Annotated in this window: 45 protein-coding genes (2 of these 45 cut by a window edge); 23 read left to right on the forward strand and 22 right to left on the reverse strand. The window is 32.4% G+C overall.

Annotated elements, in window-relative coordinates:
* Positions 1-425, forward strand: the 3' portion of a protein-coding gene (locus tag ATE84_RS19865; RefSeq protein ID WP_101449625.1) for a hypothetical protein. The gene continues 43 nt to the left of window position 1, outside the view; only the last 425 of its 468 coding nucleotides appear in the window; its start codon lies beyond the left edge, outside the window; its stop codon occupies positions 423-425.
* A gap of 185 nt (positions 426-610) precedes the next feature.
* Here ATE84_RS19865 and ATE84_RS19870 read toward each other — a convergent pair whose 3' ends face one another.
* Together ATE84_RS19870 and ATE84_RS19875 are read right to left on the reverse strand one after the other, a co-directional pair.
* On the reverse strand, positions 611-2149 hold the full coding sequence (locus ATE84_RS19870; RefSeq protein ID WP_101449626.1) for a YifB family Mg chelatase-like AAA ATPase: 1539 nt from the start codon (positions 2147-2149) through the stop codon (positions 611-613).
* A 226-nt stretch (positions 2150-2375) separates the two neighbouring features.
* On the reverse strand, positions 2376-3710 hold the full coding sequence (locus ATE84_RS19875; protein WP_101449627.1) for an aspartate kinase: 1335 nt from the start codon (positions 3708-3710) through the stop codon (positions 2376-2378).
* A 111-nt stretch (positions 3711-3821) separates the two neighbouring features.
* On the opposite strand from ATE84_RS19875, the gene ATE84_RS19880 reads away from it, so the two are divergent.
* Positions 3822-4466, forward strand: a complete 645-nt coding sequence (locus ATE84_RS19880) for a hypothetical protein (RefSeq protein ID WP_101449628.1) — start codon at positions 3822-3824, stop codon at positions 4464-4466.
* A 62-nt stretch (positions 4467-4528) separates the two neighbouring features.
* Here ATE84_RS19880 and ATE84_RS19885 read toward each other — a convergent pair whose 3' ends face one another.
* The 4 genes from ATE84_RS19885 to ATE84_RS19900 form a co-directional block, all read right to left on the reverse strand.
* Positions 4529-6610, reverse strand: a complete 2082-nt coding sequence (locus ATE84_RS19885) for a M13 family metallopeptidase (RefSeq protein WP_101451117.1) — start codon at positions 6608-6610, stop codon at positions 4529-4531.
* A 158-nt stretch (positions 6611-6768) separates the two neighbouring features.
* Complete coding sequence (locus tag ATE84_RS19890; RefSeq protein WP_101449629.1) at positions 6769-7224, reverse strand: RES family NAD+ phosphorylase; 456 nt, start codon at positions 7222-7224, stop codon at positions 6769-6771.
* A complete protein-coding gene (locus ATE84_RS19895; RefSeq protein ID WP_101449630.1) occupies positions 7224-7676 on the reverse strand; it encodes an antitoxin Xre-like helix-turn-helix domain-containing protein in 453 nt (150 codons plus the stop codon). The genes ATE84_RS19890 and ATE84_RS19895 overlap by 1 nt, the downstream gene beginning before the upstream one ends.
* A gap of 46 nt (positions 7677-7722) precedes the next feature.
* On the reverse strand, positions 7723-10026 hold the full coding sequence (locus ATE84_RS19900) for a hypothetical protein (protein ID WP_101449631.1): 2304 nt from the start codon (positions 10024-10026) through the stop codon (positions 7723-7725).
* A gap of 361 nt (positions 10027-10387) precedes the next feature.
* Here ATE84_RS19900 and ATE84_RS19905 point away from each other — a divergent pair, with 361 nt between their 5' ends.
* The 4 genes from ATE84_RS19905 to ATE84_RS19920 all read left to right on the forward strand — a co-directional run bounded on the left by ATE84_RS19905 (position 10388) and on the right by ATE84_RS19920 (position 15632).
* Positions 10388-10921: a hypothetical protein gene (locus ATE84_RS19905; RefSeq protein ID WP_101449632.1), complete on the forward strand. Its 534-nt coding sequence runs from the start codon at positions 10388-10390 to the stop codon at positions 10919-10921.
* Positions 10922-11133: 212 nt separating this feature from the next.
* Positions 11134-12540, forward strand: coding sequence for an ATP-binding protein (locus tag ATE84_RS19910; protein WP_101449633.1), 1407 nt, complete (start codon positions 11134-11136; stop codon positions 12538-12540).
* Between the two features lie 138 nt (positions 12541-12678).
* Positions 12679-13983: a carboxypeptidase-like regulatory domain-containing protein gene (locus ATE84_RS19915; protein WP_101449634.1), complete on the forward strand. Its 1305-nt coding sequence runs from the start codon at positions 12679-12681 to the stop codon at positions 13981-13983.
* Positions 13984-14177: 194 nt separating this feature from the next.
* Positions 14178-15632, forward strand: a complete 1455-nt coding sequence (locus ATE84_RS19920; protein ID WP_101449635.1) for a S41 family peptidase — start codon at positions 14178-14180, stop codon at positions 15630-15632.
* Between the two features lie 6 nt (positions 15633-15638).
* Here the strand turns inward: ATE84_RS19920 and ATE84_RS19925 are convergent, their stop codons facing one another.
* A complete protein-coding gene (locus ATE84_RS19925) occupies positions 15639-15827 on the reverse strand; it encodes a hypothetical protein (RefSeq protein ID WP_101449636.1) in 189 nt (62 codons plus the stop codon).
* Between the two features lie 271 nt (positions 15828-16098).
* On the opposite strand from ATE84_RS19925, the gene ATE84_RS19930 reads away from it, so the two are divergent.
* Positions 16099-16692 (forward strand): DUF4202 domain-containing protein, encoded by a 594-nt coding sequence (locus ATE84_RS19930; RefSeq protein ID WP_101449637.1) that lies wholly within the window; start codon positions 16099-16101, stop codon positions 16690-16692.
* A gap of 11 nt (positions 16693-16703) precedes the next feature.
* Here the strand turns inward: ATE84_RS19930 and ATE84_RS19935 are convergent, their stop codons facing one another.
* The 9 genes from ATE84_RS19935 to ATE84_RS19975 form a co-directional block, all read right to left on the reverse strand.
* On the reverse strand, positions 16704-17570 hold the full coding sequence (locus ATE84_RS19935; RefSeq protein ID WP_101449638.1) for an N-acetylglucosamine kinase: 867 nt from the start codon (positions 17568-17570) through the stop codon (positions 16704-16706).
* A gap of 157 nt (positions 17571-17727) precedes the next feature.
* The gene (gene gap / locus ATE84_RS19940) at positions 17728-18729 is read right to left on the reverse strand and encodes a type I glyceraldehyde-3-phosphate dehydrogenase (RefSeq protein ID WP_101449639.1); all 1002 of its coding nucleotides are present in this window, start codon (positions 18727-18729) and stop codon (positions 17728-17730) included.
* 57 nt (positions 18730-18786) lie between these two features.
* Entirely contained in the window at positions 18787-19773 is a 987-nt protein-coding gene (pfkA, locus tag ATE84_RS19945; protein ID WP_101449640.1) for a 6-phosphofructokinase, read from the reverse strand.
* Between the two features lie 219 nt (positions 19774-19992).
* The gene (locus ATE84_RS19950; RefSeq protein ID WP_101449641.1) at positions 19993-21381 is read right to left on the reverse strand and encodes an alpha-amylase family glycosyl hydrolase; all 1389 of its coding nucleotides are present in this window, start codon (positions 21379-21381) and stop codon (positions 19993-19995) included.
* Positions 21382-21419: 38 nt separating this feature from the next.
* A complete protein-coding gene (locus ATE84_RS19955; RefSeq protein WP_101449642.1) occupies positions 21420-23276 on the reverse strand; it encodes a glycoside hydrolase family 13 protein in 1857 nt (618 codons plus the stop codon).
* A gap of 159 nt (positions 23277-23435) precedes the next feature.
* Positions 23436-25742: a glycoside hydrolase family 65 protein gene (locus tag ATE84_RS19960; protein ID WP_101449643.1), complete on the reverse strand. Its 2307-nt coding sequence runs from the start codon at positions 25740-25742 to the stop codon at positions 23436-23438.
* Between the two features lie 120 nt (positions 25743-25862).
* On the reverse strand, positions 25863-26525 hold the full coding sequence (gene pgmB / locus ATE84_RS19965) for a beta-phosphoglucomutase (RefSeq protein WP_101449644.1): 663 nt from the start codon (positions 26523-26525) through the stop codon (positions 25863-25865).
* Positions 26525-27907, reverse strand: coding sequence for an MFS transporter (locus tag ATE84_RS19970; RefSeq protein ID WP_101449645.1), 1383 nt, complete (start codon positions 27905-27907; stop codon positions 26525-26527). Before ATE84_RS19970 ends, pgmB begins: the two co-directional genes overlap by 1 nt.
* Before the next feature lie 129 nt (positions 27908-28036).
* Positions 28037-29083, reverse strand: a complete 1047-nt coding sequence (locus ATE84_RS19975) for a LacI family DNA-binding transcriptional regulator (RefSeq protein WP_255412032.1) — start codon at positions 29081-29083, stop codon at positions 28037-28039.
* Between the two features lie 328 nt (positions 29084-29411).
* On the opposite strand from ATE84_RS19975, the gene ATE84_RS19980 reads away from it, so the two are divergent.
* From ATE84_RS19980 to ATE84_RS19995, 4 genes are read left to right on the forward strand one after another with little or no spacing between them, the layout of a single operon-like run.
* Positions 29412-32339, forward strand: coding sequence for a TonB-dependent receptor (locus ATE84_RS19980; RefSeq protein ID WP_101449647.1), 2928 nt, complete (start codon positions 29412-29414; stop codon positions 32337-32339).
* Between the two features lie 11 nt (positions 32340-32350).
* Positions 32351-34033 carry a RagB/SusD family nutrient uptake outer membrane protein gene (locus ATE84_RS19985; RefSeq protein ID WP_101449648.1) on the forward strand — a complete coding sequence of 561 codons (1683 nt, stop codon included), beginning with the start codon at positions 32351-32353 and terminating at the stop codon, positions 34031-34033.
* A 31-nt stretch (positions 34034-34064) separates the two neighbouring features.
* Complete coding sequence (locus tag ATE84_RS19990; RefSeq protein ID WP_233195853.1) at positions 34065-35177, forward strand: SusE domain-containing protein; 1113 nt, start codon at positions 34065-34067, stop codon at positions 35175-35177.
* Positions 35178-35205: 28 nt separating this feature from the next.
* Positions 35206-36657, forward strand: a complete 1452-nt coding sequence (locus ATE84_RS19995; RefSeq protein ID WP_101449649.1) for an alpha-amylase — start codon at positions 35206-35208, stop codon at positions 36655-36657.
* 1051 nt (positions 36658-37708) lie between these two features.
* Here the strand turns inward: ATE84_RS19995 and ATE84_RS20005 are convergent.
* From ATE84_RS20005 to ATE84_RS20025, 6 genes are all read right to left on the reverse strand, one after another.
* Positions 37709-38863, reverse strand: a complete 1155-nt coding sequence (locus tag ATE84_RS20005) for a DinB family protein (RefSeq protein WP_101449651.1) — start codon at positions 38861-38863, stop codon at positions 37709-37711.
* A gap of 74 nt (positions 38864-38937) precedes the next feature.
* Complete coding sequence (locus tag ATE84_RS20010) at positions 38938-40602, reverse strand: S8 family serine peptidase (protein ID WP_101449652.1); 1665 nt, start codon at positions 40600-40602, stop codon at positions 38938-38940.
* Positions 40603-40655: 53 nt separating this feature from the next.
* Entirely contained in the window at positions 40656-41681 is a 1026-nt protein-coding gene (locus ATE84_RS20015) for a DinB family protein (RefSeq protein WP_101449653.1), read from the reverse strand.
* A 38-nt stretch (positions 41682-41719) separates the two neighbouring features.
* Positions 41720-43885 (reverse strand): prolyl oligopeptidase family serine peptidase, encoded by a 2166-nt coding sequence (locus tag ATE84_RS20020; RefSeq protein WP_101449654.1) that lies wholly within the window; start codon positions 43883-43885, stop codon positions 41720-41722.
* A 258-nt stretch (positions 43886-44143) separates the two neighbouring features.
* Positions 44144-44290, reverse strand: coding sequence for a class I lanthipeptide (locus tag ATE84_RS26320; RefSeq protein WP_158237308.1), 147 nt, complete (start codon positions 44288-44290; stop codon positions 44144-44146).
* 137 nt (positions 44291-44427) lie between these two features.
* Positions 44428-46170 (reverse strand): AraC family transcriptional regulator, encoded by a 1743-nt coding sequence (locus ATE84_RS20025; RefSeq protein ID WP_101449655.1) that lies wholly within the window; start codon positions 46168-46170, stop codon positions 44428-44430.
* A gap of 394 nt (positions 46171-46564) precedes the next feature.
* On the opposite strand from ATE84_RS20025, the gene ATE84_RS20030 reads away from it, so the two are divergent.
* The 12 genes from ATE84_RS20030 to ATE84_RS20085 all read left to right on the forward strand — a co-directional run.
* Positions 46565-46831 (forward strand): hypothetical protein, encoded by a 267-nt coding sequence (locus ATE84_RS20030; protein ID WP_101449656.1) that lies wholly within the window; start codon positions 46565-46567, stop codon positions 46829-46831.
* Positions 46832-46843: 12 nt separating this feature from the next.
* Positions 46844-47065, forward strand: a complete 222-nt coding sequence (locus ATE84_RS20035) for a hypothetical protein (RefSeq protein ID WP_101449657.1) — start codon at positions 46844-46846, stop codon at positions 47063-47065.
* A gap of 581 nt (positions 47066-47646) precedes the next feature.
* Positions 47647-48126 (forward strand): hypothetical protein, encoded by a 480-nt coding sequence (locus ATE84_RS20040; protein ID WP_101449658.1) that lies wholly within the window; start codon positions 47647-47649, stop codon positions 48124-48126.
* A 343-nt stretch (positions 48127-48469) separates the two neighbouring features.
* Positions 48470-48742: a DNA-binding protein gene (locus ATE84_RS20050; RefSeq protein WP_101449660.1), complete on the forward strand. Its 273-nt coding sequence runs from the start codon at positions 48470-48472 to the stop codon at positions 48740-48742.
* Positions 48743-49009: 267 nt separating this feature from the next.
* The gene (locus tag ATE84_RS26325; RefSeq protein WP_158237309.1) at positions 49010-49159 is read left to right on the forward strand and encodes a hypothetical protein; all 150 of its coding nucleotides are present in this window, start codon (positions 49010-49012) and stop codon (positions 49157-49159) included.
* A 36-nt stretch (positions 49160-49195) separates the two neighbouring features.
* Complete coding sequence (locus tag ATE84_RS26330) at positions 49196-49345, forward strand: hypothetical protein (RefSeq protein ID WP_158237310.1); 150 nt, start codon at positions 49196-49198, stop codon at positions 49343-49345.
* Between the two features lie 155 nt (positions 49346-49500).
* The gene (gene gwsG / locus ATE84_RS20055) at positions 49501-50478 is read left to right on the forward strand and encodes a grasp-with-spasm system ATP-grasp peptide maturase (protein ID WP_101449661.1); all 978 of its coding nucleotides are present in this window, start codon (positions 49501-49503) and stop codon (positions 50476-50478) included.
* Positions 50479-50667: 189 nt separating this feature from the next.
* Entirely contained in the window at positions 50668-51687 is a 1020-nt protein-coding gene (gene gwsS / locus ATE84_RS20065) for a grasp-with-spasm system SPASM domain peptide maturase (protein WP_101449663.1), read from the forward strand.
* A 22-nt stretch (positions 51688-51709) separates the two neighbouring features.
* Positions 51710-52567 carry a hypothetical protein gene (locus ATE84_RS20070; protein WP_101449664.1) on the forward strand — a complete coding sequence of 286 codons (858 nt, stop codon included), beginning with the start codon at positions 51710-51712 and terminating at the stop codon, positions 52565-52567.
* A 317-nt stretch (positions 52568-52884) separates the two neighbouring features.
* Positions 52885-53904, forward strand: a complete 1020-nt coding sequence (locus tag ATE84_RS20075) for a DUF6624 domain-containing protein (RefSeq protein ID WP_233195854.1) — start codon at positions 52885-52887, stop codon at positions 53902-53904.
* Positions 53905-54495: 591 nt separating this feature from the next.
* Entirely contained in the window at positions 54496-56700 is a 2205-nt protein-coding gene (locus tag ATE84_RS20080) for a peptidase domain-containing ABC transporter (protein ID WP_101449665.1), read from the forward strand.
* Between the two features lie 482 nt (positions 56701-57182).
* Positions 57183-57671, forward strand: partial view of an HlyD family secretion protein gene (locus ATE84_RS20085; RefSeq protein WP_101449666.1) — the beginning only. 804 nt of this gene lie beyond the right edge of the window; the window shows 489 of its 1293 coding nt (coding positions 1-489); its start codon is at positions 57183-57185; the stop codon falls past the right edge of the window.

Consider the following 57671-nt stretch of genomic DNA (forward strand, 5'->3'; position numbering starts at 1 on the left):
TCTTTTCGATATCAAATATCTTAGCTCAAGAAGAAGGATATAATGAAAAATATCAATTAAAAAAGATAAACAATGAATTGAAGAAACATTATAACAGTAAGGATACCAAAAAATATTTTTACGAACTAATGTTAATAAAAAACGATACATTAAGAGTTAAAAAATTTAGTCATTTACCTACTACCTATAATATACATGTATGGGATGAACTATATGTACCTATGAAAGAAATTGATATCAAGTCAATTAAATATAAAAAAGGTATTTTGATAAAAACTAAAGGTAATAAAAAGATTATTGGTGATTATTTAAATAAAAAATCTAGTGCAAAAAAGTACTATGGTTTTAAAGTTCATGTTTGGGGTACCAAAAATGAAGACAAAGAAGTAATGGAAATGATTAAAATATTATTCAAAAACCATTAATCGAATATTGTAAATTATCAGGTACATTTTAGCCATTATTTGGCACTAAGACACGAAGTGTCTTAGTGCCTTTGGAAAGGTAAAAAAGCTTTTACTAAGGATATGAGACTCATCTATTGTTCGTTAAGACACATAGTTTACACAAATTAAAGATTAGGCTATCAGGTATTAAAACACTTATTTTTTCATCCCAACCATCCATCACGATCCAGACTTCTATATTGTATTGCTTCAGAAATATGATAGCCCTGGATGGTTTCTGCGCCTTCAAGATCTGCAATAGTTCGGGATACTTTTAGAATTCGATCATATGCTCTAGCAGAAAGGTTTAGTCGTTCCATAGCGGTTTTTAGTAATTCTTTTGAAGCGGTATCCAAGGCACAATATTCCCGAATCTGTTTCACTCCCATCTGTGCATTGTAATGAATATTTTGTAACTCTGTGAATCTTTGAGTCTGTATATCTCGTGCTTTTATCACTCGTTTTCTTATTTCAACACTAGATTCTCCTCGCCTTTCTTCACTAAGCTTATCAAAAGGTACGGGGGTAACTTCTATATGAATATCTATTCTGTCTAATAATGGGCCTGAAATTTTACTAAGGTAACGCTGCATCTCTGCTGGGGAAGAGGTTACAGGTGCATTTGGGTCATTAAAATATCCTCCTGGGCTTGGGTTCATACTGGCAACCAACATAAAACTGGATGGGTATGTCACGGTAAATTTTGCTCTAGAGATCGTTACCTCTCTATCCTCAAGAGGCTGGCGCATTACTTCAAGCACTTCTCTTTTAAATTCTGGTAATTCATCTAAGAACAATACTCCGTTATGAGATAGTGAAATTTCTCCTGGTTGCGGGTAACTTCCACCACCTACCAATGCCACATTAGATATCGTATGATGTGGACTACGAAAGGGACGTTGCGCCATTAATCCCACATGATCTTTAATACGCCCTACTACACTATGTATTTTTGTTGTTTCGAGAGCTTCTTGTAATGACATCGGTGGTAAAATACTGGGTAATCTTTTACTCAACATGGTTTTACCACTTCCTGGCGGGCCTACTAATATGATATTATGTCCTCCTGCAGCAGCAATCTCCATACATCGTTTTATACTTTCTTGCCCTTTTACATCTGCAAAATCAAACTCAGGGTTATCCAATGCTGTATAAAACTCTTCTCGCGTGTCTACTATTGTTCGTTCTAGCTCTCCTTTTTCATCAAAATAATCGATTACTTCTTTGATATTTTCTACTCCGTACACTTCCAGATGGTCAACTATTGCTGCTTCTTTAGCATTTTGTTTTGGAAGTATAAACCCTTTAAATCCTTCTTCGCGTGCTTTGATTGCAATAGGCAAGGCTCCTTTAATGGGTTGCAGACTTCCATCCAAGGATAATTCCCCCATAATTAAATACTCTGAAATATCGTTTCCTTTGATTTGTGAACTTGCAGCAAGAATCCCTAGCGCTAGAGTAAGATCATAGGCTGACCCTTCTTTTCTTAAATCTGCAGGCGCCATATTAATTGTAATTTTTTTGCCTGGCAATTTATACCCATTATTCTGTAAAGCAGCTGCTATACGATAACTACTTTCTCGTATTGCATTGTCTGGTAACCCTACGAGATGATACCCTATCCCTTTATCAATATTCACCTCGACTGTAATGGATGTTGCTTCGACCCCAAAAACAGCACTCCCAAAAACTTTTGTTAGCATATGTTCTGTTTTATACACATGCAAACATAGGTAAGCCGAGTTTTAAAAAATGAAACTGAGATTTTGTATCAAAATACTTTAGATATATTTTTTAAGAAAAAACAACCTATTCATGATAAAAAAGTGAAAATTGAAAAGTAGGGCCTTTGCTTTATTAAGAGGTATGTTACTTATATTATCTAAGCTTACGCCCCACTTATTTATGTATAAACTACATAACAAACAATTATACAACTGCTTCTAAAGGTGTTTGAAACAGTTTTTTATTTAAAAACTTTAGTGTTGGTATTTTATCTTTGGTATCTACCAAAATAGATATATTATTATTACTTCCTCCATAGGATACCATACGCACAGGAATGAAATTCAAAATTTCAAAAAGTTTATATGAATTTTTATCATTGATAACTGATTCTCCTACTATACATATAATGCTATGATCTTGCTCTACTGTTATTTCTGCGTATGCTTCAATTTCTTTTACAATTTCATCAAGGTTATTAGTATCGTCAATTGTTAATGATATAGCAATCTCTGAAGTTGTTATCATATCAATTGAAGTATTGTAATTATCAAAGACTTCAAAAATTCTTCTTAGATACCCATGAGCCATCAACATTCGATTCGACTTGATCTTAATTGCTGTAATTCCATCTTTTGCAGAAATTGCCTTTAATCCTTTTTGATAGGTTTTATTAGAGATTACGGTTCCTGGAGCTTCGGGATCAAATGTATTTTTAAGAAGTACCGGTATATCTTTACCCACTACTGGAGAAACGGTTTGTGGATGAAGAATTTTAGCTCCGAAATATGCCAATTCTGCCGCTTCATTATAGGTTAGGTGAGAAATCGGATGTGTTTCTTCAACATATCTGGGATCATTATTATGTAACCCATCTATATCTGTCCATATTTGTACTTCGGAAGCATTTAATGCCGCTCCGATAATTGTAGCTGTATAGTCACTTCCTCCTCTTTTTAAATGACTAATTTGTCCTACCTCATCTCTACATACAAATCCTTGGGTAATATACAATGAAGACTCAATCCCATTCTCTATTATTTTATGTAGTTTTTCGCTAACCTTATCTATGTTTGGATTTTCAACAGACTCTACACACATAAATTCCTTTGCATCTAATAAAACATTAGGTATTCCGACTGAACTTAGATAGCCTGAGAAAATATATGTTAAGAGCGTTTCTCCATAGGTAATAAGCTTAGAATTAATAACCTCTGAATATTCTTGACTAGAGATCTCGAACATTTCTGTAATCATTATAGACAAGCCATCTTTAAGAATATTTCTTGTTTCCTGATCTTCGATTAGCTCATCAATAACATCACTGTGTTTACTTTCTAATCGATGTAAATTTCTTGTAATAGCATCAACATCATTAAATTTCACATTTTCAACCAGACGAATTAACTGATCTGTAACACCAGACATTGCAGAACAAACGACAACTTTATTTTCTTGATCTGAAATCAAAATTTCCTTTACTATACCAAGATTCTCAACAGATCCTACAGAAGTTCCTCCAAATTTTAAAATTTTCATCAATCTAGCTTTTACTGTTTTTTAACAGTGCATAGTTAATTAATAACTCACAAATAATAAATATTTTAAAAGAAAAAGCATAAATTTGTACAGAATGTTAAATATATAACAATGAAAACGATTACAGATTGTGTACACAATATATTAAGGCATCAGCCTTTTCTAGAGGATGCATTATCAAGGGATATTATCAATTTTAGCTCATTAGCTGTTGATCTTTTACCAAAAGTGGAAAAAATCATGAAAAAACCTGTTAAACCAGGTTCTATTGTAATGGCATTGAGGCGTTATCATCCTAGAAAAATAAAGCATATTGATAATTTAAGAAACCTTGGTGACATTGTAGTGCGATCAGGGATCACAGAATATACATTTCTAAATTCTAACAGTATATTAACTAGCCAGAGTAATCTTTTAGAAAGTGTAAAAAACGAAACAAAAGCTTACTTCACCTATTCTAGCAATTTTCAAGAGAGTAATATATTAGTAACTTCTTCACTTAAACCAACTGTTGAAAAACATTTCAAAAATGAAGTTTGTATTTCTGTGGCAGACAATTTATCCTCTATTTCTATTGCTTTACCAGAAGATAACTCTAAAGTAATTGGTTTATATTTCTATATTTTCAAGTTACTATCTTATGAAGGTATTCCTGTTTTTGAGGTTATTTCCACTTCAAATTACTTCACTTTATTTTTAGAAAAAGAATATGTTAACAAAGCGTTTTTATTAATGAATGAGATTAAAGAAGATTAACTTTATAATATATAAAAACCCTGCATAAAGCAGGGTTTTTAATAAATTCTCTATATCATATTTTACCAAATATTCACTCGTTTTTCTGGTGCTAAATACATTTTATCTCCTTCTTTAATATCAAATGCTTCATAAAATGCAGGAACATTTAATAAAGGTTGTACAGCTCGTATTTTACCTGGAGAATGTGGATCTGTTTTTATTTGAGTTCTTAAAGCATCATCACGCACTAAAGTACGCCATACCGTAGCCCAAGACATAAAGAAACGTTGTTCTGCAGTAAATCCATCGATATCTTCTGGTCTACCATTTTCTGCTAAAAACTTCTGAAGTCCATCATATGCTCCTAATACTCCTCCTAAATCTCCAATATTCTCACCTAATGTAAATTTACCATTTACAAATACACTATCTAGTACTTCTAAAGCACTATACTGCTCTGCTAGTGCATCTCCTCTTTCTGTAAAAGCCTTAAGATCATCTTCTGTCCACCAGTTTTTAAGATTTCCATCTGCATCAAAACGAGCTCCAGAATCATCAAAAGCATGAGATATTTCATGACCTATCACTGCTCCAATTCCTCCGTAATTAACCGCTTCATCTGCAGTGTAATTATAGAATGGAGGTTGAAGTATTGCTGCAGGAAATACGATTTCATTATTAAGTGGATTAAAATATGCATTAACCGTTTGCGGCGACATCCCCCATTTTGTTTTATCAACTGGCTCTCCTATATCCTCGTAGTTTTTATCTGTAGCCCACTTATTTACAGCTACCATATTTTCAAAATAAGTTTTATTTGCAGATACTTCCATTTTAGAATAATCCTCCCACTTATCTGGATAACCTATTTTAACTGTAAATTTATTTAGTTTTTCGATGGCTTTTGTTTTAGTTTCATCTCCCATCCAATCCAAATTCTGAATACGTGCTTTATAAGCATCGATTACATTGGCGATCATTTTTTCTGCTTTTGCCTTAGCCTCTGGCGGAAATTTTTCATCTACATACAATTGTCCTAAAGCCTCTCCTACAGTACCATTAACTACTGCCAAAGCTCTCTCATCAGCAGGACGTTGTTCTTTCTGACCTCTTAGGTACTTACTGTAAAACTCCCAATTAATTTTTTCTATATCTGTAGTTAATTGATTGGTCGCACTATTAAAAGTATCCCATCTTACCAAAGTTTTTAAATCTTCGATAGGTGTATTCTTTAAGAATCCATCTAATGCCTTAGTATAACGTAATTGAGCAATAATTATAGTATCAAACTTTTTGGTAACACCAAGATCACTGATCAATTTACTGAAATCAATAGCAGATAAGATCTTATCTGCTTCTGCTATTGTTCTAGGGTTATTATAGTTACGAGCATCTCTTCTTTCTACTTTATCTAATCTTGGCTCTGCCAATTTGGTTTCAAGCTCAAGAATTTTACTTGCTGAAGCAGTAGCATCAGATTCTGAGTCTCCCAATATTTGTAGCATTTTAACAATATGCTTTTTGTATTCCTCACGAATCTCTTTTGACTTATCATCCTGATCTAAATAATAATCACGATCAGGTAACCCTAATCCGTTTGCTCCTAAATATACAGCATTCATTGCACTGTTATTTAGATCTGCTTGAATACCGATACCCATAAATGGTGAAGAAACTGAAGGGTTTTTCGCCAGTACCGTTTGTAAATCGGTTAAATTTTTAATTGATGCAATATCATCAAATGCAGGCTGTAATGGTTTTATACCAGCCTCGTTTCTTGCTATTGTATCTAGTTTTGTATCAAAAATAGCTAGTGCCTTTGCCTGATCTGTATCTGCACCATATTTTCCACTTTTTTTAGCTTTTGCTAAAATATCTAACACATCCTGATCTGTAGACTTACGCAGAACTCCAAATCCCCCCCAACTAGTACGATCATCAGGAATTTTTGTGTTTTTCATCCAACTCCCATTAACATAGTTATAGAAATCTTCTTTAGGACTCACATCTGTATCCATATTTTCTAGAGCTATCCCAGGAACCTTTTTTACTTCAGCCACAGCTTCACTTTCGCTATCACTATTCTTTGTTTCATTTTTACAACTTACAAAAGCGAGAACAAATGCTGCTAAAAAGTAAGCATTTTTCATTTTTATACTCATTCTGTTATTAAATTTAAGATTAGTTATTAGTATGTATGACGTTTGAACCATAGATTCGTTACGCATATCATGCATGTAATTTATATAAAATGAAATGTGCTAGTAAATTTTAGCCTTAGTTTTAACGAAAAAATAAGATTTAATATAAATACTTATTATTATTTTAATAAACGCGTATCAAAACAAAATGGTTCAATATCTAGAAGTTTTACCTTATCAAACTCTGGATGCATAGGGTTTACAAGAAGGTTTTTTTCTTTTGGGATTATAATACTGGGTACTTTAAGTCCTAGAAACTCTTCTTCAACGATCCATTGCATTGCAAAATTCTGAATCTCAATAGGCACAGGGATTTTATTCCAATCTTCTGGTATTTTTTCTATATCAATTGTGGTAATCAATGTATCAGGTACTTCTATTGTAGCAATCGACATATCATCTGGAAAATATGCTGCAGGTAAATGAGCAAGTACTTCGAGAGCCGAAAGGGCAGCTGTAGTACTAGTATACAATACAGCAACTCCTTTAGGGTTCCATCTTCCTCCTACTGTTTTTGCCCCTATTCCGGTAAGATCTTTTATGTATTTTTGTTTAGCTATTCGATATACTCGCATTAGGCAAAAATTCCATGTTCTATTCTAACTAATTCTTCATTAAGTAACTGAAAACCAAACGTAGTATCTAATAATTCTTTTGGTTTTTTCATGGCTAACGCCACACTTGGATGTCCCATCCAATTTTTAAAACGAGAAAGGTCACCAAAAATATTTTCTCCTTTGGCATATAGTTTTGCCAATTGTAATACTCTAGCACTAGCTTCTGTTCCTAATTTTTTATTTAAATCATAACGCTGGATAGTACGTTCAGATATATGCAGTATTTGTGCCAATTCTTTAAGGTCATAACCAATAGTTTTAGCAAGATGTAACAATGCCTTTTTATCTATACCATTTCTTGATAGTTCAATAAAATCATACATGTTACGTAAAGGGATGTCTATATTAAGGTATCGTAATAAGCCTTTATTTTCAAAACTATCAAAATCTAATGGAGATACTGCGCTCATGATTACATATTTTATGACAAAAATACAAAAAAAAATGACAACTGTCCTAGTTTACTGTTAAAATTGAATCTAATTGTGGTTTTACCTTATTCAATCTTGCTTCCATAGACCGAACCGCTACAGTTGACAAGTATCTCCCCAGTGGTAAAACTGGTTTAATCATAAGAACTTCCTCTATATTTTCAGATTCTGAAGAAGAAAGAGGAATCATGGTTGGTTTTAACTTTATGATATACTTACTTCCTAGTTTTTTGATAATTTCCTGAGTGTGTCCATATCTTACATTCTGCAAAGTTGTTAAAGGGGCTTCGAATTGCGTTTGTGTTTTTATGATTTTACGCTCCTCACTATTAGCAACAATGATATGTTTAATATTGATTTTATCTTGTAATTCTGGGAAAGAATCATGTAATACATTTCTAAAAACTTCTTCAACACCTTTAGACACTATACCTCCTACATTATCATAATACCCTGCATCTGCATATTGATCAGAATATTGTTTATCCGAAGCAGAAGATTTTTTCACTTCTCCCACTGGTGTTATATAAGGAAACCCTGCATTTATACGCATTGCTGTTGATAGCCCAATAGAGCTATCAGGGTAGTTTTTTTGTAAATTTTCTATAAAATCACGCATCCCTGTAAGTGGTCTTAGGTGAGTATATTTAACAGGACTTATCACATTATAGTTCCCTGTCTGTGTATGTGTAGTATTAATAAACAAAAGTGGTGGAGTTATTCTCACTTTACTATTGGTGATATTATTATAAAAAGATAAAAATTCTTTCTGTAAAATATCTTCATCTGATTTTCTAGAAAAGTATTTTTTGTAAGTATCACTCCATTGTTCTTCTAATAATTTGCCCCTATTTTTGAAACGAAACAAACTAGTTGTCTCTTTAAATAAATCTCTACCTAATAGTGAAAGTAATGAAACAGACAAATAATTTTCTTTATACACTGCACTTGCCTTATATTTCAAGGCCGGGTATCCATTAGTCGGCTTAGTTTTAAAATTAGCTTTTTTGTTACCAGACATTGCAAGTTGTGCTTCGGCAAAAAACATAGCATTACCCACACTTCCTCCTGATGCTCCTGTTAAGGATAATAAATTTTCCTCAAAATAATTTCCATTAGACTTCTCATATAAATAACTATGTACTAAAAAAGACCAAAGTCCAGCTCTGGACCCGCCTCCTTCTGATGAAACCAAAAAGACAGGAAACTTTCCTTCTCTTTTTTCTATGATATCAACTCTATCTTTTATCCATTGATACATATAATGTTCCATAACCGGTCTATCTACTCCCGAAGGTTTTATAGTAAGCTGATAGTGATCAGAACTTTCTGAAAAAAGTCTGGAAGAAAACAAACATAAAACAACAACTATAGAAAACAAAGGTAGTTTTAGCTTTTTACCAGAAAGAATTAACACAAAACTGATCATAAATAAACTTAATAATGATAATATCAAAATTGAAAGAGGATTTATTCTACTGGCCCATTCTGGAATAAAATTAAGTGCAAGAAAAGAAAACAATAATATAAAACCTGAAAAAAGGACAACTCCATAAAAGAGCTTTTGAGGAAATTCTTTTAAAAAACGATAGCTGTTAAACGATAATGTAAAGAAAAATAAAGCCAGTGCGGAATTAGACAGAAAAAGATTCCCTAGATCTTTTTCTGTTTGAGTATTTAAAGTCCCCAGAGATATAATAAAAATGATCAACCCGACCGACAATAGTACTATAAAAGCATTAGTTTTAGGAATCTTATTAATAAATTCCTGCATATGACTATATATAGTAGGTTCTAATAAAAGAAAGAGAAAAAAAATACAGTAGATAAGTGTATTTGTTGGTTCTAAAAAATTGGTGTAGATATTATCCAGTTCAAACAGCTTCATCGCATTAAGAATACTTAAAGCAGAAATAATTAATAATAAAAGTGCCAATATTCTTGGAAGTACTTTTCTCATATGTACTCTAACCTGATAATGATACCTAACCGATTTATTTCTATCCTGAAATTTATAATGTTGATTAGGGATAAAGCCAATCAGATTAGAAAACGAGATATCCTTATAATTATAATAGTAGAAATACTTTGGTATATTCCAGATCAAAAATGCTGAAACCATAAGTAAGAAAAAATATAAAGGTACTTCAAACAAAAAAGCATCTGCTTGATTAAGAATCAACAATAAATCTATAGTTTGCGGAAAATGCCATAAAGCGAAATATAAAGCCAAAATAAAGAAAAGGCTAATTAGGTTATTAGACAGCTCATTCAACAGTATTTTAAACCATATACTAAATTGTTGAAAAAACAACAACAGTTTTATCATTTTTATAATAATTAGATTTTAAGAATAAGAATATAAATCTAATGAATAAAACGAATACTCATGACAAAATGTATTCTAAATTAATACTCACTAAATATCAAACCAATTAAAGTGTCTGTTTTCTAAAATTGTTAAAAAAAACCAAAAAAATAGTTTTTATTAAACTACCCGTAATTAGAGGGGCGTGCATGGTTTTTGTATCTAAATCACAAATGAAAATCAATATTAAACTCAAAAAAGTTACATTTTTAATACAAAATATTGTATATTGTCGTTGATTTTATGTTTTACAACGATAAAAAATCATTTTAAGTAGGTATTTACTTACAAAATTTAAGTTCAACCCCAAAAACCAAACTTTATGAAAAAATTTCTACCCTTATTAGCCTTGTTATTAACAAGCATAACATTTGCTAACACTAAAATTGATATTTCTTATAAATTAATGTCAGTTACTGAAAATACTGTAGTTGATGGTTTGGACGAGAATTCTGAAGAAGGTGTTATTTTCATTACAGAAAGTTTACATCTTGAAGCTGGAGTACGTATTAAAGTAAGAAACGCTTGTCTAATAATTCTTGGTGATTTAACAGGTAATGGTATTATTGATATCGATGATACAGCAACCGTAACATTAGAAGGAGAAGAGCAAGGACGAATCACTTTTATCAATAATTTTTTGGCAGATGATACCTGTCAACAAACTACAGATCAAAAAACTTTTAAACATATAAAAGAAGTTCCCCAAGGCCTTAAATATAGTCTTTACAACATGTCTGGAAGATTATTAGACAAAGGAGAAGTTGATGATTATATTCAAAATTATATTGACCCAAAGACCTATTTAATCAAAATTGATGGATACAAATTAAAAAAGATAATTTTCAAAATGTGATTTAATCATTAAAAGTAAGGTTTAAAATCCACGGCAATCCTCTGTCGTGGATTTTTTTAAGAGCACTCTAAACCCTCTGTAATATAATCCTTTAAAATATTGCTTAATATTTTCAAAAAAAAACTATATTTAGCAATTATCCTCTAAGTTTCTCCCTAGTACCGCCAGTTTTTTAATACTAAAGACGTAAGAGCTTAATCAAATTAATTACTATGGCACGAATATCATGGTTCAAATCTGAAGCGGCTAGATATACATTTTATGGAATATCTTTTGGGTTTGCGTTCCCTATTCTAGCCACAAGTATTGATATTGCTAGACTTGACCTTGAATTCTCGTGGCAATCCATAATCTATGTACAAAGAAATTTCCCTATTCATTATATTATAGATACAGCTCCCCTATTTTTAGGTCTATTTGCTATGTTTGGGGGTAGAAATCTAGATAAACTAAAAGAAAAAAATCAACAAATCTTAAAAACATCAAAATTTAAACAAGAATTCCTTGCCAATATGAGTCATGAAATCAGAACTCCTATGGTTGGTGTCATAGGTATGATTGATTTACTTTTTAACACTACAAAACTTAATGATCTTCAAAAAGAATATGTTACTACAATTCATCAATCCTCGCATAATTTATTAGAAATTCTAAATCAGATTTTGGATTTATCAAAAATGGAAGAAGGAAAATTTGATTTATCACCTACTCCTATTAATTTTAAAGAGCTAATTCATCAAAATGTAAATCTTTTTTTGGCCACTGCTACTGCTAAAAAAATTAATCTGATTCCTAAATATTCTGAAAAATTACCTCAAAATATTATGGCAGACGGTAATCGCTTAACTCAAATTATTTCTAACCTTATTGGCAATGCTATAAAATTTACTAATGGCGGAGAGGTACAAATACATACTTCAACAGTATCTAAAAAAAATGATCATTTAATCATTAAAGTAGAGGTCATCGATTCTGGTGTTGGTATTAGTAAAAAAGATCAGGAAACACTTTTTAATCGCTTCAGTCAATTTAACGAAGCATCAATTATAGCAGGTGAAGGAAGTGGGTTAGGGCTCTCTATATGTAAAAAATTAGTAGATCTAATGGAAGGGAAACTTGGTGTAAAAAGTGAGCTTGGAAAAGGCAGTATTTTTTGGTTTACTTTTAAAACAAATACCTCCAACATACCAATACTAATTAAAGAAAATAAAACTCCTAAACATATAAAAAATCATCAATATAATTTACATGTATTGTTAGTAGAAGATTCTGAAACCAATATATTAGTATCACAACAAATTTTAAAGTATCTCGGTTGTACAGCAGATATAGCAAAAACTGGAAAACAAGCGTTCAACATGTTTAAAGAAGATAATTATGATCTTATTTTAATGGACATTAATCTCCCAGAACTTAATGGTGTTCAAACTTGTAATCTAATTCGTGAAAAATATAAAAAAGTACCTCCAATAATTGCACTAACCTCTAATGCTTTACCTGGTGATGCAGAACGCTTTATTGCCAAAGGCTTGGATGATTATATCACCAAACCCTTCACTACAGAAATTTTAAACATTAAACTCAAAGACTGGTTCGGAGATCATTACGAGTACCATTAATAATATATAAAACAATCTGAAATTTAATAAAGCTACTGTTTTAACGTATTGACATCGAATTTCTTCGGGAAAATTTCTTACCTTGTAATGTAGGACTAAGCTCTTCAAAAAAGAATTTACAACCAAAAAAAACGAGCTATGAATAAAAAGAGTATTTTTTTTCACAAAAGACATGCCACTTTTCTATTGTTTATTTTACTAACTATCTCATACTCTGGCTATATACAAGCATTCACTTATTTTCAGGATGATGCTCAAAAAAACACCAATTATAATGAGTATAAAGGATATATATTAGATAGTGAGACTAATCGCCCTCTGATATCAGCATCTATTGCAGTAAATGAAACTAATATCTCTACAGTTACGAATGATGAAGGGAAATTTTCATTGAAAGTTCCTGAAAATATGGCTAATGGTAAAATAACAGCTTCTTACCTTGGATATAGAGACAAGGTAATTATGCTATCAAAATTTAATGGTAAAGAATTAAAAATAAAACTTAATGTCTCTGTCACTGAATTATCAGAAGTAAATATTGATCCAAAAGATCCAAAAGCACTTATAGAAGAAGTAATAAAGAGAAAAGGGAGTAATTATCTTAATGAAAACAGTATTATGACTGCTTTTTATCGAGAGACTATCAAAAAACGTAGAAGCTATGTTTCACTTTCTGAGGCTGTAGTAGATGTTTACAAAAATCCTTATGAGTCTACAAAAACAGATATCATTAAGCTTTTTAAAGCTAGAAAAAGTGCCGATTATAAAAAATTAGATACACTAACATTAAAATTACAAGGCGGACCTAACAGTACACTTTATATTGATGTAATGAAAAAACCTGAGATTCTTTTTACCCAAAATATGACGGATAATTATGATTTTAGTTTTGATAAGTCCACAAAAATTCATGATCAATATATTTATGTGTTGAATTTTAAACAACGTCCACACATAAAAGAACCTTTATACTATGGAAAATTGTATATCGATGCCGAAACATTAGCAATGACCAAAGCAGTCTTTAGTCTTAATATGGGTAATAAAGAAGAGGTTAGTAAAATGTTTGTTAGAAAAAAACCAAAAAAAGCAAAAGTATACCCCACTAAAGCATCATATACTATTGATTATCGTCAAAAGGATGGGAAATGGTATTATAGTTATGGACGTATTGATCTTGTTATAAAAATCAACTGGAAAAAGAAGTTATTTAATTCAACTTATAAACTAAATGTAGAAATGGCGGTGACCGATTGGAAAAAGAATATCAATAATGAAACTGTTAGGCCAAGAGACCGGTTAAAATCTTCTGTCGTAATAAGTGATGAAGCTTCTGGGTTTTCTGATCCTGTATTCTGGGGTGAATATAATGTTATAGAACCAGAAAAATCTATTGAATCAGCAATCAAAAAAATAAAAAGACAACTGCGGAAATTAAACTAAAAATAGAGCAATTTGCAATCTAAAAAGAGTATGTTCGTCATACTCTTTTTTTTATTAAACTCATTTTATTAAATCCCAATATTACATAGAATTCACTCAACAATTTTATTATTTTTACACTTGGGAAAACAAAAAATTGCAACATTAGGCAATTTAAAGAAGTCAATTAAATAATATATCGTTAAAATTATCTAATGAAAAAAATACAGTGCTTTGTACTTTTTTGCACACTCACTTGTGTACTTTTTGCACAAAAACGCATGGATTCTCTTGCGGTAAGAGAAGATTTTAAAATTTTTGAAAATATCCTTAAAAAAGGACACCCGAGTTTGTATGAATATATTGATCAAGATTCTTTAGAAGATGTTTTTGAGACTACGAAAGAATCTTTGACTACAACAGATTCTGATATAAAATTATATCAAAACATGCTAGATGTCACAGATAAAATTAAAGATGGACACCTTTTGTTTTTTGCTCCTAATACTATAAAAACAGATCAGTATTATTTTCCTTTGATTCTTAAATTAGTCAATACAGAGTTTTATACAGATACCAAAGATTTTGATATCCCGATAGGTTCAAAAATTAATCGAATTAACGGGAAACAAGCATATGAAATTTTACATCATCTAAAAAAATACGTACCTAGTGATGGATATAATCTCACTCGAAAACACCGAGAAATAGAGTTAAAATTTGGATTATACTTTGCGTATGAATATGGTATTGAAAAAAAATTTAGTATTGACTATACAGAACCCAACGGAGCAGAAAAAAATAAAATCTTACCTGCAGAATCTTTTGTAACCGTAAGACTTAGAAATACTAAACGTAATTCTTATTTTGCTAAATATCATAAACAAGAAAATAGTTTTGACTACTTTGATGCATTTATTAATAATAAAACCCCTTTTGTATATTACAAAGAAGATTTAAATACAGCTGTTTTGGTTGTCAATTCATTTAAAGGAGATACAAGGATTTTTAAATCAAATCTGATAAAAATTTTCAAAGAAATTAATAAAAAGAAAATTAGTAATCTTGTTGTTGATGTTCGACAAAATGATGGAGGTTTTAGACCTAATGCAGTACAATTATTTTCATTCATAACTAACAATGTATTTAAACAGATAACAAGTGAATATGTAGCTTCACTTACTGTTCCTGAGCGAAAACATGTCACCAGAACTTATCTTAGTGAAAAGCATTTTTTAAAAGATAAGTTTTACAACCATCCTATATACGATGGATGGAAACTGGTTTTTGATGATATGGAAGCCATTATGGTTCCTGATAAAGATAGGTTTAGAGGAAATGTATATGTGCTTGCCGGAGGAACAACTTTTTCTACCGGATCTACCTTTGCTTTAAATGTTAAAAATGATTCAAATATTATTTTGGTAGGAGAAGAAACTGGTGGTGGATATCATTTTTCTAATGGAGAATTCCCGGTATATTATGAATTTCCTAATTCCAAAATAATAATGGTGATGTATATGGAAAAGGTCAATCATTATGTAAAAGACAAAAACGTTCCTAAAGGATCTGGTGTACTCCCGGATAGGCAAACGATATTCTCTATTGATGATTTAATCTCTGGTAGAGATCCTGATCTGGATTATGTTTTAAAATTGATTAGTGGTTAGGTAAAATCACCCAATATATGTATTTACACTAGTGACTAATTCACAGGAATTATGTAACATTTGCTTAAATCTTAATGCAAGATGCTCATCATTAAATTTCATCGCTTCACTAATACTGCTAGATAGTATTAATTCGCCAATAAGATATTCAACAAAATAACTTTGATCATCTGTTAAAAGTACATATTCTGTCATCTGATAGTTTATTTTCTGAACTATATTTTATGATGATATAGCCCATAAATTTCGTGAGTAAAAATAAGTTTAAAACCTACTCAAATACGTAAAGGGATAGAATACTTTTACACAGAAGTATTAACAATTTTATCACACAGATAAATCATGAACAGTGCTATATCTTTTAATACTACTTTAATACTTTAGTAATTTCGAAAATTCTAAATGGGATTTGGAATTACTTAAACAAATACTTTAAATTTGTTAATGCACTAAAAAACGATCCTATATGTCCATAGCTAAACTAGCAGAGGCTTACAAAAATATTGATAAAGCAAATGCAGAAGACCCTAATAAAGAAAAAATAAATAATGTATTTGTTTCTAAAGAATTAATCTATGGTCAACGAATGACAGATACTATAGAAGATTTTGAACCAAATGCTTCTGAAGCTCTTAAACTTGCTGCTAGATCACAGCATATTTGCAGATGGGAAATTCCTCGTAAAAATTATGCAATGGATCGTATTGGTTATCTAAAATGGAGAGAAGAGTTAAAAAAGTTTCATGCATTAAAAGCTTCAGAAATTCTTAAAGAGGTTGGTTATGATACAGAAACGATTGACCGCGTATCTTTTTTGATTCAAAAGAAAAAATTAAAAAAAGATAACGACACACAAACTTTAGAAGATGTGATTTGCCTTGTTTTTCTTAGGTTTTACTATGAAAGTTTCCTAGTTAAACATACCGATCAAAAAGTAATTGATATTCTTCAAAAAACATGGCGTAAAATGTCTGAAAAAGGCCATGAATCTGCACTACAGCTTTCTTATTCAGAAAGAGCATTAGACTTAATTAAACAAGCGTTGAGTAAAGATTCCTGACCTATATTAAATTAAATTTTAGTTTTTTTTTTAATTACTTCATTGCGATAGTAATCAATAATTCCATCAATTGGTCTTCTTACGATATTACCAACCGTTAAGTGATATGGCCAGACTGCTGCTCTTATAATATCTTCACTAAAATGAGCTATCGAACCAATAAAATGTATAGGCACATGTTGTGATTCTGGGAAACACAATACTCTAGTCTCTATAAACTCTTGAATACCTTCGGTAATAATTTTATAAAAATAACCATTACGTTCACTAGTAAAAATAAACTCTGCAAAAGAAGCTAGATATGTATTAGGGTTTTCTCTTTTGTATAGATTTTCTTTAATTGAATCTGAAGAAAGGTCAAAACGTTTTTCAAATTCTGATGCTATTTCGGGAGGCATTCTTTTATAGTAATAATCGCGTATCAATTTTTTTCCAAAGTGGTTCCCACTAGCTTCATCCATAAGAATATACCCCAGAGAATCAACAGACATATGGATATCTTCTCCATCAAAATAACAACTATTAGACCCTGTTCCCAAAATACATATAATTCCAGGTTCTGTCGTAGCGGCATATACTGCTGCAACCATATCTTCTTTAACGACAATTTCTGCACCAACAAAAAAATCTTCAAAAATCTTTTTTAACATTACTGTTGGCTTTTTTGTACCGCATCCTGCTCCATAAAAATGAACAGTATCAATTTTATCTCGATAAGAAGAAAGTTTGTCGTTTTTTCTAACTCTTTCTTCTAGGAGAGATTTTTCGAATACAGCAGGGTTTAACCCTTCTGTACGGGTTTTAAAAACGATTTCTCCTACATCATCCAGAAGAATCCAATCGCATTTAGTAGAACCGCCATCGGCTAATAAAATCATTTAAAATTTTGTTATATGGTTAGCAAAATAGGATACATAATATCATTCATCCTTTTGAATTTAATAGACTATCATCTTGAGCATAATCGAGAAATCAATATTTTTCGATTATGCTCAATGTGACAGCTAGTAGTATACTTTTAAAAGTATCAGATAATTATAGATTCCCTACATGTTCTGACAAATCAACTAATTTTGTAGAATACCCATATTCATTATCATACCAGGATATCAATTTAAAGAAATTCTCATTAAGAGCAATTCCTGCATTAGCATCAAACACAGAAGTTTGTGATTCTCCCACAAAATCCTGAGATACTACAGCTTCTTCAGTATACCCAAGAATACCTTTTAATTCATTCTCGGAAGCATTCTTTACCACAGCTTTGAGTTCTTCATAAGAAACTGATTTTTTAGTTTTAACAGTAAGATCTACAACAGAAACATCTACTGTAGGTACTCTAAATGCCATACCTGTTAATTTTCCTTTTAAAGCTGGAATTACTTTAGTAACTGCTACTGCAGCTCCTGTAGTAGAAGGTATAATATTATTTAATGCACTACGTCCTAATCTATAGTTCTTTTTTGATGGAGAATCTACAGTAGCTTGTGTAGCTGTAGCAGAGTGTACTGTAGTCATCAACCCTTCTTCTATACCAAAATTATCATCGATAACTTTTGCCAATGGAGCCAAACAGTTTGTAGTACAAGAAGCATTAGAAACAATAGTATCTGAAGCTTTTACATCATTATGATTTACTCCCATTACAAACATTGGAGCATCTTTTGACGGAGCAGAAATCACTACTTTCTTAGCTCCTGCCTTAAGATGTGCATCGGCAGTTCCCAGAGTTGTAAAGATCCCTGTACAGTCCATAACTACATCTACTCCTACATCACCCCATTTTAGATCTTCTGGATTACGTTCGGCGGTTACTCGAATTTCTTTTCCATTGACTACAAGATTACCGTTTTTAACTTCTATAGTTTCATCAAATTTTCCGTGTACTGAATCATATTCTAATAAATAAGCTAAATGGGCTACATCTAATAAGTCATTAATCGCTACTATCTCTACATTATCACGTTTAGAAGCAATTCTAAAAGCAATTCTTCCAATTCTACCAAAACCGTTAATTCCAATTTTTAACGTACTCATATTTAAAAATTTAGTTGTTTTATTAATTTATACTAACTGTGGTTATACTATTCAAAATTATACAGAAGTGATATCTGCTACTTTTATTAATCCATCATGTTTATGAGGTCTTTTATCTAATGCATCCTTAAGAGGTACAATAGTAACAACCTTGTGAACAATTCCGATCATTACTTCACTTTTACCATCTAATAGTGCTTCTACTGCTCCTACTCCTAGCTTACTGGCTAGTACCCGATCATAGCAGCTTGGTGGCCCGCCTCTTTGGATATGCCCTAATACAGATACTCTTACTTCATAATCATTAAGATTTTCTTCAACATATTCTCCTAATTCAAAAATATTTTTACCAGATTTACCTCCTTCTGCTACCACAATTATACTTGAGGTTTTTCCGGTTTTCTTACTTTTTCTTAAAGATTCTATAAGTCGCTCTATTCCCATATCTTCTTCGGGAATCAAAATTTCCTCTGCTCCTGCTCCAATTCCTGCATTTAAAGCTATATCTCCTGCATCACGCCCCATTACTTCGATTAAAAACAATCGATTATGAGAACTTGCAGTATCTCGAATCTTATCAATTGCCTCTACTACTGTATTTAATGCCGTGTCGTACCCTATAGTATAATCTGTACCGTTAATATCATTATCGATAGTTCCCGGGATACCTACTACCGGAAAGTTAAATTCTTCTGATAATTTCAAAGCTCCGGTAAAACTTCCATCACCACCTATTACAACAAGAGCGTCAATGCTATTTTTAATCAGGTTTTCATGTGCTTTCTGCCTACCTTCTATAGTTCTAAATTCTTTTGAACGGGCAGATTTAAGAAAGGTTCCTCCTTTGTTTATAACATTACGAACAGATCGTGCATTTAGTTCTTCTACTTCGTTATTAATAAGGCCTTCATATCCTTTATAAATACCATAACATTTTACCTCGTAATAACTACATGCTCTAACTACTGCACGGATTGCTGCATTCATTCCAGGAGCATCTCCTCCCGAAGTAAGTACGGCTATATTTTTAACTTTTTTTGTCATTAAGTCAAATCTATTGCTATTGGTAGTAATAACCTAATTTGCCTAAAAACTAAAACGTTTTCGGTTAATAAATTCAGCTTTTACTGACAAAAAATGCAATATTTTAACACATATTCATGCATTACGCTAAGAATAAATTAATGAACTTCAAATTGCAGATAAATAAAAACGACTCGCAATAGCAAGTCGTTTTTTGTATGTTAATATTACTGGTTTTGACTATTCTACAATCAAAACCAAGTATTGCCATGCAGCAAATTCATATGCTGTACCAGATGATGCCTCAATTGTTTCTCCTGAAAAGTAATCTGTAAACTTTCCTTCATATGCCAATGTAAACTTTATGGGTTGCTTCGTCATATTTGCAATAAAGATCACTTTATGACCATCTTTTTCTCTTAAAAATGCTAATACACCAGTATCATTAGAAGTTTTAATACGAGTATATGAAGCTGCATTTTTACCACCATGCAATGCAGGGTTTGTATTTTTCAGCACCCCTAATTTCTCATATAAAGGGAAAAACCTGCCTTGTTTTTTTATAATCGTATCTTTTTCAAAAAACAAAAGACGTTTATCCATATCATATTCCTGTCCAGAATAAATCAAGGGCATACCAGGTGCAAGGTATGTAAGTACTGCAAGCATCTCTTTTGCTTCTCCCATTCTTTCTTCGACAGTACCATTCCAGGAGTTTTCATCATGATTTGATGTAAAATTCATTAAAATATCATCTTTTGCATACATGGTATCTATCTGGGCCATTCTTTTATCCCATTCAACAACATTAGCTTTTCCTTGTGCAATATCATTCATTTTATGATGCGTATCCCATCCATACCCCATATCAAAAGCATTTTCTAATAATTCTGGTTCCCAACCTTCGGCTAACATAAATACAGGTTTAATCTTCTTAAATTCTGCTACAGTTTTATCCCAAAAATCTACAGGAACCATCCCTGCCACATCACACCTAAAACCATCTACACCTTCTTCTTTTAACCAATACAACATATCATTTTTCATCTGTTCGCGCATCTCCTTATTGTCATAATTAAGATCTGCCACATCGGTCCAATCTGTACCTTCAGTATGTGTGATAGCACCATTTTTATCTTTGGTGTAATATTCGGGATGTTCTTTTAACCAAATATGATCCCAACCTGTATGATTTGCTACCCAATCCAAAATCACATAGATTCCGTTATCATGAGCCATTTTTACTAATGCTCTAAAGTCTTCGATAGTACCAAATTCCGGATTCACCTTTGTGTAATCAGATACTGCATAATAACTTCCTAATGATCCTTTACTTTTGGTTGTAGAGATAGGATATATCGGCATTATCCATATTACTTTAACTCCCAATTTTTTAAGAACAGGGATATCTTTGGTAAATGCACTAAAGGTACCTTCTTCAGAATATTGACGAATATTAGCTTCATAAATAACTGCGTTTTCCATCATGGCATCGTTAACCGGCGGAAGTCCTTCTTTTATTACTTCTTGGGCTTCGGTTTCCGTTTTAACAGTAGTTTCTTCTTTTGTTGTCTTTCCGCAGGAAAATAGAATTCCAATTACAACAAGACTTAAGGTTATCTTTTTCATTTTATTTAAATTTATAGATGGCTATTTGTGGTTATATTTTATTTTAACTCCAATATCATTGATGTTTTAGCAGATATGCTAAAATCCTCGGTGATGTCTATATTAGAATCAGTAATAATATCGGTTCCGACACTATAGTTTTTTATACCTTCTTTGAATCGCGTAATATCTAACTGTTGGTCTTTTAAGCTATTATTAATAACTACCATAACGCTTTTCTCTTCATTATACCTGAAGTATACATATACATTATCAAAAGGAATGAATTGTAATAGTTTCCCAGTATGAATTACCTCTGCCTGCTGTCTCCATTTTAAGACTTTTCTCGTAAAAGAGTAAAATGCTTCCTGATCATTGGTTCTTCCATTTTTGATTTCTGAAGACAAAAAGGCATTTTTTGTATCTCCCGGCCATCCACCAGGAAAATCTCTGCGAATATCACCATCTCCTTTTTTATCACGATTGCCCAACATACCTATTTCATCACCATAATAAATTTGAGGTATACCGCGAGTGGTACATATCAAAGTCATTACCATTTTATAGGTGTCAATATCTCCTTGATATATCTCATTAATACGATTCGTATCATGGTTTCCGGCAAATAATAGAATATTGTTGATGTCTGGGTATAGAAAATCATTTGTGAAGTTATCATATGCCCTGATCATTCCCTTATCCCAAGAATTTTCGTCTTCGTTAAATAGTACTGTAATAGCATCATGAAGTGTAAAATCCATTACCGATGGTAAGTGAGAATTGTAGTTATCGATAGCTCCAATTTTACTATTTTTTTGCCAGTATGCTATCTGCGCCTGATTGTGCATCCATACCTCTCCTACAATATTAAAATTAGGATATTCGTCCATAATCGCTTTGGTCCATTTGGCTATCCCTTCTTTATCATTATAAGAATAAGTATCTACTCTAAAACCATCCAGATCAGCATATTCTATCCACCAAATTGCATTTTGGGTAATATACTTAAGAAATAAAGGGTTACTTTGGTTCATATCTGGCATTGTAGTATCAAACCATCCGTTCATACATCCTTTACTATCTATTTGTGAAGCATTATCATCAAACTGGGTAGTCATACGATAATTACTACGTCTGAAACCTTCTGGCCATTGGTGTATCCAATCTTTAGTTGGTAAATCTTTTATCATCCAATGCTTAGACCCCCAATGATTTGTTACATAATCCATAACCAGTTTCATATCCTGTTTATGCATTTCTGAAGCTAACCGTTTATAGTCTTCATTGGTTCCATATCGTGGATCTATTGTATACAAATCGCTTTGCGCATAGGTATGATATGAATATGTTGGTTCATTATCCTCTAACAATGGAGTACTCCATAATGCTGTAACTCCTAGGTTTTTAAGATAATCCAAATGATCAATTATCCCCTGAATATCACCTCCATGACGCCCTCCGGGATTAGAACGATCTGCTTTTTCTACCGTATCCTTATGAGAATCATTCTCGGGGTTACCGTTTGCGAACCGATCCGGCATGATTAAATACATCACATCACTACTATCAAATCCTTTTCTTTCTGCAGAATTTTCTCTCCTGGGTTTAAATTGATAAGGTTGAGAAAATACTACACTACCATTTTCTTTAAAATCAATTAAAACTGTACCTGCTTCGACCTCTTTAGTATCCAAGGTTATAAACAGGTAATTTGGGTTTTCTGTTTTTGTAATATCACTAATCGTTATATCCTTACTCTCTACATTATATTTAGCAATATCTTTTCCGTAGCACAGTATCTGAAGTTCGTTATCATGCATAGCACTCCACCAAAATGGAGGTTCCATTTTTTCTACCTGAGCCTGGGCTAACATAATAAAACACCAGGATAACAGTATAATTAGTTTACTTTTCATTTTTTATATGCTTTATATTTATAAAAGGCATTACTATTTTTGGGCGGAGTCAAGAAATAAAATGTATCTATCTCAATACACTTCGACTCCGCCTTATACAAAAGATTGGGGCAAAAAATACTTTTATTACAGTTTTGTATTATTCTAAGCAATAGTATATCAAACAGTTATTAAACTGTTGGGAGAAATTCTTAACTCCTTATCATCTACATAAATTAATAATTCCTTAGTACCTTCAAGAGTAAACGATGTTCCTTCTTGAGATATCTTTACTTTAAGAATTTGATTTCTGAAATTTACATTGAAGGTATACCCTTTCCATTCTTTAGGAATTTTAGGAGAAAAAGAAAGTGTATCATTCTTAATTCTAAGTCCTCCGAATCCTTCGACAATACTCATCCAAGTACCTGCCATACTAGTGATATGTAACCCTTCTTCAACTTCTTTATTATAATCATCCAGGTCTAGTCTTGAAGTTCTCAGGTAAAAAGTATACGCCTGATCCATTCTATCTAAAGTAGCTGCCTGAATACTATGAACACATGGTGAAAGTGAAGACTCATGTACTGTAAATGGTTCATAGAAATCAAAATGCCGTGTCAATTCTTCTTTGGTAAATTGATCCTCAAACATATAAAATCCCTGAAGCGTATCTGCTTGTTTTATATAAGGAGAACGCAATATTCGATCCCAACTCCACTTTTGATTAATTGGGCGTTGTGACGTATCCAAATTGTTCACTGTAATTAATTCTTTATCTAAGAATCCATCTTGTTGTAAGTATACCTGATGCTTTTCTGAATATGGAAAATACATCTTATCGGCCACTTCCAACATTGCGTTGATCTCCTCTTGACCTAAATTGGTCTTTTCTATAATCCTGTGATAGTCACCCGTATATTGGGCTTTTATTTTATCAATATTTTCTACACAATACTCGATACACCACTTTGCCAAATAGTTAGTGTACCAGTTATTATTAACATTATTTTCATATTCATTAGGACCTGTAACTCCAAGGATTACATATTTATTTTTATTGGTAGAGAATGTCGCTCTTTGATGCCAGAAACGAGCTATCGCTATCATTACTTCTAGTCCTTTTTCTGTAACATAAGTATAATCACCGGTGTACCTAACATAATTGTAGATTGCAAATATCATCGCACCATTACGATGTATTTCTTCAAAAGTAATCTCCCACTCATTATGACATTCTTCGCCATTCATAGTTACCATAGGATATAACGCAGCTCCATTGGTAAAACCAAGTTTTTCTGCATTCTCTATAGCTTTTTCTAGATGATTATATCGATAGGTCAACAGATTACGTGCTACACCTTGATCTTTGGTAGCCATATAAAACGGAATACAATAAGCCTCAGTATCCCAATATGTACTTCCACCATATTTCTCACCCGTAAATCCTTTAGGTCCAATATTCAATCTTGCATCTTTACCAAGGTATGTTTGATTAAGTTGAAAAATATTAAATCGGATTCCTTGTTGTGCTTTTACATCTCCCTCGATTACAATATCTGCCATTTCCCATATGTTGAACCATGCCTTTTTTTGTAAATCCAAAAGTGTATTAAATCCTGACTCTGAAGCTTGCTTAAGTATGGTTTTACTAACCTCTTGCAGATCTTCTTCTTTATGATTAAGAGATACTGTATATCCTCCAAACTTTGTGATACCTGCTGTTTCTCCTTTACGAACCTGAATCGTATATTTTAAATGTATATATGTGCCATTAGCCTCTACTTTTGGGGATATATCTTTTTGTATACTATTAACAAAAATCTGATTTGACATTCCTGTACACACATGATAATCAGTCTTCATGGTTTTAGATAAGATATATGCAGAGTTTTCTTCGTGTGCCAAATTATAGGTATCCCAAAATTTATCGTCCCAATTGGTATCTTCATTCGTAATTCCCGAATCCAGATACGGTATTAATGCTATAGTAGCTTCTTGATTTATGGGAGTTACTTCATACTTAATTGCGCCTACTTCATCCAGATCCAGGCTTAGAAAACGTGTAGATGTAACAGATACTTCTATGTTATTGGGTAAAACAGCATGAAATGAACGTTGATACCAACCTTCTTTCATATTTAATTCTCTTCTGAAATTGGTTACTGATTTACATGTATATAAATCCAGTTTCTCTCCTTCAACCTCTATATCGATACCGATCCAGTTTGGAGCATTCAGTACTTTGGCAAAATACTCTGGATATCCATTTTTCCACCAACCTACTCTGGTTTTATCAGGATAATACACTCCTGCAATATAGCTTCCCTGAAAAGTAGGACCAGTATATGTTTCTTCAAAATTGGCGCGCTGCCCCATTGCTCCATTACCAATACTAAAAAGGCTTTCTGATGATTTAACTCGTTCTACATCAAACCCTTCTTCAATAATTGACCAGTTATCTGGTTTTATATAATCCTGATTCATCTATTCTTTTTTATTCGTTTTTAGTAATCAGACCTGTATTGATCTAGGTCTGTCTAAAACATGCCATGAATTTTATCCCGTAATTTTTAGGATGAATTGCTTTGGCTTTCTATATTCTTACTAAACTTTTTTGGCCGTGACCAATTGATTTATAAATTCTTCTTTTATTTCTGTGAAATCTTTAAAAATATAATCTGCTTCGTGTAGTACTTCTTGATTACCAATACCAATACTAATCATATTGGCAATATTTGCAGCCTTAATTCCGGCAACAGAATCTTCGAATACAATACAGTTTTCTGGGGAGATTCCTAGTGCTTTGGCTCCTAACAAAAATACTTCAGGATCTGGTTTAGCTTTAGAAACATTAGTCCCACCTACAATCGTATTAAACTTATCATAGAGTTGTACTTTTTCTAAAATCGCCCTAGCATTTTTACTTGCAGAGCCCAAAGCTATTGCCTGTTTCTCTAAAATCAAATATTCTAAAATTCTGGGTACATCTGGTAAGATTTCACTAGCATTCATCTCAGAGATATAAGTAAGGTACTCTGTATTCTTTTCGAACATTAACTGACTAAATTTTTCTTCTGATATGGTTTTGTTTCCCCATTCCAGAATCTTTTCTAGTGATTGTACCCTACTCACTCCTTTAAGTTGTTCATTCTGTTCCTCAGAAAAAGAAATGCCAAGACTATCGGCTAGTTTTTGCCAGGCCTTAAAATGATATTTTGCAGTATCTACGATAACACCATCGAGATCAAATATAAATGCTTTCTTCATTACTCTATCTCGCTTTTTGGGTTATACGTTATAGCATCTTTATTAACAATCAATAAATTACATATTCCTGCAATGATCAAACTTATTCCTGCTACCAACATTGCATTAATCGTTTCGCTTCCTATAAGTTTGTAAGTAAAATTAACTCCGCCTATAGCTGCGACAATTTGAGGAATAACAATAAACATGTTAAATATCCCCATGATAACTCCCATTTTTTTAGGATCTACAGCACTTGATAGCATAGCATACGGCATCGATAAAATACTCCCCCAGGCAAAGCCTACCAAAGTAAAAGAAAGGAATAGCCATTCTGGTGAAGGGATAAAATACATTGATATAAAACCAAGACCTCCTAAAACAAGAGACACCAAGTGAACCCATTTTCTATTAATTCTTTTTCTCGAAGTATAAAAAGTTAATATTAAGGCAAAAGCCATAGAGGACAATCCATATGTCCCCATATATCGACCAACTTCGTTAGATGATTTTTGAAATGCTGTATTCTCTTTTTCGAATGCTGCAACCGATTCTGGAATATCCATATTAAATGTGGACTCTATCGGTGCAGGAGTATGAAACACATGTTCTGTTAATGCCGGATTTGCAAGACTCCACATGGTAAAAAAGGCAAACCAGCTAAAAAATTGGATTAGCCCTAGTTTTTTCATGGTTAGTGGCATACTTCCGATATTATTCAAAATATCAGGTATAAATTGGTTCTTTTTCTTCTTTTCTCGTTCAAATTCTTCCATATCTTCGGGAGGATATTCAGAAGTTGTAAAAACGGTGTACAGAATACTGGCAAGAAAAACAAAAGCCCCAATAGCAAAAGCTATTTTCACCGACATCGGGATCACGCCATTTGGAGCAGCATCACTTACACCCATTTGAGAAATCATCCAAGGTAAATTACTAGCTACCCAGGTTCCAATACCTATGATAAGTGTTTGAGTAACAAATCCATATGATCGTTGAGATTCTGGTAATTTATCAGCTACCAAAGCTCTAAAGGGTTCCATAGAAATATTTATAGAAGCATCCAGAATCCATAAAAATCCTGCTGCTACCCATAAAACCGGGGAATGAGGCACCAAAAACAGCGCTATAGAACTTAGTACTGCTCCAATTAAAAAGTAAGGTCTACGTCGACCCCATCTTGGGCTCCAGGTACGATCACTTAAGTATCCTATAATAGGTTGAACCAAAAGGCCTGTCAAAGGAGCTGCAATCCATAATAAAGGTATTGCGTCTTTTTCTGCGCCTAAGGTTTGGAAAATTCTAGACATAAATCCGCCTTGCAGTGCAAAACCGAATTGAATCCCTAGAAAACCGAAACTCATGTTCCAAATTTCCCAGAAACTTAATTTACGCTTGTTCATCAAGTAAATATTTAATTATTACTATGATAAGCGAAACTACTTATCAAAACTTATTTTAGTAGAAAGTGAAAATATAAGTCTTGATCGAGGTCAAAGATATTATAATTTTTTAATTAAAATAGCCTCTCTTTATTTTTTTGTTGATTTTCTTTGAATCAGACTTGTATCAATAATAACTGTTCTATACTCCTCTGTTACAGCATCATCCCCTTCTAATTTATCGATAAGAAGTTTTGCTGCTCGTATCCCCATATCTTCTCCATGTTGGCTTATCGTAGTTAAACTTGGGATAAAATGTTTAGAAAGAATACCATCTGTAAAACCAATAATAGCGATATCATCAGGAACTTTTTTGCCTTGTGCATCAAGAACTTTGGCTGCAGTAACTGCAAATAATTCATTTACTGCAAAAACAGCATCTATATCTTTATCCTGTAGGAAGTCCGAAATTTCGGATTCACAATTATCTATATCCTCTATTTTAAGGATAAGCTCTTCTTTTTCAGGAATATCATAAGCTCTTAATGCTTTTAAGTACCCATTAGTTCTTAATTTACCTACACTTATATAATCTACCGTAGTAAGAATCGCTATTTTCTTGCACCCAATAGAAAGCAGATGATTCGTAGCTGTTTGGGCTCCTTTGGCATCATCTATAATCACTTTATCGCATACAACCTCATCAATAATTCTATCAAAAAGTACAACAGGCATCCCTTGGCTCATGGTCTCTTCTATATGATGATAATCTTTTTTGAGCTGTGTTTCTTTAGCAACAGATAGAATAAATCCATCGGCACTCCCACTGGCCAGCATTTCTAAATTAATGACTTCTTTATCAAAAGAATTGTTTGAAGAACAAATGATTACATTGTATCCTTTTTCATTCGCTACCTTCTCTACTCCACCAATTACTGTTGTAAAAAAGTGATGAACAATTTCTGGAATAATAATACCTATAGTCTTTGTTTTCCTATTCTTAAGGCTTAACGCTATATTATTAGGCTTATAATTGTATAGCTTGGCAAAGGCTTTTACCTTTTGTCTCGTATCTAAACTTATCTCTGCACTATCTTTTAATGCTTTAGATACTGTAGAAATAGAAACATCCAGCTCTTTCGCTATCTGTTTTAATGTAACTTTTCTCTTCATCCTTTTCCTTTTTATTGTTTTCATCATCAGATCTACCCGATGTAATTCCCTATGAAATGTACTACAAAAACATACTTAATTATCTTAAATCGATATGTATAGCCTTTTCATTATCCTTATCTTATAGGAGTCATCTGAACTTTTAATTAAAAACCAAATGTAAGCATCAAAATATGCCATATAACCAGAATTATACTTAAAATTCTGATAGAATTCTAAAAGTTTTCCACACGCAAACGTTTGAGTAAGGTTCGGACTACAAATTGACAGAAAATTAACACAAAATTTACATACTTTGGTTGCAGAAAGTGAAAATATAAGACGTAAAACAATCAAAAACTAATTTAATTTTATGAAAACATTTACCAAAAGCGCATTGTTTTTATTATGGTTGATACCAATGAGCTTTTTTGCACAGTCAACTGTTAATGGGACAGTTACTGATGCTGGAAGTGGTCAGCCCATTCCTGGTGTAAATATCATTGTTAAAGGAACCACAAACGGAATAACCTCTGATTTTGATGGTAACTATACTATAAACAATGTCAACAATGAGGATATTATCGTATTCTCTTATGTTGGATTTATACCTCAAGAAGTGGTATATAGTGGTCAGGCTACTATAGCTATCATATTAGAAGAAGATGCTGCAGAACTCGAGCAGGTAGTATTGATCGGTTATGGTGCGACCAGAAAAAAAGATCTAACTGGATCTGTTGCTTTGGTTACATCAGAGGATTTTAATACAGGGAACAATGTTACTCCCGAAAACCTATTTAATGGTAGAGTTGCCGGTGTATCCATTAACACTAACGGTGGTCCTGCCGCTAATTCTGAAATCAGAATCAGAGGTGGAGCATCATTAAACGCATCTAATGACCCATTAATTGTTGTAGATGGCTTACCTCTAAATGATCCAGGAGATTTAGCCAATGGTTCAAGATCTATTCTTTCTTCAATTAACCCCAACGACATTGAGTCTTTTTCTATTCTTAAAGATGCATCGGCAGCTGCCATCTATGGTAACCGTGGTGCGAATGGTGTGATCATTATCACAACCAAAAAAGGGAAAAAGAACTTGCAAATCAGTTTAGATTCTAAAACTAGTGCCACTCGTATACATAAAACAGTAGATGTTTTTTCTGCAGATGAGTATAGAGCATTTATTGCAGAAAATTTCCCAACTCGTGTTGCTGATTTAGGTACTGCAAATACAGATTGGCAAGATGAAATTTATAGAACGGCTTTTTCAACAGATCATAACCTATCGGTGAGTGGTTCTATTATGCAAGTCTTACCTACAAGAATTGCCATAGGAAGATCAGATCAGGAAGGGCTTAGAAAAACATCTAAGTTTGAAAGAACAACTACATCTCTTTCTTTGAATCCCCGATTATTTGATAATCACTTAAAAATAGATGTAAATGCTAACTTAAATTTTGAAAAAAACCGGTTTGCACCAGATGTAGAAGGAGCTGCTATTACTTTTGATCCAACTCAGCCAGTCCTTGACTCAAGTTCGCCTTACGGAGGTTTTTTTGAATATCGAGATTCTAGTACTGGATTTGCCTCAAACAACGTTCAGAGAAATCCTCTGGCTCAACTATTACAAACAAAAGAGATCGCTAACGTAAGACGGTATTTTGGTAATATAAAACTGGATTATCAATTACACTTCTTTCCTGATGTACGCGCTGTATTAAATTTAGGAATAGATGATAGCGAAACGGATAGGTTCCAGGAACGCTCTACCGAAAGTGCAACCGGTTTTAATGCAAACTTGGGTGAATTTTTAGGTTTTAAATCTGATACAGATCTATTAGTAAAAAACCGACTTCTAGATGCTTACCTTAAGTATAACAAAACTTTTGGTCGATTAGATATCGAAGCTACAGGAGGATACTCATATCAAAAATTCGAATTAGATAAATATGAAACAGGAGATCAGCGTGATCCTGGTAATTTCCCAGAAAGAACTATTGATCCAGACGAAGTACTACTGGCATATTTCTTAAGAACCAACTTAAAATTTAATGACAAATACTTTTTAACTGCATCCATACGTAGAGATGGTACTTCACGATTCGCAGAAGATAACAGATGGGGATATTTTCCTTCGGCATCTTTTGGATGGCAAATAAGCGAAGAGAATTTTCTTAGAAATTCTTCTACGGTAAGTAATTTACGATTACGTTTGGGATATGGTATTACTGGTCAGCAAGATATTGATCAAGCCTACGCATATCTGGAGCGATACAGAAGAAGTAGTCCTCTTACACAATATATCCTTGATGGTCAGGTCATCAATATTGTGCAACCACAATTTAGAAATGAAGATATCGAGTGGGAAAAAATAACCGAATACAATATCGGTATAGACTACGGTTTCTGGAACGATAGAATTAGTGGTTCAATCGATGTCTTTAGAAAAGAATCAGACGATTTACTTTCTCAGGCACCGATCCCCGATGCTGCCAACTTCTCTAACCAGGGATTTCAGAACATAGGTAAGTTTATAACAGAAGGTATCGAGTTTTCTATTACTGCCGATGTTATTAGAAATAGCAACCTAAAATGGAATGTAAGCTATAATGCAACATTCATAGATAGAGAAATAGAAAGCTTAGCATTTGGTCAAGACATATTAACCACTGATATTGAAGGCGGTACAGGTAATACAATCCAGATACATAGACAAGGAGAAGCTCCTTTCTCATTCTTTACCTATGCACAAATTTATGATACCAATGGCAAACCTATAGAAGGAGCATATGCCGATCTTAATGGTGATGGAGTCATTAATAATAATGACAGATATATTTCTGGCAAAGGTACTCCAGACTTAATAATGGGGCTTCAATCCAGTTTAAACTATAAGAATTTTGATTTTAGTTTTAGTATGAGAGCTAATATTGGAGGGGAAGTATACAATAATGTAGCATCAAAAAATGCGCAACGAGGCAATATATTTAGAACTGTATTTAATAATACGCCAGCATCAATTTTAGATACTAATTTTCAGAATACTCCAGATGTTATTCTTTCTGATTACTACGTAGAAGATGCTTCATTTCTAAGAATGGACAACATTACATTAGGATACACTCTTAAAGATCTTATGAAAGGTGTATCCAGTCTTCGATTATGGGCTGGGATGCAGAACGCATTTATAATTACAGATTATTCCGGATTAGATCCTGAAATTCAAAATAATGGCGTAGATAAAACGATTTTCCCAAGAGGACGAACACTCTTACTAGGATTAAACTATAAATATTAAAAAATTAAGAAATGAAATTATATAAGATTTTTTTATACGCATTTCTATCCATAGGTATCTTTACCTCTTGCGAAGGGGATCTGGATATCGAATTAGAAGATGATGATGATTTACTTGCGAGTGATGTATTTAATACCCGAGAAGATTACCTTAAGGCCCTTGGCGGAGTATATGCAAACTTATCATTAGTTGGTCTTGATGTTAATGCTAGTGGCGATCCTGATCAATCTAACCTTGCAGGTATCGATGCCGGAACAAGTCAATATGTTCGAGGTTTATTCAGCATGCAAGACGTATCTACCGATCAAGTAATATGGTCATATGAAAATGACCCTGGCATACGCGAGATCCAGAGAAATACATGGGATGCCAATAATGTTATTGTTCTTGGTTTTTGGGCAAGAGCAACTTTTGAAATCTCTCTAGCCAATGAATTTTTGCGTCAAACCACAGATGCCAAATTAGATGAGAGAGGTGTATCTGCAGACCTCAGAAATGAGGTTAAAACTTTTAGAGCAGAAGCTCGTGTATTAAGATCACTAGCTTATTATCATCTTATGGATCTATATGGTCGTGCCCCTTTTGCAACAGAAAATGATCAGGTAGGATTTATAAGAGTTCAGGAAATTAAGGGTCAGGCGTTATTTGATTATATTGAAAAAGAGCTTCTAGAAGCAAATGCAGATTTATTAGACGTAAACCCAAGTCAAAACTATGCGCGTGCTGATAAAGGAGTGGCAAAAATGATTTTGGCAAAGATCTATTTAAATGCAGAAGTGTATTTAGGAGCTGGTAATGGTCGTTATGCAGATTGCTTACAAACATCTCAGGAAATTATTAATAGCGGGTATTCGCTAACACCTAATTATCTGTATAACTTTAATGCAGATAATAACACTAATGGTGCCCAAAACGAAATCATATTTCCTATTGTTGGTGATGGTGCTAACGTAAGAAATTTTGGTGGTGCATCGATCATCATACAAGGACAACAAAATGCAGATGGTTTTAAACCTACTCCTGCTTCTTTAGGAGTTCAAGGGTTTACAACATTGTATAGAGCCAGAAAACAATTCTCTGAGTTATTTGTTACCGATCCGGTATTTCAAAATGATAATAGAAATACTTTGGTGACCCAGGATATTAGCTCTGACCCTGCAAATACTGATCCTCCTGTTGACAGACCTATCGAAATAGGCTCTGATTTTACTGATTTCTCTAAAGGATACCTGGTGGCTAAATATTCTAATATAAAATCAACAGGTGAAGCCGGACAAAGTACAAGATTTGCCGATACTGATTTTCCTTTATTCAGATTAGCAGATGCATATTTAATGTATGCAGAGGCTCATCTTAGAAATGGTGGTGGTGATCGAGCTACTGCTCTGGGGTATGTAAATGCCCTTAGAGAAAGAGCGTTTGGAAATATGTCTGGAAATATGTCTGGAAATATTACGGATTCGGAACTCACCCTGGATTTTATTCTTGATGAAAGAGCACGAGAATTATACTGGGAAGCTCACAGAAGACAAGATTTAATCAGATATGATAAATATACTGGGGGAACCTATAATTGGAGATATAAAGGAGGTACACCTAATGGATCTTCAATCTCAAATAATTTTAAACTATTTCCGGTTCCGGCATCCAGTAGAGCTGCTAATCCTAATCTAGGACAGAATACTGGATTCTAAAACAACAATCACAAATTTAATTTACTCAGTCATGAAAAAAATATCAATACTACTTTTTGCATGTATCACTGCACTTTGCTTTAATGCGTGTGTAGAAGATGAAGAACCAACATTTGTTATTCAGAAAGGACAAACAGAAGGGCCCCTAATAGTAACTGCTAATACTACAGTTAGTCTTGTTAAAGATTTGGCAGATCAACGTGCCTTTACACTAGTTTGGGAAGATGCAAAATATAATATCAATACTCCTATCACTTATACTATAGAAGCTGGATTAGGAGGTACAAATTTTGAAACAACCTTAGACCCGGCTGTTATTGCTACTACCAGTGATCGTTTTTATAACTGGACAATTGGAGAACTTAACAACCTTGCAATCGGATTAAGTATAGAACCTAATAAAGAAGGAGCAATAGATCTACGTGTGATTTCTTCTATCGGGACAAATGGAGGAAGTTCTATAAAGTCTAATGTAACCTCTATAACAGTTACTCCTTATGCTACTGTGCTTCCTCAAAAAAATCTTTTCTTAGTAGGAAATGCAACTGCAGCAGGATGGGAGAATAACAACAACAATCCTCCACTAGTAAGAGATCCTAGTAACCAAAATGTATTTAAATTCACTGGTAAATTTTTAGGTGGCGGTGATATTGCATTCAAATTCTTAGAAGTATTAGGTGGATGGCAACCACAATGGGGATTAAGCGGTGGTAGTTTAGCCAGTAGTGCTACTCTTGGTTCTGATCCGGATACATTCTCTGTTGCAGCAGAAGGATATTATACACTTAATGTAAATATTGAGGATTTAACCTATACCGCTAATACATTTGATGCTGGTAGTGCAATTAATTATACCACCCAAGGTATTGGTATTATAGGTGATTCTACTCCAGCAGGATGGGATAACGATACCGATCTTACTCAATCTACTTTCGATCCTCACTTATGGTATATCAATGGAATTGTATTAACAAACGGTGAGGCAAAATTTAGAGCTAATAACGCTTGGGATGCAAACTGGGGTGCAGATACTGCAATAACAGGATATGGAACAATGGGAGGAGCCAATATACCAGTAACTGCCGGAACATACAACGTATGGTTCAATGACTTAGACGGAAGCTATGTTTTTATCCTTCAATAATAAATCTGTACTCACTTAAAAAGTTAAAATGAAACGAACATTAACACATATATCATCCAAAACCATCCTCCTTTTGGGAGGACTGGTTCTTGGATTGATCAGTTGCTCTGATGATGATGATTCTGCAAACAATGCAGAACCTATAATCACAAGTCAGTCTTTAAAAATGGATTTGGCAGCACTTAAAAAAGAAAATGCAGGTGTATTCATGCAGGCTTTTTATTGGGATGTAGAACCTGTGGGAGAATGGTATAATCAAGTAAGTAAAAGGATTGAAGACTATAAAGTTTCGGGGATTAATAGAATATGGCTCCCTGCTCCGGGAAAAGGTGCTTCAGGTAGTTTCTCAATGGGATATGACCCTTCTGACTATTTTGATGTTGGTGAGTTTGATCAGCACGGTACTGTAGAGACTCGTTTTGGATCCAGGCAAGAATTAGTAGATCTTATCCAAAAAGCACATGCTAATGATATAGAAGTGATTGCCGATATCGTAATGGGCCATAACTCTGGAGGAGGAAAACAAGCAAACCCTTTTCGTGGTGGTACTGAAGTGTATTCTCTATTTAATGAATCAAACGGAAATGCCTCTGGTAAATTCAATCGTTCTAACGAACATTTTCACCCTAATGATATTCATGATCATGATGATCAAGCTTTATTCTTTGCCGAAACAGATCTTTGTCATGATCAACAATATGTACAAGATTGGTTATGGGGTAGAGATGATTCTGTTGCAGAATTTTATAAAAAAACTCTAGGTTTTGATGGATGGCGTTTTGACTACGTAAAGAGTTTTGCTCCTAAATGGGTTAAAGCCTGGAATGATAAAATTGGAGGATTCTCTGTAGGAGAAAATTTTGACGGAAACCAACAGGTGCTAAAAGACTGGGTAGACGCATCTGGGTCTCCGGCCTTTGATTTTGCATGTTTCTATAGATTAGATGAAACTCTAGACAGATCAAATGATCTTACTGCATTAGGTGAAGCCAATAATATGCTTAGAAAATTAGATCCAAGTAAAGCTGTTACGTTTGTTGCTAATCATGATACCGAAAAAGATGATAATCCCGAGAATAGAATTAGCTATGGCAATAAACTACTGGCCTATTCCTATATTCTTACTCATGATGGTTATCCAACTATTTTTTATCTTGACTATGAAGCTTTCAAAGGGCAACTTAAAACACTCATCGAGATCTATACAACATTAGCCGTTGGTAACGTTGAGATACTCGAAGCTAGCAAAGATGAATATATTATGAAACGAAGTGGTGATGGTGACAACCCAGGACTAATTCTATATATGAATATTAGCAATCAAACAAAACAACGAGTAGTAAAAACAAACTGGGCAAATAGAACCCTAGTTGACTATACCGACAATTCTAGAGCTACTCCTGCTACAGATGCAGAAGGTAACGCTACACTACAGGCGCCTGCAGGAGGGTATGCCATATGGTCTGTAACCAAGGAGTAAATTTTATGCATTAGCCATAAACCATAAAAGAGTGCTTTTCAGCACTCTTTTTTTTGTGTTTTTTTATCATCATCCCACAGTCCTATAAATTGTTATTCCAATAACTTTGTCATCCCAGCCTGTGTCTCATCGAGTGTTTTATAGTGGAGCATAGCGTAAGTATAAAATGTGCTTCGACAAGCTCAGCTGAGCTATCGAGATGTAATTGAAAATGAAAGTGCGAATTAGTTCTCGATACACTTCTCCTTATAGTCGAAACACTACCATTGACGTATTTATAATGTTCTGATTTTCAAAACGTAATCCAACTTTTGATTAAATTCTTTTCTTTCAACTCAACCTTCTTTTCATTTTCTTTGCTCGCCCAAAGACAACGAAACAAAAGAAAAGGCGTTTTTTTCAAGGTATTTTTCAGTTACACTGAAAACCAAATTTGTTTTGCTAAAATCTTTCCAAGGCTTCATAGATGTTGCAAACGAAAAACAAATCTTATACTGGTGAAAAAAGAATTGAAAAGCGCTGCTTTTAAACGTCATTATCTTTCACTAGATAAAATTTTTATTGGATGTCTCGAACTGACGAGCGTTTGCTCTGTTACCTCTCCACATTATCATTCCAACCTCTTGTCATCCCCTTGAAAAACAGGACTGGGATCCATAATAAAGTCTTTGCTTCAAAGTGGATCCCAGTTTTTACTTTAATTTATTCCGAGTTAAGTTGAATGACAAATCAATATGCATTCATAACAGAAACTAGACCTTAACCAATAATGGATGGTGTGTCCCGTATCTTATCTCACGCTTCTTTGCATTGATATACTGCATCCAATCTACTGGATTATCAGTCTTCCTCTTAGGGATATATGCACTTTTTAATAGTAATTTATTTTTCATAACGATTTGTTTTTGTTGTCATTATGAATACATATAACCAATCATGATGCCAAAAATGATTTTGTTTATTAATTGTAGTCTCTATAAGCTGTAAAATGCCAATTATTAAAAACACAAGAAACCGTTATAGTACAGGAGAAATATGGTTGTTTGTTGTTTTAATTATTTACTTTTTCTTCTGGTAGTTTAATATCATTTTTTTCTTCCGGAATTCGTTTTTTTAGCATCAAAATTTGTCCTAAGTGACTCGATTGATGCTCCATGACATGAAACCAAGCAAAATGATTATTCATAGTAGAACCGGGCCAAGATTGTTCTAACCATTCATCGTTACGTTTTTTTAATTCTTCAATTGTTTTTTTTCGTACCTCTTTATAAATATCAAGATAATATGTAATAGGTTTTCCTTTAAATTCTTCTCTAGCTTCTTCTCCAAGACTAAGGCCTGTTTGCCACTTTTCTTTTTCTTCTTTATTAAACCTACGGTGCTTAAAAGTAAGGTTTTGATATATTTTTTCTGCTGCAGCAAGATGCATAATCAAAGCACCTATTCTATTTGCTTTTTCATCCAATAAATGGTCTGTCTGTCGTATATCAAGATCTTTAACCACTCGTTCTACCCGATTACTCAAATTATTAAGCATAGAAACCAATGTCCCAATTTGTGGTGTAAACCCTTCTTCTGCATTAATATTACTTGCTTGACTATGCTCTACTCCATCCCCGCGAACCACTATAGCCAGCTTACCATTCTGGGCCTCATCACTAGAGTGAAATGTATATCCTTTTACTTTCTTAATATTTTTTTCTTTATCGACATCTTGTAGCCATCCTGGGATATTATCGTTCTGAACCTTTTCTTCAAAACCAGGGTTAGCAATAGTTACGGGTTCATAATTGCCTCCTTCTTTTTGGAAGAAGAGCTCAAAATTATCAAAATAAAACTCACCATCACTAACTACCCAAGCGCCAAAAGTCAATTTTTCTGCAGCTTCATCAAAATGCCCCTCTATTTCATAAGGAGTCCATTTAGGGTTGTTTAAGACACTATCTTGCACGCTTTCCCTAAATCCCGATTCTTCCGTTTTATTATCTATCCGGGCGTAAAGTGTTGCTGCACTATTACTTTTACGGCCAACGGTTTTAAGGTTTGCTCGTAGCTTAAATTTAACTTTTTTATCAGTTTTTACTGCTACTTCCTGAAAAAAAGCCACCCACTCTCGGGTTATTTCTTTTGTGGTTTGTGACACTACTGTAGTACTCGATATAAAAATTAGAGCAGTTACAACGATTTTAAGAGTTTTTGAAAACATTATTTTGAGTTAAATTGTGTATTAAATAAATGTTGATATTATAGTTAATAGGCTTATTATAAAAGAAATAAAAATCAATTCTTACTTTTTGATATTTGCTCTGCCATTAATAAAGCATTATACGCATTTACAATCTTACCAGATTTTGAGAGTTCTGAGAAAGGTACTAGCTTTTTGGAACCATCTTTTTGTTTGATCTCTATATCTATGTTATACGAAACTCCAGATTTCATAAGTATTTCTTTTACCTGCATGGCACGTAAGTTTGGATAATAAGATCTGATTAAAGCAGCAATACCAGAAACAACTGGAGTTGAAATTGAAGTCCCTCTGGAGAAATCATATGTATTATTAATGTCAGTAGTGTACATTTTGTTACCTGGAGCAAAAAGATCCACATTCTTTTTTCCATAATTAGAGAAAGAAGCCCTTAATTTTTTATCCAAAGTATAACTACTAGCCCCTACCATTATAAAATTATCTACAATTTCTTTATCATTTATATAATCACTAGGATAATGCTTCCTTATATCGATATCTCCGGCATCATTCCCCGAACCATTAACGAGAACTACATCTTTTTCTGCTGCATAACGTATAGCATCCTGTACCCAATCCTGGTGAAGAGAAAAATCTTTACCCCAACTCATATTAATTATTTTAGCTCCATTATCTACAGCATATCTAATAGCTACTGCCACATCCTTATCGTGCTCATCACCAGAAGCAACCATAACTACAGGCATGACTTTTATATGATCAGAAAACCCTTTAATTCCTATACCGTTATTTCGTGTTGCTGCCAGAACTCCTGTTACCGAAATTGAATGCGGAAAAGGCACCTCTCCATATACTTGATTAGACCCGTAGTGTATGTTAGACATATCCTCTTGGTTATCACCAATAATCTCTCGTTCCTTAAAATCTACATTAGCAGTTGTTTTTAGCCCTTCTTCTGTCTGGTCTAGATAGTCTTTATATAACTCTGGTGTTAAGTCATATTTGATAGCTGCTTTTATCATTTTTGTATAGGATTGTATCAAACTATCTTTTTGGGTTGTATTTAGGATACTATCTAATTGTGATATCGTATACTCTTCTTTTGGAAATAACTTTTTTAAATTCTTCTTAGCTTTAGGATAGGTGTCTAACCAATGATTTGCATATACTATAAAATCTTTTTCTTCATCAATATATCCATGCAGTGCCTTTTTGGCCTTGTGATATAATTTGTATTTATCTTTTTGATCATTGGGGATGTCTTCTTCAGATTTATCTTTAAATACAGCATCATACTTTCTAACAATTCTTACCATTTCGAAATGCTCATATCTAAGATATTCTCCTTTGGTATTGCTTAAAAAATCCCACCCATTACAATCATCTATATATCCATTGTGATCATCATCAATTCCGTTATCAAGGATTTCATCGGTATTTACCCATATCTGTTGCTTTATATCTTCATGGTAGATATCAAGTTTAGTATCTAGAACAGCTACAATTACTTCCTGTGCTTTTTTACCTTGTAATAATTCTGTATATGCCCTATCCAAACTTACCCCAGGAATTGTATCGTTGCTAATATCTTTACGATGCCAGCTTTTAAGTTCTTCTTCGGTAAGTTGTTGTTGTTTGGTTATTCCACTATATGTTTGTGAGATCAACTGTTTTTTCTCTTTCTGGGCATATCCGAAAACTGAGCTAATACAAAACAAAAAAGTAGTTATAATTTTCATAAAGATGTGTTTGTAAAAGTGTTTTCCGATTAGTTGAAAAATATTTATGATATCTAATTTTCGATTAATTTCTTAAGCATTATGATTTGTCCAATATGGTAAGAGTAATGCTCAAGAACATGAAGCCATTTATAATGATTATCATATATAGAATTTAATGTAGCTTCCTTTAACCATTCATCATTAAGTTTCTTAAATTCAATCAGTGTTTTTTTACGTACTTGCCTTAGAATATCTAAATAATAATCTATTTCATATCCTTTATATTCCTTTTGCGCGGCTTCCCCTAAATAATAGGCTGTTTCCCACTTTTGTTGCTCTACCTCATTAAATTCACGATCCTCAAAAGTATCAACTTGATAGGAAATTTCTATTGCTGCAAGATGTATTATTAAAGCACCAATACTATTTGTTTTTGGGTTAAGAAAGTAATCTATTTCTTTACTACTGAGTTCTTGTACAGCTTTTTTTAATCGATCATCCAGATTATAAAACATAGCTATTAAGGTTCCAATATTTGGGGAGTATTCTTCTTTTATTTTATCAATATTTATTATGTCATTGCCTTCTATCTTTAGATAAGTATTTTTGTTTTTTTCTTTGATAGAATTTAAAGTATATTCCTGAACTTCTATAGGTTCTTTTATACCGATTCCTTGTTTCCATCCTGGAATTGATAATTGATGAGCTATATTTTCAAAAGAAGGGTTTTTTAATATTACTTCAGTAAAATTTTGGGTGTCATACCGAATAAAAAGCTTAAAGTTTTTAAAACAAAATATTCCATTATACCAACAGATTCCTCCAAAATTAAATATTGAAGTGTGTTGATCTATTTCGCCTTCAATAGTATAAACCTCCCAATGATTAGATATAATAGGTCTGTTCTCCATATTATCAAAAAAACCAACAGAACCATCTTTTTTATCAGTTCGAACCCATAATCCTGCTAAACTTTGTTTGCTTTTTTGAAAAACTTTTACGGAAGCTTGTAATCTAAACTTCAGTTTCCGCTGGGAATTAATATCTATGGATTGTACAAACGAAGTCCAATTTTGGGATATTTTTTCAGGAAGCATACTTGCTTTTTATTGATTTATGAAGTTAATAAACGTGATTATTTCTCAGGTTGATAGTCAGGATGACCAGTCTGCCAAAAAGCAAAAGACAGGATATCAGCTACACCTTCGTAACGTTCCTTCTTTGAATCATTACTCCCATGGCCAGATTCAAATTTCACATCAAGTAAGATTGGATTTTGTGAGCTATTATATTTTTGCAATTTTGCAGCAAATTTTGCAGAATGCCATGGTGCAACTCGAGAATCATTCATTCCAGTAATTATGAGAGTTCCTGGATATGCCTCTCCTTTTTTGATATGGTGATAAGAATCCATTTCTAATAACCATTTAAACTCTTCGGAATCTTTTATTGTCCCAAACTCTTTGGCATTATTTTCTCCATTAAAACCAACCTCTGAACGAATTGTATTCATTTTCCCTACATTAATAATTACTGCTGCAAATAAATCAGGCCGTTCTGTCATCGCCCTTCCGACAGTAATACCTCCTGCACTGCCGCCATTGACTGTCATTTTTTTTGCAGAAGTATATTTCTTTTTAATCAGATATTCTGTGCAAGCTATTAAATCTTTCCATGTATTGGGTTTGGTTTCTTTAAATCCACCTTTATACCAAGCATCTCCTTTTTCTCCACCCCCTCGTACGTGAGCAACAGCAAAAATTCCTCCTTCAAGTGCCCAGGACATTATTTTCCTACTAAAAGAAGGTGTTATCGAACTTCCATAAGCTCCATATCCAATCATCAAAACAGGGTTATTTCCATCTCTTTTTAGGTTTTTATCATAAATCAAAGATAGTGGCACCATGGTTCCATCATGTGAGGAAACAGTTAGTTCTTCAACCATAATATTTTTGGTTAAGTGAGAGGCTTCTGATTGTGACAAATCTCCAGCTTCAAATTTCTGATTAGAAAAATCATAGATATATCTTTTTGCATTATGTAGCCAACCTTCAGCAGTTATGGATAAATAATCATAGTCTTTCCCTTTAGAAAACAAAGAAACCTGTCCTGCTGTAAAAGGAAGGGAAATTTCCTCTATGTTCTTGTTATTTTTGAGTAGATATAATTTGGCTTCAACTCCATTTTTCGTAGTTGTGTATACAATTCCTTTTTTTACTAGCCTAAAACTTTCAATCACTTCATCTTCTTTCTCTTTAACTAAAACGATGGGATTTTGAATATTTGGGTTAACCAAAGAAGTTTTACAAATTTTAAAATTAGAAGCATTTTCTGATGTAAGATAAATAATACTATCTTGATCTTGATAATAAGTAGTTATTTTATTTTCTTGTTTAAACAAGGGTTTCCATGATGGGTGTAAATTTTTGATTTCTGAATATGGTGCATAATAGTAATCATGATACGGAGTAGCTCCCGCAACTGCACTAATAGCAAACCGAGTATTGGCCGAACGTTTAAATACAATTGGAAAATCTTCAGGTTTCATATTTAGTTCAGGATCATGAGCTCGAGAAAACAATACTTCTGGAGTATTTGCATCAAGTTTTTGAAGTACTACTTCAGTATTAAGATAAGCTTCATTAGTATTACTAGCAATTGGTACCTGTAAGTAGGTAATACCAGAATTATCAGATAACCAATAGGCTCCTCCATAGGTAGGTAGGCAATTTTTAATCTCTATAGGGAGTAATTTATTATTAGAAAGATCCATGATTCGCATTGTAGCAAATTCTTCTCCATTTTTGGTAAAACTAATCAACAGTTTGTTCCCATCCCAACTAGGTTTATAATAATTTATATAGTAATCTTGTCCAAGTTCTTTTGAGAAATCTCCAGGATCAATAAGTAGTTTTTCTTTAGCATTTAAATCCGTTCTGAAATATAATTTAAAATAATTTTCATTGGGACTTCGTTTTAAATAAAAGTAGTTATCTTGATTAGTAACTTTTATATCCTTAATTTCATTCGTGTTTTGATTTTCAAGTTTTTCTTGAAGTTTGATTAAATGCGTTCTCTTAGGAATATTTTGTAAAGAAATCAAGGCTTTCTTCCTTTGTGTCTGCAACCAACTTATTACACTTGAATCTTTGAGATCTTCCAAGTATCTATATTCATCCTCAATTTTTACCCCATGATACGTATCAGTCACAATATTTGACTGTTTTTGAGATTGAGAGCTACAACTAATTATAGGTATAACCAAAAGTATTAAATATTTCTTTAGACTTATGTACTTCATAATAAACTTGGTTACTATAATTTATAGATCGTTTTTCAAAAAATTATTAAAGATTTTAGAAATGTAATATTTAAATTGAATGCTGCTCAATATATTAATAAAAATCAAAATATTACACGAATTTATATTCTTCCACATAATTATATATGATAGTTCCAAATAATAATGTAAGATTACTCAAATAGTTATGATTAAAAAATAAACTAAACTTATTCCAAGTTTAGTTTATTTTTTAACTTATTTAATAACATCATGATATTAATACATAAAAGTTTTTGTCTTACCACCTTGGTGTCCTAAACCACTTCCAGCTCCAACAATACTTCTTTTAGCTTTATTATCTAATTTAGTAATAGCTGTTTTCTCTAGACTTAATTTTCTTTTTTGACTTTTCTGATTTTTCATTATTTATTTTATTTTTAACTATTATGCAAAGTTATAGATTACAACTTAACATGTCATAAAAACTTTATAAAAGCAATGTCCAATTTATAAATTGAGGAGTTTTTTTATGAAAAAACAGAAATAAAAATACACATAACTCATTGTTTGTCAATACTTTTTATAAAATATGATGTAGTAATCCCTGTTTTTTTTGTAAATGCACGAGAAAAAGATTGGATACTACTAAATCCTACTTCTTCACCTATGGATTCAATAGAATATAATCTAAATTTTGGATCATATTTAAGTTTTTCTATACAGTATTCGATTCTAAGATCATTTACATAATTAGCAAAATTCTTTTTTTTATATAAATTAATTACTTTAGAAAAATATGTTGAGTTTGTTTTAAGCTTTTTAGCCACAGAGCTCATTTTTATATTTGGATTTAAAAACTCATTGTTTTGTTCAAATAATTCTAATTGTTTAAGAATACTTTTTATAATTTCATCTGGAAGGTCTAGTTCTTGTTTTGAAAGACCTTCTGTTTCTTCTCTTTTAAGTTGTTCTATATTTCTTTTACCATCATCATTTATAAGTTGAATAAACCTTTTTTTATATAATTTTTGTTTTCTATAATAATTCCATACAATTATTATTAAGACTATGGTAACACCTATTAAAATAAATATACTTCTATTAGAGATTTTTTTTTGTTGTTCTAACTTATCAATAATCACATTACGTTCATCGATAAGTAAAGCCGTATCATATTTTGTTATAATATCAGATTTTACATTCTTATTTTTTGCATAATAGATGCTATCAAAAATGATCAATTTACTCATCATCTTCAATTGATTTTGAGTATCTCCTAAATCCTTATAATAATCTATTAAAATCTCATACGCTATTCTTTTTTCGTCCGTATAATTTTCGGCAGTGATTATAGTATCTGCTTTTTTTAGGTAGTAGATAGCTTTATCATTTTGTCTCAATTTTTGTAATGCTCTCGCTATTTGTATATAACAATAAGCTTCATTCGGATTATATCTTTCGGCATCTTGAATTCGTTGAGATACTTTATACAAGGAGTCTAGCGATTTCTGATAATCTTTTAGCATATAATTATTAATCCCATCTAGCAACAAAAAACCGGTATATTTATATTTATCTTTACGTTTAAAAGTTTTATGTAAACCTTTTTTCACATAAATAGATGCTGAATCTGGTAAATCCATCCTATGATAAGAATCAGCGATAGCAAATAAAGTAATTATGTGATTTTTTGAATATTTATTAACTGTATCCTGAGTTTTTATAAAGTTTAAATTTTGTTTAAACTCAAATAAAGCTTCTGCAGTAGCGTCAATTTCTTTTTTCAAAAGCCCTATATTATGTTTTATAGTAATTTGATGATGGACATTTTTATTTTGATTTGCATACTCTTGCGCAATTAAATAATTCTCTAAAGCTTTGGTATAATCTTCTTTATCATAAAAACATACTCCTTTATTTAAATAACCCACACCGGGGTACTTGATATGCTTTAAATTTTTGGAAACCATGATTAAACTATCTAAATAGTTTATCTCTATATCGCTAGAGCAAATTTTTGATATAAAATAGTATCCATCAGCCATTTTAATACTGTCATTTTCATTTTTGGCTTTTTTTAAATAGCTTTTAGCATAAATTTTTGATAAAATAGAATCTAATTTATGTTCAATAAAAGAAGATTCTAATTGCTCATATGTTTTTAGAAGTAGAGTATCAGAAACCTTTTCTTTTTGTAAATATTCAGATATAGTATTATCGATATCTGTTTGCGAATAGACAAAAACCGGTATAAAGCTAATTAAACCAAATGCCCAAATGAATAGTATTTTTATTTTTGCCATAAAAAACAGACTTAATACTTCAGTAATTTATCTAAGCTAACGAACTTGTAATGAAGGAAATTTTACGAACTTCATTTTTGTTTTAGATTAAAACTAATTCATAACAAATATATAGATCAAAAATATCATACTTTACTCTTGATCAATTCTTTTTTAATTTTCTTCAGATTTGATTCTTCGCTGTTTAAAACTAGCTAAGGCAAATGTTTGGAAATTTTAGGCCTACACTAGTTTAAAAAATTAACTTCTTTTAATATTCTTGATGTACTTGTATTGACAATTTTACTATTTCCAATTTATAAATTGGCAGCATCCAATTTATAAATTGGAAATACCTTTCCTTGCACTAACGCAATTCTCCCCGTTATATTTGACTCAACAAAAAACAACCAACATGGATCATTTAGAATATAACAGTAAATACCGGTTTATGTCCGATATCTTAAAAACGTTACACCTTAAAACGGATATTTTTATGTATAACCTGGCACATCATACCCCCTATGAGATGATACTCTATAGATGGATCAATAAATTATATACCAAAGGCACATCTAGTGAAGAAGCTATACAACTAATTTACAAAGCTCGTAATATATTATTGCTTACTCAAAAAAATAGTTGGTGCAATCCCCCAAAGCCTATTGATACCCCTTCTTAAACTTACCTACTTATGTTTATGCATTATGATCAACTATGTGCTACCCAAAAAACTTTAGTACATCACAAAATAATAACAAGAACAAAAGCTCCCCTGGAGATTGTGTGTAAAGTACTCACAGGTATTAACCCTGTATTAAAAATAATAGATCGGGATGTACTTATGATGTACTATATGATGAGTAAGATAGAACAGAGAATACAAGAAGAGTTACGAATATCAAATACTGAATGATGAATGTGAGAGTCGGAAGTCAGGGGTCGGATGCTTGGAGTTAGAGGTTGGAAATGTAAAATGTAAAATGTAAAATGTAAAATGTGAAAGTAAAAAGTGAGAAGTCAGGCCTTCGACAGGCTCAGGGTGACGGAATGTAGAAGTTCGAAGTCAGATGCTTGAAGTCGGAGATTGGAAATGTAAAACCGTAAAATGTAAAAGGGAAAAAGTCAGAAGTCAGGAGACGGGGGTCGGAAGTCAGGGAATTTGAGATTAGAAATACAAAAAAAAAGATGAAACAATACTATCATGTATAGTGATAAAAAAAGGAAAAGGTAGGAGTAATTTGTATAGCTAAGCTTAGTTGAGTTTGTGTAAAACACCCCATTTTTCAATTGCTCCTACTTCCTTTTTTAAAATGGAAAATGATAAATGAAAACAGTCAGAAGTCAGAAGTCAGAAGTCAGAAGTCAGAAGTCAGAAGTCAGAAGTCAGAGGTTGGATGCTTGAGGTCGGAAGTGAATCCAGACATCGAACCTTACAATTTATCTCAATACTCAATACTCAATACTCAATACTAATATCTTAATACTAAATAGAAAATGAGAAACATCATTCAAGATTTATTAACACAAGAAGAAAGAGATCAGGCAGGACAATTAGTGGCACAACTAGAAGCTATGTTTACCAATAAGCTAGCAGCCTTGACCGAAAAAGAACGAGGGAGTTACAAGGCCATTAATGAGACCAATAGGCTATTTGTAAATAAGGTTTGGGATTATCGCCAAAATAGTAGTACGCTTAGTTCTCCTGATGTGGATTGGGAAGAGTTTGAAAAAGATTATAAAGCACGTGTATTTGCAGAAAACTTATTGGGTCGTTTAGAAAGCCTGGCTTATCGATTAGAAAGTACCAAAATTCTGCATGATTATGATAACTATCAGGATTCACTTAATGACTATGCCTATTCACAATATAGCAAAGGAGCGGGGAAACCTGGTTTTACCGAAAAAGTAGCTGAACTGAAGCAGTTTTTTAATCGTACTAAAAGTACTCCAAAAATGGATCCTACAGAAGAATAGATGACTATAGACCTTCTGATGGGTCAAAAAGACATTCCATTAGACACCAGTGTCTCAAATTTAGGGATTGGTGTCTCAAAATTGGGTATAGAGTGTCTAATTTTAGAAGACAGAGGCTCAAATTTAGACATTGGTCACTTAACATTGAACCTCGAAAATCTAAATTTTCATCAAAAAGCCCCAACAGAAGGTTAAAAAGACAAAGTCTTTGATGAATAGCGTACAAATTTTAAGCAAAAGGGTTCAAATTTTGCCTCAGGAAGTTGAAAATCCTACAATAACAACCAAATTTTGACTTCGGGCATTAAAAATTGCAAAAAATAAACTAAAGGGAAAACACACTATGAATATTATTATCAAACAAATTGAGCTTATAGATCGAGTTGATCAACTTATTCGGCTACAAGCCACAGGGTCACCAGATGATCTTGCGTATCGATTAGGAGTCTCTAAAACCAAATTGTATCGCATTATAAATACTATGAAATCCTTAAATGCTCCTATAAAATATGATATTACCGTACAGAGTTTTGTCTATGCAGAAGCGGTAGGATTTACATTCGGGTTTTACCCGAAACATCAAAAATATAGGAAGCTAGATCCTTTTGTGAGTTAGAAAAATGATACCTATAAAAATATCGAATACTGAATGTAAAATGTAGAGCTGAAAAAGTAAAAAGTCAGAAGTCGGATAATGGAAGCCAGAGGTATAAAACTGAATGAATATCGAATACCGTACATATAGCACTAAATATCAAATACTTACAAACGAATACACAAAAAACCAAAAAAAACGTTGCGCAACGTATGGCGTAAACTGAAAAGCCTTTAACAGAGTAGGTACAACAAATTAATCTTTTTAATAATGAAAAAATTAAAATCATTGCAGTCTTTTGAAGAGTCTGGCTACGCAATTAAATCAAGAGAAGCACAAAGAGCAATTACCGGAGGTCATACGATATTCGTTTCCAATTGCGGATCTAATCACGAAGATTACGATGTCGACACAGATGATACTGCCATAATCGCGTAAATTAAAAGTAAATATTAATTATTAAAACAAAGAAAAATGAAACTACAAAAATTAGATTTCGATAATTTTGAAAAATACAAATTAGAAAACTCTATTCGTATTTTAGGAGGAGGAACTTGCATACATACTTGTTGTACTTCGTCTGGAGAAATTACCAGTTGTGAAGATACGCAAGATGATTCTTAAAACAAGTAAGAATAAATACAATTGGTAAAAGAATTTGGTTTAATAAATCAAATAATTGAGTTACCACGTCAATTTCAGCTAGAAAAACAATTATTTTTTCTAGCTGAAGATTGACGTTAATTAAAAAATAATTTTCTTTATCTAATAATAATTAAATGATTTTACTATTATCAAAAGAATCTGATGAGTCTACAAATAACGTAATAGATTGGTTGGAATATTATAAAGCGGACTACACCCGATGCAATGGAGATAAATTTGATTTGAATGACTTTTTCTTTCAAATATCAAACAACCATATAGATAAAGTTTCTAATCTTCCTGTTTCACCTAAAGACATTAATGTTGTGTGGTACAGAAGATGGGGTAATATGAGCGGGCTGTCTTCAATTGATGATGAAGATTTAGACAATGAATTTTGTGTTTCAATCAATAATCATCTTAAACATGAAAAAACCAAATTATCACATTCATTTTTTTCTCTTTTTGGACATTCTTTTTGGCTCTCTAAACCAGATTTATATTCTTCTGATGATAAGTTTTTATATTTAAAAACAGCAAAATCAGTAGGAATAAATATCCCTGAAACCTACATATTAAATAGTAAGTCAAAATTACATGAAATACTTATATCTGGGAAAAAACTAATTACTAAGAGCATGAGTAACGCTCATAGAATTAGATACAACAATCAAACCTATATTCCGTACACAGAAGAGATCACCTTAGAAGACTTGGATAAACTTGAGGCGAAATTTATGGTATCCCTATTTCAAGAAAAAATAGAAAAACAGTATGAAATACGAACTTTTTTTTTGAAAGACAGTTTTTATAGTATGGCAATTTTTTCTCAAAATGATAATCAAACAAAGGTAGATTTTAGAAAGTATAATTTTTCTAAACCTAATAGAACTGTTCCATACATATTACCAGAAGAATTGAGAGTAAAGTTAAAGATCCTAATGAAAAAACTCGACATAAATACAGGCTCAATAGATTTAATAAAATCAAAACAAGGGAACTACTATTTCTTAGAAATTAATCCAATTGGGCAGTTTGGCATGACATCTATACCCTGTAACTACCACTTGGATAAGAAAATAGCAGAGTTTTTAATTTCAAAAAACAACTAAAAATATGAATCCCGAAAATGAAGTTTCTCAATACATTATTAAAAAAAACTTACTAAAAAGATTACCGGTTTTAATGAATAAAATGACAATTATCAAAAAAACAAACAGAATAAATATAAGACACGCAAAAAGTGTGTTTTATTCAACCAATGAAATGGCTTCTTACGCACCTTATAAAAAAATATTCTAATGAAGTGTTCTTTTGAAAAAAATAGTTATTTCAAATTATTTAGTAATTGCAGAATAATTAAAGGAGCAAGTTCGTCAGCAATCTATGATTTGCAACGTGAAGAATTATTTCAGATACCAAATAGTTTTTTGGAAATATTAAATTGTTCTGGCTCAAAAAAAATAGAAGATATTTATTCTAAATACCCTAAAGAATCAGAAACTCTCGATGAATATTTTGGGTTTTTATTAAATAAAGATTTGATTTTCCTAATGCCTGAGTTAAAAGACTCTGAAAAATTCAAAGAAATTGATTTTAAATATCATTATCCTTTTTCTCTTTTTTCAGTAATCATTGCTCTTGACAATAATAAATTATCAATTTCTTATATTGAAAACCTACTTAATAACATTGAAGCAACCAAATGTAAATATGTACAATTAAGATTTGGTTTAGAGATTGACCATAAATTAATCTCAGATACAATAAAGCTATTCGTTGATAAAGGGATATTTAGATCAATAAGTGTTTTTCTGAGTCAAAATGATTATGAGTTAATGTTTAACGATGAATATTTGGCTAATTCATTGATAGATAAATTGACAATCTACTCAAGCAATAATAATCGCAGCAACATCAAATCAGATAATATTGAATATATAGAAGGATCAGACTTTCCGGTTTTTAAAAATTTAAACGAATTAAGATTCAACCATTTTCAACCTAATATTATTTCTTATTCAGAAGCTCTAAATTATAATATTTATTACAACAAAAAAGCCTACATAAACCTGAATGGAGATATCCAACAATCTCCTTTTACCGATAAAGTTTTTGGTAACATAGAAACAAAATCTTTACTATCCATTATTTCAAATCAAACGTTTCAGGAATATTGGGATATACCCAAAGATAAAATAGAAGTTTGTAGAGATTGCGAATTTAGATATGTTTGTAATGACGGCCGTATACCTTTAAAACGAGATGATGAGACGTATTATTTTGAAGAAAGTTGCACATACGACCCTTATAAAAACTAATTAAGAAATAAGAAAACTAGTCATGAAAATAGTATTAAGGTTATTCATCTTAACCATTGTAATAACAAGTTGCAAGTCAGATTTTGAAAAAAAACATAAGGATTATAAACTTATTAAGGAAGAAGGTGTATTTGTTGAAGTATTTGACTCTACAAATGTTAAACTTACCAGATTTACAGATAACAACAATGTTTACAGAAAAAAATTAGAGTTCATATATTCTTACAAACATATTACAAAAAATAATAGCAAATACTATTTTAAAGAAGATCCATCAATAGACGGCTGGAGGGATTCTTGGAAGTTTGTTCCTGCTGACTCAATAGATGAAAACACTATTCTAGAGGTGAAGATTAAGATAGAAGAAGGGCTGAAAACTATCATACAATATGAACCAGATTATAATCAAACAGTCGCTCAATATAGCTACTTAACAAAAGATGAATTACCCGCTTTTAATTCAATTTCGGGAATTATAGAAAATGAAAAAAACGTATGGATGCATCCACCAAGGGATAAATATTTTAGGATTCTTGAGTTAAATCCATTTCCGTACATACAAACTCCTTTTGAAGTTGATAATAAATGGAATTGGTCATTAAAAATAGATAGTGATTGGGGTGATAAAAGGTGGTTAACCTGGAAAGGAGTAATTGAAAACAATTATACTTATGAAATAACGGATAAAAAGAAGATAAATACGGCTTTTGGTAAATTAGAGTGCTATACTATTAATGCCACAGCAACAAGTAGGCTAGGTGAAACCAAATTAACTTCACTTTTTAATACTGAATATGGTTTTATTAAATTACTTTATACAAATATTGATGGAAGTAAGACTAAATTACAACTTGATAAAGTAATAAAAAATGAACATTAAAGATGAACATAGACTTTAATATAGAAAAAAAAACTATAGACAATAAACATTTTACATAATTGTGAATTTAAACCTTTAAACCCGGATTATGCATTAGTAACTTCGTTATGAAGTTCGAAAATGCAATAAAATATAATGTTTCATCGAATTCAGCATAGCACCGCTACGGTTAATTTGGGAAACATAACAAAGTGATATATTTTGAAGTAGTTTCGGACTGTAATAGATTTTCTAATACATAATCTGGGTTAAATTAATTTTTTAGAAATTTTCTTAAAATCGATTGGATACAGATATCCATCTAAAAAATATACCAAATGAAAAAAATAATATTCCTACTAGTTCTAGTTCTGGTATTTTCCTGTAAACAGCAAAAAAAGGAAGTCAAAACAGAAATCACCTTCAAAGAGCTTACTGTTGAAGAGAAAGCCCAATACGCTGCTTTAAAAAATGAAGCCTGGAAACTCTACCAATCCAAGGATTATCTACAATCTGCTAAGAAATACTCAGAAGCTTTTGGGATAAGTGGATACCATGGGAATACATCAGATACGTATAATGCTGCTTGCTCCTGGGCTTTGACCAAAGAAATAGATTCTGCATTGGTACACCTATTACGAATTGCCAAGAGAGGAGAGTATACCAATTATAGCCACATTACCACAGATAGTGACCTATCTATCTTACATTCGGATAAACGATGGAACCAAGTTCTGGCACTGGTTAAAGCAAACAAAGAAAAAGCTGAGATCAATTTTGACAAACCACTAGTTGCATTACTCGATACCATATACCAGGATGATCAAGGGCCAAGGAGACAAATAAATGACATCATAAAAAAATACGGCAGAGATTCTGATGAGCTAAAACAACATTGGAAAAAAATAGCTACTAAAGATTCGATTAGCCTAATAAAAGTTGAAAAAATACTGGATGAAAGAGGCTGGCTAAGTAAAGATATCATCGGCAATAGAGGAAATACTACCCTGTTTATGGTAATACAACATGCAGACTTAGAAGTGCAAGAAAAATATCTACCCATGATAAAAGAAGCTGTAAAGAAAGGAAATATACGGCCTGGCAGTTTAGCATTACTAGAAGACAGAATCGCTATACGTAAAGGGGATCAACAAATTTATGGGAGTCAAGTCGGGCGAGATGCAGAAACAGGTATATATTATATTTACCCACTACAAGATCCTGATCATGTAGACAAAAGAAGAGCAGAAGTTGGACTTGGGCCACTGCAGGACTATGTTTCTAGATGGGATATCATCTGGGATTCAGAAAAATATAAACAACAATTACCAGATTTAGAAAAAAAACTAAAAAAGTAATTAAAAAAACAGTTGTGCTTTTGAGATTTTTTAATTCGAAATTCGTCAATTCGATTTCTTCTACCATAGGAAGAAGTGTATCGAGCCCTTCGACACGCTCAGGATGACAAGAATTTTGAATTAAAAAAGCTATTCTCGATAGCTCTGCTGAACTTGTTGAAGTACAATTTTTCTCCATATCATCTCGAGCGTAGTCGAGAGGTCATTCCGAAAAACCACTCGAATTACTTTCATTTTCGGAAGAACAGGATAGTATGGTAATTAAAAAAAACCTCATCCAATAGTTAGGATTTGCAATCTGTGTTATCAAATTTATGAGCAATTTCTGGGTAACAAAAAAGCTACATAAGGCACTTATTTATAAAGAAATGAGATAGATTAGCGTGAAGGATAGTAGCGGCATCCTTTTTTCTATTTGCTTCCCTCTTTTTGCCTTAGCAACATGCATAAAGAATCAGAAAAAAGATATAGCGAATAGCCTGACCCATAGGGTCACGCCTCAAAATATGACATTAGTATTATAGAAAAGAATTACTTTACTTTGTAGGTAGATACCATTACACAAAAATCAATTTAATTTAAAAAAGCTTAATGCCTAAATTTCCATTTTACAAACAAGCAGAGTCGAAAGATTGTGGGCCTACTTGTATTAAGATTATCGCAAAACATTATGGAAGAGTTCTCAATACTCAAAAACTTAGATCATTAAGTGAAACCACCAGAGAGGGAAGTTCTCTTCTGGGGCTTAGTGATGCGGTAGAGGAAATAGGTTTTAGGTCCCTGGGGGTAAAACTTTCTTTAAGCAAATTAGACGAGGTACCTCTACCTTGTATTGTACATTGGAACAAAGTACATTATGTAGTCGTCTATAAAATTAAAACCTCACGAAAAGGCGAAATGACCATTTATGTCTCTGACCCTGCTCACGGATTGATTACCTATACAAAAGACGAATTTATAAAAGCATGGATCGGTAATAACGCCGACGAAAACACAGAAGAAGGTGTCGCCTTATTAGTAGAACCTACTCCCAATTTTTATAATGATAACCTGGATGAAGAGGATCAAAAATTTGGGTTTAAGTTTATATCCAAATATGTATTTAAATACAAAGCCTTTCTTTTTCAGCTGGCATTAGGTCTAGGTGCAGGAAGTTTATTACAACTTATTACTCCGTTTTTAACGCAAAGTATAGTCGATGTCGGGATCAAAAATCAAGATCTAAATTTCATATACCTTGTATTGATCGCAATGCTTTCTTTGTTTATTGGTAGAACATTAATCGATGTTTTAAGAAGTTGGATTTTACTCCATCTTAGTACACGTATTAATATATCGCTGATATCAGATTTCTTTATTAAGCTCATGAATCTGCCTATCTCCTATTTTGATGTAAAAATGACGGGGGATCTTTTACAAAGAATTAATGATCACAAGCGAATCGAGCAGATACTAACCATGTCTTCTTTAAACGTGCTATTCTCGATGGTTAATCTTATCGTATTTAGTATCGTTTTGATCTATTATAGCGTTCCTATTTTTGGTATTTTTGCAATAGGAAGTACGTTCTATTTTGCATGGATACTTGTGTTCTTTAAAAAACGTAAAAAACTGGATTACAAACGCTTTTCGCAGATTAGTGAAGAGCAAAGTAAGGTTATCGAACTGGTAAATGGTATGCAGGAAATAAAACTGCATAATGCCGAAAAAAGAAAACGATGGAACTGGGAGTTTGTACAGGCAAAACTGTTTAGAATATCTATTGAGAGTCTAGCTCTGGAGCAGTACCAAAGTGTAGGTTCTTCTTTTATTAATGAATTAAAAAACATTCTCATTACGGTTTTCTCTGCAAAACTGGTTATAGATGGTGATATCACATTAGGTATGATGCTGGCGATTACAGCCATCGTAGGGCAATTAAATGCACCTATCTCTCAATTAATTAATTTCCTAAGAGAACTACAGGATGCACAAATCTCTTTAGAACGTCTGGGAGAAATTCATAATAAAGAAGATGAAGAGCATCCTGGTGATGAAAAGATTAGAGATATCTCGGCAAACTCAGGTTTTGAAATCAAAAATCTTAGTTTTAGATATGTTGGAGCTGATAAACCCGTTTTAGAAGACCTGAATCTTTCTATTCCCGCTAATAAAATCACAGCTGTTGTTGGGGTTAGTGGTAGTGGAAAAACAACACTAATGAAGCTCCTTCTTAAGTTTTATGAGCCGGATGAAGGACAGATTTTTATTGGCTCTCATGATTTACATAATGTATCCCAAAAAGCATGGAGAGATCAATTTGGTGTGGTGATGCAGGAAGGGTATATTTTTAATGATACTATTGCTAATAATATTGCAGTAGGAGAAGATTATCTGGATAAGAAAAAATTAGCACATGCAGTCGATGTTGCTAATATCAAAGAGTTTATCGAATCACTCCCTCTTTCTTATAATACCAAAATAGGGATGGAAGGTGTAGGATTAAGTACCGGACAAAAACAAAGGCTGTTTATAGCTCGGTCGGTATATAAAAACCCTAAATATTTGTTCTTTGATGAAGCCACTTCTGCTCTTGATGCCAATAATGAAAAGGTAATCATGGAAAAACTGGATACCTTCTTTAAAGACAAAACTGTAATGGTGATTGCACATCGATTGAGTACCGTAAAAAATGCACACCAGATTGTTGTTTTAGATAAGGGTAAAATTGTAGAAGTAGGAAATCATGAATCACTAATCAAAGAGAAAGGAAACTATTATCACCTAGTTAAAAATCAACTCGAATTAGGAAAATAATACTTGAATTAATAATTACGAATTGAGAATTACGAATTAGATGAAAAAAGAAAATGTTGTTCAAACCAAAAGTTATGAATTTGCATTATTATGTATCCGTTGTGCATTTAGAAATTAATAGCATAAAAAAGCGTCAATTCGAATGGTTTTTCGGAATAGAATGAAGAAAAATTGTATCGAGAATAGCTTTTTTGATTCAAAATTCTCGTCATCCTGAGCGTGTCGAAGGGCTCGATACACTTCTTCCGCTGGTCGAAGCACTCGAATTGACGAATTTTGAATTAAAAAATCTCAAATGCACAACGGTTATGTGTATTAAATTATATCAAAACTGTATCGTACATAACAAAATTGAATGTTATAGAAATGAGTTGGTTTATCATTCCGACTGATTTAGTCCGGTGCAAAAAATGGATTCCAGTCTACACTGGGATGACAAATAATTATTAAATTAAAAAAATCGCAATACATAATTAAATATTATGCCAGACACTTTAGACGAAATACAATTACGTAGTGAAGAAGTACAGGAAATCCTAACCAGGGTTCCGCATTGGATGATACGATGGGGAAATCTCTTGATTTTGGTATTGGTACTACTGTTATTATTTCTTTCCTGGCTGGTTAAGTATCCCGATGTGATACCTGCAGAAGCGATTATCACTACTCGAATACCACCGCAAAAAGAATATGCCCAAACTAATGGTAAAATTGAATCTCTATTTGTTAAAGACAATCAAATTGTACCCAAAAATACTCCCCTGGCAATATTAGAAAGCAGTGCTAATTATAAAGATGTGTTTTTGCTTAAATCTATTGTAGATACCATCAAAGTAAATACTAAATCATTCACATTTCCTATTGATGAGTTACCGGTTTTATTCCTGGGAGATATCGAAACCAGCTATGCCATATTCGAAAATAGCTATTCTGAGTATATCCTAAATAAAGAATTACAGCCTTTCTCTAAT

Source organism: Aquimarina sp. MAR_2010_214 (assembly GCF_002846555.1).
In the GTDB taxonomy this organism is placed as follows: Bacteria; Bacteroidota; Bacteroidia; order Flavobacteriales; family Flavobacteriaceae; genus Aquimarina.

Bases quoted from the DNA above. Each gene is read 5' to 3' on its own strand.
- ATE84_RS19870 (WP_101449626.1), bottom strand. From the start codon at position 2,149: ATGCTAACAAAAGTTTTTGGGAGTGCTGTTTTTGGGGTCGAAGCAACA.
- ATE84_RS19875 (WP_101449627.1), bottom strand. From the start codon at position 3,710: ATGAAAATTTTAAAATTTGGAGGAACTTCTGTAGGATCTGTTGAGAAT.
- ATE84_RS19880 (WP_101449628.1), top strand. From the start codon at position 3,822: ATGAAAACGATTACAGATTGTGTACACAATATATTAAGGCATCAGCCT.
- ATE84_RS19885 (WP_101451117.1), bottom strand. From the start codon at position 6,610: ATGAGTATAAAAATGAAAAATGCTTACTTTTTAGCAGCATTTGTTCTC.
- ATE84_RS19890 (WP_101449629.1), bottom strand. From the start codon at position 7,224: ATGCGAGTATATCGAATAGCTAAACAAAAATACATAAAAGATCTTACC.
- ATE84_RS19895 (WP_101449630.1), bottom strand. From the start codon at position 7,676: ATGAGCGCAGTATCTCCATTAGATTTTGATAGTTTTGAAAATAAAGGC.
- ATE84_RS19900 (WP_101449631.1), bottom strand. From the start codon at position 10,026: ATGATAAAACTGTTGTTGTTTTTTCAACAATTTAGTATATGGTTTAAA.
- ATE84_RS19905 (WP_101449632.1), top strand. From the start codon at position 10,388: ATGAAAAAATTTCTACCCTTATTAGCCTTGTTATTAACAAGCATAACA.
- ATE84_RS19910 (WP_101449633.1), top strand. From the start codon at position 11,134: ATGGCACGAATATCATGGTTCAAATCTGAAGCGGCTAGATATACATTT.
- ATE84_RS19915 (WP_101449634.1), top strand. From the start codon at position 12,679: ATGAATAAAAAGAGTATTTTTTTTCACAAAAGACATGCCACTTTTCTA.
- ATE84_RS19920 (WP_101449635.1), top strand. From the start codon at position 14,178: ATGAAAAAAATACAGTGCTTTGTACTTTTTTGCACACTCACTTGTGTA.
- ATE84_RS19925 (WP_101449636.1), bottom strand. From the start codon at position 15,827: ATGACAGAATATGTACTTTTAACAGATGATCAAAGTTATTTTGTTGAA.
- ATE84_RS19930 (WP_101449637.1), top strand. From the start codon at position 16,099: ATGTCCATAGCTAAACTAGCAGAGGCTTACAAAAATATTGATAAAGCA.
- ATE84_RS19935 (WP_101449638.1), bottom strand. From the start codon at position 17,570: ATGATTTTATTAGCCGATGGCGGTTCTACTAAATGCGATTGGATTCTT.
- gap (WP_101449639.1), bottom strand. From the start codon at position 18,729: ATGAGTACGTTAAAAATTGGAATTAACGGTTTTGGTAGAATTGGAAGA.
- pfkA (WP_101449640.1), bottom strand. From the start codon at position 19,773: ATGACAAAAAAAGTTAAAAATATAGCCGTACTTACTTCGGGAGGAGAT.
- ATE84_RS19950 (WP_101449641.1), bottom strand. From the start codon at position 21,381: ATGAAAAAGATAACCTTAAGTCTTGTTGTAATTGGAATTCTATTTTCC.
- ATE84_RS19955 (WP_101449642.1), bottom strand. From the start codon at position 23,276: ATGAAAAGTAAACTAATTATACTGTTATCCTGGTGTTTTATTATGTTA.
- ATE84_RS19960 (WP_101449643.1), bottom strand. From the start codon at position 25,742: ATGAATCAGGATTATATAAAACCAGATAACTGGTCAATTATTGAAGAA.
- pgmB (WP_101449644.1), bottom strand. From the start codon at position 26,525: ATGAAGAAAGCATTTATATTTGATCTCGATGGTGTTATCGTAGATACT.
- ATE84_RS19970 (WP_101449645.1), bottom strand. From the start codon at position 27,907: ATGAACAAGCGTAAATTAAGTTTCTGGGAAATTTGGAACATGAGTTTC.
- ATE84_RS19975 (WP_255412032.1), bottom strand. From the start codon at position 29,083: ATGAAAACAATAAAAAGGAAAAGGATGAAGAGAAAAGTTACATTAAAA.
- ATE84_RS19980 (WP_101449647.1), top strand. From the start codon at position 29,412: ATGAAAACATTTACCAAAAGCGCATTGTTTTTATTATGGTTGATACCA.
- ATE84_RS19985 (WP_101449648.1), top strand. From the start codon at position 32,351: ATGAAATTATATAAGATTTTTTTATACGCATTTCTATCCATAGGTATC.
- ATE84_RS19990 (WP_233195853.1), top strand. From the start codon at position 34,065: ATGAAAAAAATATCAATACTACTTTTTGCATGTATCACTGCACTTTGC.
- ATE84_RS19995 (WP_101449649.1), top strand. From the start codon at position 35,206: ATGAAACGAACATTAACACATATATCATCCAAAACCATCCTCCTTTTG.
- ATE84_RS20005 (WP_101449651.1), bottom strand. From the start codon at position 38,863: ATGTTTTCAAAAACTCTTAAAATCGTTGTAACTGCTCTAATTTTTATA.
- ATE84_RS20010 (WP_101449652.1), bottom strand. From the start codon at position 40,602: ATGAAAATTATAACTACTTTTTTGTTTTGTATTAGCTCAGTTTTCGGA.
- ATE84_RS20015 (WP_101449653.1), bottom strand. From the start codon at position 41,681: ATGCTTCCTGAAAAAATATCCCAAAATTGGACTTCGTTTGTACAATCC.
- ATE84_RS20020 (WP_101449654.1), bottom strand. From the start codon at position 43,885: ATGAAGTACATAAGTCTAAAGAAATATTTAATACTTTTGGTTATACCT.
- ATE84_RS26320 (WP_158237308.1), bottom strand. From the start codon at position 44,290: ATGAAAAATCAGAAAAGTCAAAAAAGAAAATTAAGTCTAGAGAAAACA.
- ATE84_RS20025 (WP_101449655.1), bottom strand. From the start codon at position 46,170: ATGGCAAAAATAAAAATACTATTCATTTGGGCATTTGGTTTAATTAGC.
- ATE84_RS20030 (WP_101449656.1), top strand. From the start codon at position 46,565: ATGGATCATTTAGAATATAACAGTAAATACCGGTTTATGTCCGATATC.
- ATE84_RS20035 (WP_101449657.1), top strand. From the start codon at position 46,844: ATGTTTATGCATTATGATCAACTATGTGCTACCCAAAAAACTTTAGTA.
- ATE84_RS20040 (WP_101449658.1), top strand. From the start codon at position 47,647: ATGAGAAACATCATTCAAGATTTATTAACACAAGAAGAAAGAGATCAG.
- ATE84_RS20050 (WP_101449660.1), top strand. From the start codon at position 48,470: ATGAATATTATTATCAAACAAATTGAGCTTATAGATCGAGTTGATCAA.
- ATE84_RS26330 (WP_158237310.1), top strand. From the start codon at position 49,196: ATGAAACTACAAAAATTAGATTTCGATAATTTTGAAAAATACAAATTA.
- gwsG (WP_101449661.1), top strand. From the start codon at position 49,501: ATGATTTTACTATTATCAAAAGAATCTGATGAGTCTACAAATAACGTA.
- gwsS (WP_101449663.1), top strand. From the start codon at position 50,668: ATGAAGTGTTCTTTTGAAAAAAATAGTTATTTCAAATTATTTAGTAAT.
- ATE84_RS20070 (WP_101449664.1), top strand. From the start codon at position 51,710: ATGAAAATAGTATTAAGGTTATTCATCTTAACCATTGTAATAACAAGT.
- ATE84_RS20075 (WP_233195854.1), top strand. From the start codon at position 52,885: ATGAAAAAAATAATATTCCTACTAGTTCTAGTTCTGGTATTTTCCTGT.
- ATE84_RS20080 (WP_101449665.1), top strand. From the start codon at position 54,496: ATGCCTAAATTTCCATTTTACAAACAAGCAGAGTCGAAAGATTGTGGG.